Source organism: Desulfosarcina variabilis str. Montpellier (assembly GCF_048565275.1).
In the GTDB taxonomy this organism is placed as follows: domain Bacteria; phylum Desulfobacterota; class Desulfobacteria; order Desulfobacterales; family Desulfosarcinaceae; genus Desulfosarcina; species Desulfosarcina variabilis.
In genome coordinates, this window is record NZ_CP159846.1 from 4498637 (window position 1) to 4555335 (window position 56699).

Here is a 56699-nt window from a genome sequence, read left to right on the forward strand (position 1 = left end):
TGGTCGACACGGTTGAGAAAGTCCGTTGGTTGAGACATAAACAATTAGACGTCAAGCTTAGGGTTGAAGGGGGTGGACGCATTGAGCACCTGGGCATGGTCCTTGCGCACAACAACTTGATTTTCCATACGAATGCCACCCCACTCCGGAAGGTAAATCCCGGGCTCAACGGTGACGATCATTCCGGATTCCAGACGTTGATCCTTGATTGGACTCAGCCGCGGGCTTTCGTGAACCGCCAATCCGGTACCATGGCCCAGGCCATGGCCGAATTTACCGGCAAAACCGTTTTGGTCGATATGGTCTCTGGCAATTTTATCGACCTGTGTGCCGCTGATGCCGGCGGCAATGGCGGCAATGGCCATATCGCGCGCCTCGACAACCGTTTTAAATACCTTGTTAAACGGATCGACCGGGCGTCCCATGACCACCGTGCGTGTCGTGTCTGAGCAGTAGTCGTGAAAACGTGCGCCCCAGTCAATCAGGATCGGTTCACCACGCTTCAGCTTACGGTCCGTCGGAATTGCATGAGGCAGGGCACTGTTGGGCCCTGAGGCGACAATAACAGGAAATGAAAGCCCTTGGGCACCCATTTCCCGCATGGTTTTTTCCATGGCCCAGGCCACCTGCTTTTCCGTCATCCCCGGACAAAGCGTGGACAGGACTTGGTCAAACGCCTTTTCCGCAAGCCGCAGGGCCTCAATGGTGTGACCGATTTCTTCTTCGGACTTGATTTGGCGAAGATTTTCAACCAGGTCGACGGTTGGCACGAGAGTTACCGGGGGACCGGCCTGGTCCAGGGACTTGGTGATGGTCGCAAAATTCTTGTGGGACAGGCGTACACTTTCAAAGCCCAAGCGCCGGATGCCCAGTGGGCCTAAAATGTCTGGTAACTCCTGATCCAATCCCTTTTTATAGCAAACGATATCGTAGCCGGAAGCCTCGTCTCTAGCCTGTAATTCAAAACGGCTATCGGTGGCCAGAATTAAATCCTTATCGCTAATGATCAGCACACCGGCCGATTCATCAAACTGGGTATCCTCACCGGTAAACCCGCTCAGGTAGAATCGGTTTTCCTGAACAGACACCATTAGTGCGTCCAGGTTGTTTGGGGACAAAGCGTTTCTAATAGCCTTAATCCGTTGTGAGATAATTGCGTTCAATTGATTCTCCATTTTGGGGTGATCAGTTTCTTTATTGATCTGATGTTGACAATCGATGCAATGGATTGACAGCCTCAGGCCCTTTTTATTATGCTTAAGCTTACATTTCAAGCCACGCCATCGCGATTCAACTTTTTTAATGCGTATTCAACTGAGGAGAAACCACTTCCTTATTATCATGTGGAGGTCACCGTGAATATCAATACCCATAGACAAATCGATCATGCACTGTGCGGAAAACCGCTGATGGTAGAAGATGGACAAAGTCGTGTTGAGATGGTGACAACAGCATCCATGGCCGCCGATGAGAAAGGATTGGTACACGGTGGGTTTATTTTTGGTGCGGCCGATTATGCCGCCATGATCGCCGTCAATCATCCACATGTGGTTCTGGGTGCCTCGGATGTGAAATTTCTCAAACCCGTGCGAGTGGGCGAAACGGTTACGGCCAAGGCACGGGTTCAAGAGGTCAAAGGTAAAAAATACTGGGTGTCGGTCAGCGTTTTAAGGGCGGACGAGGAGATCTTTCAGGGAATGTTTACCTGTTTTGTGCTGGATAAGCACGTATTGGATTAATATTCGAAAGGATAATCATTTCATGGCAAAAAAAATCGGTGTGTTGTTATCAGGTTGCGGTGTGTTTGACGGGGCGGAGATCCACGAGGCCGTGCTCACCCTCTTGTTCCTGGATCGAGCGGGTGCGTCGGTGGTTTGCATGGCACCGGATATGGACCAATTGCATGTAATCAATCATTTAACCCAAAAAGAAATGGACGAGAAGCGCAATGTGCTGGTGGAGTCCGCGCGTATCGCCAGGGGAGAGATTCAGGATGTTGCTTCGATTGGCACCGATGATATCGATGCGCTGATCATTCCCGGTGGATTCGGGGCGGCAAAAAATCTGAGCGATTTTGCGGTAAACGGACCGGACGCAACCGTGCATCCCGACGTCGCACGTCTGCTTTCGGAAATGGCGGACCGCGCCAAGCCCATTGGTGCCGTTTGCATTGCACCGGCAACCCTTGTTTGTGCATTGGGCAAAAAGTCCCCTCAGGTAACCATCGGAAATGATATGGGCACAGCGGCGGCCATTGAAACCATGGGCGGGGCACATACGGTTTGCAGTGTTGACGACATTTGTGTTGACGAAAAGAACCGCATCATTACCACACCGGCATACATGCTCGGCCCCGGCATCAAGGATGTGGCCATGGGCATCGAGAAACTGGTCGACAAAGTCCTTTCGCTTTGTTAGCCGTTTACGGCCAATAACGATCCGTGCCGGATTGACACTTCCTTATCGCGCCGGTCTATCCATCGGCCGGCCAAAAAATTGAAAACACGCCGTTAGCGTGCAGGGTCGCCATACCAAGCTGGTACCCTGTACGTTAACGACCGCCAGCCACGGAAAAATTGTGGGCGCCTCCCCATGAAACCAATCGTTGGAACCAGTAACTGCATAGTCGATGTCAACCTGTCGACAGGCGCCGTGACCCGTTTCCAGGTCAGTCAAGAAGAACGTCAACTGTATCTGGGGGGCAAAGGCCTGGGCCTTGCCTTGCTCAATCAACGCATGGATCGGGGGATTAATCCGTTGGGGGCAGAGAACATCTTGGCCTTTGTGATGAGTGTCTTCATGGGGACAGACGCCCCGTGCAGCGATACATTCTCGGCGGTAACGAAATCGCCTTTGACCGGGCTCATGCTGCATTCAGCGTGTGAAGGGCCGTTTGGCGTGGCATGTAAGACCGCCGGTTACGATGGTGTGCTGGTCCGTGGCCGGGCCTCTGGGCCGGTGGTCATTGTTATCGATCCAAACCAAGTTCGCATCGAGGATGGATCGGTGCTGTGGGGACTTGATATCCATGACGCCCAGCAACGGATGGCCCTCGATGGCAAGGCCGGTGCAGTGACCATTGGACCGGCGGGAGAGAACCAGGTTAGGATCGCCAATGCCGCCTCCGGGGATTGCTATTTCGGGCGTGGCGGCCTGGGGGCGGTGATGGGGTCAAAGAATCTGAAAGCCATCCTCGCCCGGGGCGATGCCTATAGCATTGTTCCGGCAAATCCCAAACAGTTTGCCAAAACCCGGGCAAGCACCCGGATATCCAATTGCAAGACCGAGTTAAATTCTGACGATTGTCACTGTCTCGGTATGTTGGAACCTGACCAGATCAATTTTTTTAATGCGCATTGCAAACGGTTGGGACTGGATTGTGTCTCTGCTGCAGCGGTGTTGGCATGGTGCCGGCGAGCTGCTGAAAACGGGCTGATTGACACCACCATTAAGGTTGATACCCCCGGTGGCATTGCCTTCGTTTTAGAAAGCATGGCTTATCGTCAGGAATTCGGCGATCAGATGGCCAGCGGCGTGCATGATCTGGCATCCCAATATGGGGGCGGGGAATTTGCCTTTCAAGTCAAAGGGCTGGAGATTGCCGAGCGTAACACTCAAAAAAGCTGGGGCCAGGGACTTGCCTATGCCGTGGCCAACGGGGGAGACTGTCAAGTGGCTGACGCGATGGCTGCCCTTGAAGTCGAACTGGGAGTGCTCAATCCATATTCGCTCCACGGCAAAGCGGGTTGGGTAAAATTCTTTGAAGATTTTTACCAGGCGCTTACCGCGATGGTCAGTTGCCCCCAATCCATATCCGCCCACCTATTGGAATCGCCGATTATCAAATACACGCCCAACTGGCTGCTCAAGGGATTGATGTATTATCCATGGGTTGCTGCGCCAATCGTCATGGATGCCGGCGTATATGCCAAACCCTGGCGCTTAGTCACTGGTTTGAAACTGAATCGGTGGCAGATGCTTAAAACCGGTGCCCGTATTCACGTGCTGGAGCGGGCCATGAACAATGGCGAAGGTATTTCCCGCAAAGACGATACCCTGCCCAAATGGTTTTCAGCGCTGGGGCATACAAATGAAAACAAACCCCCTGCGGCATGGCTGCCACCCATGATAGATGCCTATTATCGGCTACGGGGATATGATCTGCGCGGCATTCCGCGTTCACCAACACTCAAACGGCTGGACATTTCATTAAAACAGCCCCTGACGGGCGATTCCCGGTTGGCCAATTTCAAGATGGCATCGCCCGGCCCTTGCCGAATGAAACGCTTGTACCTGTCCCTTATGTTTTGGTTCATGGGGCGCGCCATTGAGGCGGCGTTCAAAATGGATCTGCAGGTGCGCCAGCTGTTTGAATCCGTTTCAAGTGGGATGACCTTTGCGTTATGCGTCGCTCCGGATGGGCCGGCCATGGTTGTGGCGAAGGATAAAAAAGGAAAGGTGAGATACCTTGACGCCAACATCAGCGATCGGCATATCGATTTGACCTTGACCATTAAAAATATCGAAGCAGCGATGTTGCTGTTCACTTTTCGGGAAGCCATTGCTACCGCTATCGCTCGCGATCGATTGATCGTTTCTGGAGACATCCCAACGGCCAGTATTGTTGTTCGTGTTCTTGAACGGGTGGAAGTCTATTTGCTGCCCAAAGCCCTGGCAATATTATCTGTCCGACGCTATCCAGAGCTGAGGCCACTGCGTAAAATGGTGGTGCGGGGGATGATCTACCTGAGGGCATTGGCAGGCATTTAGATAGTGCCCATCCACGAATGGCTAATTTGCCCGATATCGGCGTTGCACGAAAAATTTTATCCTCGGAATATCAACCATATACCTGTGGTAAAATTTTTCGGGCGCCTTGATCTCGACCAAATTTTCCTATTCGTTGATAGACACTATACAGGCTCAAACATTACAGATGGGCCAATCATTTGTTGCCTGCACCCTTGGCATTCATTCGACTAACCATGTGCTTTGGGGCGATCCGGATTGGGGCTGGCCCCAGCGGGAGCGGTTAATGTATTTTTCAGAAGACTTTTCCTATCAATGCCCGCTTAAAATCAATTGCGGCAGTCACGCGTTGGCCGGACTGCCATCGGAGTTGACGGCGTATGATGTGAATCACCCGTTTATTTTGGTAAGCCGCCATCAGATCAAAGCAAAACCAATTCAAACGGTCGTTGATGCCTTTCGATCTTTCGGGATGACGGTCGCCATGTATGATCAGATCCCCGATCAAATGGAACCGAATTTACTGCCGATGCTTTTGACGCTTTACCAGGATGGGGGCTGTGACAGCCTGATTGCAATCGGTGGTAACGCTGTGGTGGATGCCGCCAAATGTCTGAATGTGCTGGTCGCCGTAAATGCTCGGAGCAAAAAGATAGGAACGACGCCAGGCGAAGGTGGTGCAGACGCACTGACTCCATTATTCCTGGTCGCCACCCCCGGTGGAAATGGGTATGAGGCAACCCACTGGGCCAATGACACAAGCGGGTTGTTATGCGCCGCCCGTTTAATGCCCAGTGTGGCTTTCATTGATCCCGTGATGATGGAAGGGCGCCAGCGCGATGTGGTAAACGGCGGATTAATTGGTTTGGCCCATGCTGTGGAAGCATTTCTCGACGATGCCGCCGGCCCCCTGGCCCGTGCCCATGCCCATACGGCAATCAGCTTGATGATGCATTATTTGCCCATGGCCGTCGGTGGAGACGAATATCCGCAAAGCCTGAGCGGCGTGGTATGCGGGCAGATCGTTGCCGGATGTGCCTTTTCCGCCGCGTCGCCAGGTGTCTGCCACACCCTGGCCAACCATCTTGCGGCCTATACGGAGTTGCCGAAAGGCTATTTGATGGCCCTCTTTTTGCCTTACCGACTCGCTGAAACCAGTCGACAGGATGCTGATCAGGTGGGGCAATTGTTGTATCCAATGGTTGGGGCACAGGACTTTGCACTGACGGCCCGGACGCTTCAAGCCCCGCGCGCGATAGCGATATTATGGGAATTGTATGATGCCTTGAACCAAACGCTGACCGTTCGTATTCCAATCCGCTTAAAAAAGGCCGGGCTGACGGATGACCAACTCAAAAAGGCCCAGGGCCAACTGATGACGGCGTCGGCAGAAAATGCGCTGGTCAATATTTTCAGCCGCGCCATCTAATGCCGGCCTACGACTGTTGAGCCCGTCGCTAAAATCGTGAGACCGTTTCAGGCCGTTGTGAACCTGATAAAAGGAACCCGCCATGCACCTTCCGGGCTATTTCGAGTTTTGCTGCCCTGTTCAAATTATCGCCGGCCACCGGGCCATAGACAACCTTCCTGCATTGCTAAAAAAACGGCATGTCAGAAAACCCATGCTCGTCACGGATCAAGGCGTGGTGGGGGCACGCTTGGTGGATGTTGTGACCGCAGCCATATCACAAAGCGTTGCCATTGGTCAGGTGGTGGATGATATTCCGTCCGATCCGGATTTGGAAACCGTTCGCCGAATTGCCCGATGCTACCGCGAAAACGACTGTGACGGCTTGGTCGCCGTGGGCGGGGGATCGGTGATGGATGCCGCCAAAGGGGCGAACCTGCTTGTGTCCGAGAAAAAAGATGATCTGCTCTGGCTTGCCGGTTCCGGTCATCTTAAAAGGCCCCTGCGGCCCCTTTTTACCATTCCGACTACGGCCGGTACCGGATCGGAAGTGACCCAGGTGGCGGTGATTACCGATCATGATCGCCATGTGAAGCTTCCCTTTGCCTCTCGCTACCTAATGCCCGATGCTGCCGTGCTGGATTCGCGCATGACGTTGACCTTACCACCGCCCGTTACCGCGGCCACTGCCATGGATGCCCTGACCCATGCCATCGAAGCCTTTACCTGTCTGGCCAAGAACCCCATCAGTGATGCCCATGCGTTGTTCGCAATTGAACTAATAAGAGAAAATCTTATTGCCGTGTTAAACGATGCGGACAATGCCAAGGGGCGTCTGGCGCTTGCCGTTGCTGCCAGCCTCGCCGGCGTGGCATTTTCCAATTCCATGGTGGGCCTGGTTCACGCCTTGGGCCATGCCACCGGTGCCGTTTGCGGGGTACCCCACGGCAATTGCATGGCGGTTTTGCTTCCGTACGGCCTGGAGTACAATATGCACAAAAACGGTCATCTAACCGCTCAGCTGCTGCTGCCTTTGGCCGGGCCAAGGATAGTGGCGCAGACACCGACCCATTTACGGGCCAGGCAGGTGATCTCGGTTATTCGAAGGATGAATCAATCTCTGCACCGGATTACCAACGGGCAGCATGCCCGTTGGTTCAGTGAAATAACAGGGGCTGACGGTCTTTGCCAGGTTCCTATTGAGAAAATTGATGATATTGCCGATATTGCCATGAGAGATGGCGCACTGCTCTATAATCCGGAAGAACTCGATCATGATGATTTAGTTATGGTGATGTCAAATGCATGGTCAGGTACCCCGCTTGATATGGGCCGGATAAAAAAAGGAAAGCTTCAGATCAGATGAAAAAAGAAACATCCAACACTTACAACCGGACTTATCCGATTTCATGGGAACAGCTCCAACGCGACGCGCGTGCCTTGTCCTGGCGGTTGGTTGATAAGGGACCCTGGAAGGGCATCATTGCTATCACGCGAGGAGGGTTGGTACCGGCGGCGATTATTGCCCGAGAACTGGATATTCGGCTGGTTGACACGGTTTGTATTGCAAGTTACGCTGAACGGGATAGGGGAAACATCAAGGTTTTAAAATCAAAGGACGGCGATGGTGAAGGGTGGTTGCTGGTGGATGATCTGGTGGATACCGGCAAAACCGCTCAAGTGGTCCGCGAAATGATTCCCAAAGCCCACTTTGCCACGGTGTACGCAAAGCCTGCCGGCCGGCCGCTGGTGGATACGTTCATGACCGAATTCAGTCAGGATACATGGATCCTTTTTCCATGGGATTCTGAAATTCAGTTTGTACAGCCCATTGCAGGACAAGGTGCTCAGGAGTCGTAACCCTGTTTTGCCTATCATCAACCAAGGAGGTCCATGCAATGCGATTTAAGCTAATTGTTTTCATCGCTTTTTTTGCGTTGGTCGGCTGTGCGCACCTGGAAGTCGACCAAAAAAGCGAGGCACTTTCACTAATCAATCGTGGTGATTCCCAGGTGGACGTTTTTCGGATCGTGGGCGAGCCGGATATCAGACATGATATCAGCAAACAACGTATGATCGTGTTTTACCAGACCCAATCGAAACCCTCGGATGATGCGCCGCTTACTACAGATTTATGTACACCGGTGGCAATTGAAAACGGCAAGGTGGTGGCCATTGGCGAGGACCTGACCGAGCAGTGGACCCGGGAAGAAGAAGCAAAGCAAAAGCAGATGGAAATGGCTGCCCGGCAAAGACAGATAAATGAAGACGCACGTGCTGCACGCCAGCTAGCCAAGGCCAAACGTCAAGAAGAGATCCATGCCCTTGAAGAAAAAGTCAAGCCGGTCCCCACGTCAAATGCCGCACTTAACTTGAAACTTTACCGGCAACTGCGTGAACTGGATCCCTTAAATGCCCGCTACCAGCAAAAAGTGACGTTTTACGAAGCGCGTTTGGCCCAGCAGGAAAAAACGCGGGAGCAACGTGAGCGAAAAAGAGAAAAAGCGCGGCAACTGGCAGACTGGGAGAAGGGCCGCGAAGACCGAAATGTCAAACTGCGACAATACAGCGGCAATGGCATCGCTGAAATGGCCATTCATGACATGGGCAGTGGCTCACTTTACGTTTGGGTAAAAAATGTCAGCCGCCAGATTATTACCACTCACCCGGACTATTTTACCTTGATCGACACCGATAGCAATGAAATGCAGTGTAATATCAGCGAAAGTCTGGATAGCGTCTTGGAACCGGGCAGTATTTCCCATGGCCGCATCGAATACGACGAAGCCATTATCCCCAAGGAATTGATTTTTGAGAACCGGGAGTCTGGCCGGATCAGCAAGCCATTTGATTAGCCAACCGGTTTCTCATGTTGCCCGCTTCTTCCTGGCGCGGCAAGCGATTTACATTTTTATGGTCACATTGCTGACGTTTACTTCATCAATCCCGGTAAAAACAGGGCAATTTGAGGAAATGGAATCATGATCATCACGCCGACCACCAGGGCGATCAGCAGCGGGATGACGCCTTTGAAAATAACCTGAAGCGGTACCGTGCGCGCCACGCCGCTGACCACGTAGACGTTGACCCCAACCGGTGGCGTAATCACCCCGATTTGCGTGACCAGAACAATGATGACCCCAAACCACATGGGATCATAGCCCATGCTAACGATGACCGGATAGAAAATGGGCACGGTCAGCATGATAAACGCCAGCGCATCGATAAAACATCCCCCCACCAGATAAACACCGATAATCAGGGCCATTATCAGATAAGAGGGCAGGTTGAAGCTTGTCACCCAGTTGGCCACATCGAAAGGAATGCGGGTAATGGCCAGAAAGTGACCGAAGATGGTGGCCCCGGCGACAATGACCAGCACCATACAGGAAATGCGGGTTGTTTCGGTCAGCGCCTGGATAAATCCGCGCAACGTGATGTTGCGTCGTGCGGCGGCGATGATCAATGTCCCCATGGCACCCATGGCACCGGCTTCCGTGGGGGTGAACAGGCCAAGAAAAAGCCCTCCCATGACCATGGCAAAGAGAATCAGGGTTTCCACCAGACCGGACAAGGACGCCATTTTCTCTTTGAATGTCGTTTTGGGGCCGCGGGGCGCCAATTCGGGTTGCAAGGTGGCCCAGACGACCACGGCCAAAACAAAAAGGACCGTCAGAAAGACACCGGGAACAATGCCGGCCATGAACAACTTGCCGATGGATTGCTCGGTCATGATCCCGTAAATAATGAAAACAACACTTGGCGGGATAAGGATTCCCAGGCTGCCACCGGCCGCCACGACACCGGTGGCCAGGCTGTCATGATAGTGATATTTTTTCATTTCCGGAAGCGTCACTGCCGCCATGGTCGCGGCAGTGGCGTTGGTGGACCCACAGATCGCCGAAAATCCGGTACAGGCACCTAACGTGGCCACGGCCATTCCGCCGGGCCAGTGACCGATAAATGCATAGGCAACCTTGAAAAGCCGACTGCTGATGCCCGAATGAAAAGCGATCTGCCCCATCAGGATAAACAGCGGGATCACCGTCAGGTTGTATGATGAAAAAACATCAAACAGATCCTTGGCCATCAGGTTAAGGGATGCATCAACGGTCACCAGATAGGCAAAACCGCCGACTCCTAAAAGGGCCATGAGAAACCCTACGGGCATTTTGGTAAAGATCAACACAAACAACAGGCAAAGGCCAACAATACCGGCCATGGTGGGACTCATCGACGGATCCTTCTATCTGAATTTATAGGCTTTCACAGACCAAGCAATACAACTGGTATAAAGCACGAGGCTGAGCATGGCACTGCCCACGGCAACGCCGATGACAAATGGATACAAGGGCATTTGCAGGGTCATGGAGACTTCACCGGTGGCTTTCAAATCAATGGCATAGATCACGCACTGATAACCCACCACACTGAACAGCAGGGCACAGATTACACTATTGATGGCCTCTATGGCATGTTGCCATCGTTTTGGAAACCGCTGGACCAGAAAATCAACGGCAATATGTCCCTGGTCAACGGATGTACGGGCCAATGCAAAGGACACAAACACCGCCCCCAGCATGCTGACGATTTCGTATGTGCCAGGGATGGGGTGACGGAACAGGCGCAGGATGACATCCAGACAGGTCAGAAACATCATTGCCGCCACTGCAGCAGCGGCGATGCCGTTGAACCATGATGCCAGCTGGCCTACAAAACGATCGATCCGGCTTATCATTTTACCCCCGCTATTGCTTGCCCTCAATGGCACGCGTCAGCGTGTCAACATAGTTTTTGCCATCCAGTTGATGCGCGGTAGTACCCGAAATGTAGGCATCGATGATCGGGCGAACTTTCTCTTTCCAACGTTGGCTTTCAGCCTCTTCCAGGGTAATGATCTCATTTTTCAAGCTGGTGGTATAGGCACGGCCGGCCTGGTCGGCCTCATCCCAGCGCTGACCATGGACGTCGATCCATTGGCGGCTGGTGTCCTCGACAATTTTTTGAATGTCAGGGCTCAAGGCGTCCCATTTGGCCTTATTCATGACTACGAACATGGCCGTGGTATAACCAACGCGATTGCAATCGGTAGTGTATTTGACAACCTCGGCCTGACGCCATCCCTTGAGCACTTCGATGGGGCCAAAACTGCCTTCCACAACGCCTTTTTGCAGTGATTCATAAGTGTTTCCCTGGGGCATAGCAACCGCGACGGCGCCCAAGGCTTCCACCACTTTGGCACTCAGACCGGTGGAACGGATTTTCATGCTTTTCAAATCTTCAAGGGTATGCACCGCTTTGCGCGTGTGGAGCAGGCCGGGTCCGTGGGCGTGTAAGTACAGCACCTTTACATCATCGAGCTCTTTGGGTTTGAATGTTTCGTAAAAGGTATTGGCAATGCGGGTGGCGGTCATTCCATCGGGGTACCCCAGTGGCAGGTCAAGGGCCTCCATCACCGGGAAGCGACCGCGTGTATAGGCAAAACATGACATGCCGATATCGGATATTCCTTTGACCACACCATCGTAGCATTGATTGGCTTTTGTGAGGGTGCCACCAGGAAAAACCGTGATTTTGACTTTGCCTTTGGTCGCCTCTTCAATTGTTTCAGCCCATTTCATACCTGCCAGGCATTGAACATGGGTAGGGGGAAAGAAAATGCTGTAAGTCAGGTGAACGGATGCAGCGCTGGCAGTGGTCGCCATGGCGATTGCAAAAACAATCACCATCGTCAGACTCAAGGTGAACAAGCGTTGAGATTTCATGAGCACTCCTTTTCTCTCTTTTACTCCATGTGATGGTCATATGCTTAAAAATATGACGATAAAGCACAAACCCGAATCCCCGATATTAAAGGATGCGGATGGGGGTTGCCAAGCCATCCGTCCTTTTCCGTTGTGATAAACCAACGCGCAACTTCCAATAATTAGAAACCGCTGTCAACCGGTTTTTAAAAGTCAAGGTATTTGATTCGCATAAAAAATTCAGTCTGCCGGGAGGGCGGGCCTTGCCAGATATGTGCCGATTGCTTTATAGTCTACAACAAGATGGGTGGATCAATTCACCGGGTCACCGGCATCTTTCGCCGGTCATCCCCTCGATCCCAACAGGATCCATCAGACAAAGAGAAGGAGACCATGCCTCGCACCGATCTGGACGTTCTGGAGACGATTTGCCAACGTATCAGCCTTAATATTCCTGATCACTGCCCATGGCGGTGGGACAAGGAATTCAACTTGGCCCTGACCGTGATCGACAGGCAAGATGAAATCATGGTCGAGTTGCCGATGACCTTAGAGTTTACCAATAAGTGGGATTTTACTTCCATCGATGATGCTGATGGGCCCATTCGTGACTTTTTTCAAGCTGGATTGGGTATCATTCCGGGACAGAAGGTTTTTACCATGGAACCCGTCAATGGTGTGGTGCTCTATGCTGCATGGTGGCCCTGGGGCGATGAAGAACGAATCTCCTTGCGTTTAGGCCTGGTTTCCATTAGCGGAGAAAAGCTTGATCCTGCCGATGTTAAAAGTCTGATTTGCCGTTGGTTGAAGTTGACTTGAAACGCCGTTGATCAGCCATAAGGCCGTCATCCACAACACTTGGACCACAACGAAGATGGTGAAAAATGATTGAAAAAATCATCGCCAACGGTTTATCCAGTGCTGCTGTGGCCGCGTTGGATGTAGCCATCAAACTGGGGGTGGACTATGGCGGATGCTGCAATACTGAGGATGCCGTCGAAGACCGATATCATCTGGAACGGCTTTCCAGTGTGTCCGATCAAACGCTGATCGACAAGGCTGTTGGCATGGCGCAGGGGTCCATCTTTTTCGTCCATGGGCACACATCATCCTTTGAACAGGAAAAAAACAAGAAAACCGCTCAAAAACTGAACAAACCGTTTCTGTTGATAGATCTTGCCCAGGAACACGGATTTCTGACATCACAGCGGTTGGCCGCCTGGCTTGAGGAACATCAGATCCGGATATTGCATGTGGATGGAGAGAAGGAGCCTGCGAATTTAGCGCTAACCGCCGAAAAGGTCGGCGGTATTTTGGAGGCAACCTTTTTTTTAACCATGATGGAAACCGGAGTCACGTCACCGCTGCCGTCCATTGTTCAAAAAGAGCGTTTTTCTCAACCCGTCGGTCCACCACCGCAGAGCATTCAGGCGGCCATTGAACACTTTGAACAAACCTTATCATTGAAGGACAAAGCCACCATCGCCAATATGGCGCTGGAAGAGTTGATCTCGCTGCATTTTACGTTGGGGGACTATATCAACACCCATTTTAATTTGTTTACCACCAACACGCAGCTGCTCGACGATTGCCGCAAGTTGGCCGGCCAAAAAGCGCTGGGACCCAAAGACGCCGCGGCAGTGATTATCAAACAGGTTTGGCAGCGGTTGCGTGATACCTGCCGAATTCGCATTATCAAATAATATCCAATCAAATATCGGACCCCTTGGCATTCATGTAATGATTAATATATTAACTGTTGTGATAAACCATCTACTATTAGGTTGATAAATATGCCGGTGCTCCCCCAATCCAATCAGACCCTCATCGAGCTTGTTCAGCAGCGAATTGGGCGCCAGGCCATCGCACCGTTTGGTTTCAACGCCAATGGTGATCTGCGGCGAATCTCAGCCGTCCTTTTCCTGTTGGGTCAACGCGATGACCAGACTCCGTATCTGATCCTGAATAAACGCTCTGATCAGGTTCGCCAGCCCGGGGATCTGTGTTGTCCGGGCGGCGGGGTGTCACCATCGGTTGACACATTGATCGCCAAATCACTGCATCTACCGAAATCCCCATTGTCCCGGTGGCCTCACGAAAAATGGTGGCGGCAGCATCGCCCTGTAGACTATAAAAAGTTATCCCTTCTCTTGGCCACCGCACTGCGCGAAGGGGTTGAAGAAATGCGGCTCAATCCATTGGGCATCCGTTTTTTGGGGCCCATGCCGCCCCAGGAATTGGTGATGTTCAAACGCGCCATTTATCCCTTGGCCGGGTGGGTGAATCACCAACATCATTTTTTCCCGAACTGGGAAGTTGAAAAAATCATTTGGATTCCCCTGGCGTCTTTTTTTGATCATGCCAACTATGCCCGCTATCGAATTTCTTTTAACCTCGGAAACAATAACAAAGAGACGATCCCAGATCGGGAAATGCCTTGCTTTGTGCATCGTCAGGAGGGGCAGGATGAATTGCTGTGGGGGGCAACCTACCGTATTACCATGCAATTTCTTGCCACCGTATTCGACTATTCCCAGCCGCCCATAGACTCTGTACCGGTTGTTTATCGGCAGTTGGGGCAGCGATACCTCAATGGTTCTGTGGTTTCCCAAGCGTAAAGAAAAAATGCCAAAGACCAAAATCCAAATGTCAATTGAAGGATCGCATCGATTGAAAATAGGCAGCATACCACCCTTTGGCATTTTTCGTTGGACATTTGACATTCATCATCGCATTCAGAAAAAATAGAAAAGAAAATTCAAATGCGGTCACCCTATGGACGTGGTACCCGACGGTTGATTTTAGGCAATCAGTGGTGTATTAGAAGCAGCTGTTTTTATCCTAAATTGTCCGAAGGTGGAGCCCATGACCGCCAAAAAGGTAGAAATTCGAACCATCAAGAACCCGCATACAGATTCACCGGTGCTTGTTTTAAAACAATTTAGCGACGGGTGGACTTACGAGGTCCAGAACTTGGAATCGGGCCCCTTGCCGCTTTCCTGGAGGGCCGAAACCATGCAATCGGCTGAGCAAAAATTAAAGGCCAGCTATGATGAAAACATCTGGGAAATCCGAATCCTTGAGGAAGGCTAAGGATCGCTTTTTTATGCAATGATCCATCGGGTTGTTTGGTTGATGGGGCTTACCCAAACGGTAATGATCGACCATGACGATGACCACATAAAACGGATAGGGGTTCTGACTAATGCCTACAGTATCAACAGATGCCCAGTTCACCCAGGACGTGTTAGATAAAATCTTTCCTCCCCATCGGGCCGATCAATTTTTTGAAGCGCTGTTCGGTGACGCGGAAGAGGGCGCCTATGATATCAGCTTGGTCTACAAAGGAAAAAGCGAGGATCAGATCGGCTTTGAATTTCAACTCAAGCAACGGGCAGGCAAATGCCTGGCTTGCAATTTGACATACGGATTGCCCGAGGTGTTTAAGCGTCACCGCATCCTCAATATTGCCAGTGTGGTCGAGCAGATCAATTCGATGATGAACAATGGAAAAAGATGCGGCGATTGGCAACTCGGACAAACGCGTAAAGAATCAAGGGAGTTGCATGTTATCCCGTTAACGATTGATCTGGTGGATAAAGGACCGGCAATATAATTTTTACGAATCCGCCCGAACGGCAACTTTGTTAATGATCTTTTTTCAAAGTGCCCAGCACCTCATTCAATGTCGCCGCCAGTTGCTCAATGGTGTATGGCTTTTGAATAAATCCGTCACTCAATGGGGGCAGGGCGTCTTCTTTCATGTCCGTCAAACTGTACCCACTGCATCGAATCACTTTGACGGTGGGATCAAGTCTTTTCAGTTCCGACAATACTTGCCGACCACTTAAATCCGGCATGATCATATCCAATAACACCCCATCGATTTCTTCGGACCGTGCTTTGAAAATGGATAGGGCTTGCCGTCCGCTGCTTGCGGAAATGACCTGGTAACCCAACTCCTTAAGGATCGCAGTGGATGCGTCCAGGATATACGATTCATCATCCACGACCAAAATGGTGCCCGACCGTTGGCGCAGCGTTTCAGACGGGGGGGCGGTCATCAATGATGATTGCGATGCTGCCGGTAGATAGATAGAAAAGGTTGTTCCATGGCCCACCTTGCTGACCACATCAATCATTCCGCTGTGATTTTTGATGATGCCGAACGCCGATGCCAGTCCCAAGCCGGTTCCCCGTCCCATGGTTTTGGTGGTGAAAAATGGCTCAAAGATTCGTTTGATGTTTTCTGGAGATATGCCTTTCCCGTGATCCTGAACCGCGATGGCCACATATGCACCTGGTTTAAGGCCGAGATGTACGGCCTTTGAATCCAAAAATTTATTTTTTGTGGACAGTATCAAGGTCATATCTTCAGTCATGGCCTGCCAGGCATTCACATAAAGATTCATCAGCACTTGCTCAATTTGTGACTGATCCGCATCGATTGTCCAAACGCCTTTCTGGAAATGGAAATCGATCAGGATTTCCTTTTTGGTCCTGCCGAACAATTCAGCTGTTTTTTTAACGATTTCGTTCAGATTGACCGGCTTGACCTGATACTTGCCGCCACGGGCATACCCCAACAGTTGACGGGTGAGATTGGCACCGCTTTCCACGCATTTTTCAATGGCCTGCAGGTTGTCGGCAAGGATATTGTTTTTATCGCCCATCTTGAAATTGATCAGCGAGACATTACCAACGATTCCCATCAGCAGGTTGTTAAAATCATGGGCGATTCCCCCAGCCAGGGTGCCGACTGCTTCCATACGCTGGGCTTGGTTCATCCAATCCTGAAGTTTCTCTTTTTCTTTCTGGGCGGCAATTTTGGCCGTAACGTCACGGGCCAGGCCTCGAAAACCCGCAGTGGTGCCGGGACCATTACGGATCAGAGCGGCACTGATATCCAGAACTTTTTCTTGCTGGTCTTTGGTGATGACCTGAATGGTAAGCACTCGCAACGGGTCGCCCAATCGAGACATCCGGGCAAAGGATCTGACAACCGTATGGATCGATTGATGCGCCAAAAAATGGCTGAAATGCATGCCGGCCAGCTCGTTGAAGGCGTATCCGACCATTCGACAGGCCGCATCATTGACAAACGTCAGATTGCCGATGCGATCCACTTCAAAATAGGCTTCATCAATGGTATCCAAAATGGTGCGATATTTTTCTTCGCTCGTCCGAAGTTTTTTCTCCGTCGTGCGACGACGCTCGATCTCCCCCATTAAGACAGCGTTGGCTTTTTTCAATTCAACAGTGCGTTCCTCGACCAGCTCCTCAAGGTGGGTTTTGTACGCGATCAGCTCTTCTTCTGCCTTTTTACGATCGTTGATGTCGCGAAGTGAGCCGATGATGCGGTAGGGTTTTCCGGATCGGGTCCTGAGCAGCGTCAAGTTCAGTGAACAATACTTCAATTGCCCATTTTTATCTTTAAATATCACTTCATGATCATTGATCCGTCCCTTGGCTTTCAGTTCATCAAGGATATGTCCGCGGTGATCAAAATTATCGTAAAGATTCACCAGGGGGCTGCCGATCAATTCGCGCCTTTTGTATTGGGAAATCTTTTCTATGGACGGACTGATTTCAATCATGGTGCCCTTGAGTGACGCCTCATAATACACATCCTGGATATTGTTGAATATTCCAAGGTATTTACGGTGGCTTCGTTCAACTGCCGTCTTCATTTCAGAAAAGGCGTTGGCGGTCTCCTGAATTTCCGAATAAACGGAATGGATTTGGGGCAGGGGTTCTGATTGACCGATTTTCATTTTGAGCGAAGAACGCTGTAAAAGCGAAATGGGACGGATAACGCCCCTGGCCAGCAGAAAACCGACAAAAGCAGCCACCAGAGAGATAATTGCGGTCACCAGAATATTGAACAGACGATTGGTTTTAATGTCGCCAAGATAGTCGTCTTCGGGCAGGTAGACGCCAATAATCCACGGCCACTGGGCGGTGGAAAAAGGCGTAAACATGGCATGATACACATGACCCGCATGCTCGAACCGAGAAAACAAGGGGGCATCGATAAGAAGCATCCCCGAAGCATCTGTTTGAATCCGTGCCGTTTCAAAGGCCTTCCGGCTATGCGGATCATCAAGCTCCTGGATCTTCACCAGGCGGGTTGCACCCGTGTTCGCGTTTTCGGAAACGGCCAGTTTATCCATATCGCCAAAGGCAACCACATCCGCATTGCGATTGAGCATAAAGGCTTTACCATGCTTGCCGATTTTAAGATTGCCGATAAACACGGAAAGCTGATCGATTTCAATATCAACGCCCACCACCCCCATCAGATTGCCGCCAACATCATAAAAGGGGCCGGCAATGGTGATACCCGGTTTTTTTGATGTGTAAAAGATATATGGATCGGTCCAGACGATACGATTTTCAGACGATGCTTTCTGATACCAGGGCCGTTTGCGCGGGTCATAGGTATCTTCAGGGGTTGTCGATCGGGCAATCTCTTGAAATGAAGGGTCGCGATGAATAATGTGCACGGTTTTGCCATTATCTTTGTTGAGGATGACCTTGGTGCGAAATCCCCCGCTTAACTTGCCATCAAAGCGCCGTACATCGTAGAAATTTCCTGATGGTGTGCCAACATAGATGCCGGCAAAATGGGGGTTCACGATAAGCTGATCATGCAGGTAATGCTCGAGTGCGTCGATATGGGTCGTGCTGCTGCTGACCACGTTGGATGCCAGCAGTCTGCGGGTCAGTGCGGCTGCGCCATGGGCATGGAGCAGGTGACGCTGGGACTGCTCCATGGCCAGTTCAGCGATATTTTGCATGATATCGCGTGCGTGCCGGCGGAGTACATCCTGTGATGTCAGATAGGAAGAGGTTGTCGTAATCAGATGCGTGCCCCAGATCAAACCAAGAAAACCGGCAATCAACGCCCAGCGAATGGAGATTTTCATTTGCATAGTGAAAAAGATCCTGTCGGCCCGATTCAATGTTTCATGATGATTTTCCTACGATCAAAAAAAATGATCTGGCCCTCGTTCGTGTGACAAAGCGAAACTACTGTAACATATATTGATTTATCTATGGTGGCTCAGGGTTGCAAGGAAAAAATCCACTACCGACAAGAATGAAAAGGGCTTTGGAAAAGAATCGCGATAAAGTGCTTGTGCTTGATGATTTTACCCGTAAAGGCTATATACCGAATCAACACCATTAATATGGCAGCCGCCCGGCAGGCACAGTGGTTGTCAGATCTTTTTAGGATTATTCGCATAGTTTGACGACACGTATGCCAAACCATAAAGCCGCTTTGGGTGGTCGTGTACTGCTGGTTTCCGCACCCTGGGCCTTGTTCAACCGTCCGTCCCTACCCCTGGGAAGTTTGAAGGCCTATGTAAAGGCGAATATTCCGGGCTTCAAGGTACAAGCCGATCATCTTTTTTTGGCGGTTGCCCAGGCCTTGGGGTATCAGACCTATCAAATGATCAGCCGGCGGGTATGGCGGGCAGAGTCTGTGTTTTCAGCGCTGCTTTACCCGGAACGCGCCTCAAACGCAGAATCGGTGTTTACGCGCACATTATCTAAAAAAGAGGTTTCTGCCTGCAATTTCAATATGCTGGTGGATCAGGTGAAACAAATTACCGACCGCTGGCTCGCCAGCGTGGATTGGTCAACGCTGACGCTTGTCGGCTTTTCGATCTCCTTTTGCCAGGTTACCGCCTCCCTTTATCTGATTTCACAAATAAAGCGTATCTGTCCCGCTGTGCCGGTGGTGGTCGGCGGGTCGTCGTTTTCCGGGGAAAAGACGAATGGGTTGCTAAAAGCATTTTCCGATATCGATTATTTGGTGTTAGGGGAGGGGGAGCGCCCCCTTACCGAGCTGCTCCTCTTTTTATCAACCCCAAAAAAGATGCGATCAACAATCCCCTTTCCGGACAGTATACTGGTTGCCGGCAAAGATAGCCAGGTACCACGGTTTTGTCAGCTGAAGCGACTGGAAGAACTGCCTGAACCCGATTATGATGATTATTTTGGTTTGCTTGCCAGCTTTCCTGCCGAGCATCGGTTTTTCCCTATGCTTGCCGTGGAGGCCTCAAGGGGGTGCTGGTGGCATCGATCTGATCATTCAAAACAATTCAACGGGTGCAGCTTTTGCAACTTGAACCTGCAATGGCACGGATATCGAAGCAAACCCCCCCGGCAGATGATAGAGGAAGTGAGCCGGCTGGTACAACGCTACCAGGTGCTTAGTCTGGCTTTTGCCGATAATGCGTTTCCCCAAAACAAGGCTGCGGGGATATTCGATGAAATCGCCAAATTGGACTACCATCTGTCCATCTTCACTGAAGTGCGGGCCAATACACCGCCGTCGGTGTTGGTTAAGATGAAACAGGCCGGCGTGGACACGGTGCAAGTCGGTATTGAGTCGCTTTCAACCCGACTACTTGGTAAAATGAACAAGGGTGTCCGAGCCATTGACAATCTATGCATGATGAAACATTGTGAAGCGGTCGGTATTGTTTGTGACTCGAACTTGATGCTCCATTTTCCGTCCAGTGACCGCCAGGATGTGGATGAAACCCTTTCCATGCTCGAGTTTTGCCGTTGGTATCGGCCGCTGAAAACCGTCAGTTTCTGGCTGGGGCTGGAAAGTCCGGTCTATCGTTTTCATCGGCGTTTTCATATCCGGTCCACATTTAATCACCCCAGCTTAAAAAAACTGTTTCCCAAACCAATCGCCGATGCCATGCGTTTTATCATTCAAGGATATCGTGGAGATAGAACAGTGCAGCGAAAACGATGGCGTCCGGTAGAGATCAAAGTGCGCCAATGGGAGGCTGACTACGCAACATTGCAGCGTCAGACCGGTGGTCGCCCGGGCTTGATATTCCGTGAGGGAGGAGGGTTTATCATCATCGAGCAGCATTTTCCCAACCAACCGGTCACCAAACACCGGCTCAGCGGTACGTCGGCAAGAATCTATCGCTACTGTCAGATTCCTCGCGCTTTTGAACAGATCGCCGGTCTGTCTGCCGAGCATGGACCGCAAAAGATCCACTCTTTTTTAGCCTCCATGGTGGATAAACAGTTGATGGTTAGCGAAAACAACGATTATCTGAGCCTGGCCTGTCCAACGGTGCAACGGCCATGAGTTCACCGAACCTGATCATGGCGCCTTTGCGCGGGTTTACCGATTTTGTTTTTAGGAATGCGTTTTGGCGCCATTTTCAAGGGATTGATGAAGCCGTGGCACCCTTTGTGACATCCACCAAGGGGCGGCGCATCAAACCGTCGCACCTTTCCGACCTGGATCCCGAGAAAAACCAGGCCATGCCGGTGGTGCCGCAAATCCTGAGCAATAAAAGTGACGAGTTTATCTGCTTGGCCAAGCGGTTGTTTGATATGGGGTACAAGGAGATCAATTGGAATTTGGGGTGTCCCTATCCCATGGTAGCCAAGAAAATGCGTGGTTCAGGTCTGCTGCCCCATCCCGAAACGGTTGATCGACTATTGTCGGAGATTGTTGACGGCATTCCCTGCCGCCTTTCCATCAAAACACGGTTGGGCCGTTTCTCAGCTGCTGAAATGCAGCCGCTGATTCCGATTTTTAACCGCTATCCGCTAGCCCGGGTAATTATCCATCCGCGAGTCGGAGAGCAGATGTATGCCGGCCGGGTGGATCTGGATGCATTTCATACCTGTTTGTCAAAAATTGTCCATCCAGTGACCTTTAATGGTGATATCAATGAATTAGAGACCTTTTTTCATTTGAAAGAACAGTTCCCTGGGGCTGTCGGCTGGATGCTGGGACGGGGGCTGATTGCCAACCCGTTTCTTCCTGAAATGATCAAGGGGCAACAAACCTCGTCCAATGCGCTCAGAAAGAATCGATTCAAGAATTTTCACGATGATTTGGTCGACAGTTACAGCCGTCTTTTTTCCGGCCCGGGGCATGTGCTTGATCGGATGAAAGGCTTCTGGCGCTATTTTTCAGTTGGATTTACCGATGGTCGGCGTATCCTCAAAGCCATTCGTAAGGTCAATTCCCTTAAACGATATCGGATTCTCGTGGCTGCGTCTATTGACGATAGCGAATAAGGGGCAGGAAAGAAAGTGTTACCCTTAACCATGCTGTTTTTTTTCACCAACGCATTGTCGAGCTGTCGAAATTACGTTATATTTAACTAAAATCAGTTGGTTGATTCCGCCTCGAACATGTATGTGCAACATTAACACACCATACGCCATGGAATTCGAAAGTGCTGTTGCCCCAGGAGAAAAATCATGCATGGTAAAACGATTCTGATTGTCGATGACGAATTGAGTATTCTCGTGCCATTGCAGTTTCTCATGGAAAAGGAAGGCTACCAACCCAAAATCGCGCAAAGCGGAAAAGAGGCCATTGAAAAAATCGAGTTGTATCAACCGGCGCTGATCCTTCTTGATATTATGTTGCCGGATCTGGATGGGTATGAAATTTACCATATGATCAGGCAGCGCCGGGAATGGGATTCTGTGCGGATCATCTTTTTAACAGCCAAAAATAGAGAGGCCGACATGGCCAAAGGGCTTGCCATGGGGGCCGATGCCTATATCACCAAACCATTTTCCAATAGCGACCTGCTTGAACAAATCCACCAATTGATCGGACCACCGAACTAGTGCCCATCCACAAATGGTAGATTTTGGTTCCCAGCAAGGCCCGAGCGAGACTGACACCGCAGGCATAGTGGCGCTATGTCGAGGATGGCAGGCGAGTGAGAACGCCGCTGGGGGCCGAAAGATGCCGTTTGTGGATGGGCACTAAACTAGGGTCATCAGGTAGTCCCTGAGCTGTATGGGTTGATTGGTCAATCCCAATTTTTTACGCAGGCGGTTGCGGTGGGCTTCAATCGTTTTCTCCGATGCATTTAGAATCTGGGCAATCTCTTTGGTGGTTTTATCCTTGCGGACCAAATCGGCAATCTGGATTTCCGTAGGGGTCAGATCGAAAAATTTCATGGGGATTTGACGCAGAAAAGGGGAGACGATGTTGGAGATGTTGTCCTGGATGATTTGCACATACACGGTTTGTTTATCATCCAACTGGCTCCTGCTGAGTTTTTCCAAGAAAGGCATGACCAAATCCTTGACATTGGCCACGATTGCATCTTCCATATGGATCTGGTCTTCTTCCCTGTTTTTCAAGAGCACATTCAGGGCCGTGTTGACCTCCTCCAGGGCAATACTTTTTTCTTTGAGCGCTTTTTGGCTTTTTTTCAGCTTTTTTTCCGCCCGCTTGCGTTCAGCGATTTCACGATTGGCCCGTTCGAAAAGCTGTGCATTTTCAATGGCCGTGGCCGATGCATCGGCCAGGGCCTCAAGCAGTTTGGCATGCGACGCATCAAATCGGTTGACCTGTTTGTCCACCACTTGCAGTGCCCCAATAACAGTGCTCTTGACACGCATGGGCATACTGATCAACGAACGCAGCTCAACTTTCATCTTATCGGCGACTTTTCCAAAATGGCGTGTATCTTTTCGCGTATCATGGAGAATGACTTTCTGTCCGTTTGCGCTAACCCAACCGGCAATGCCTTCCCCGGGGGCAAGCCGCCATCCTTTCACTAAATTACTCTGAAAACCGGCGGCCTGATGACAGACGACCTCACCGCTTTGAGGATCTTTGAGCCAAATCGAACTGCCAACCACCCCAAACAAGTTCTGAATAGCTTCCAGAACAGTGCGCAGGACCCGATCCAATTCAAGGCTGGCGTTGATGGGTAAAAACGATTGGCTGATCAGTTGTAATGCATCATTGTTTTTTTTGAGGCTTTGAATTTCCTCTCGAAGTTTTTGGTTCTCCAGCTCTAGACGTTTGCGGACTAAGTATTGGCTCCCCATCGATGGGTCCACAGAAGCGGTATAAGCCTTGGTCATGAAAAAAACCTATGCAGATTTTTAAGTGTCGATTTATGAGTTAGGAAACATCGTATCCATTCACCATCAATAAGGAAGTAGGCCATTATCGATTTTAAAAGTCAACGAAATAATGAAGCTGTTGTTTTTCGGCAGCCGCTTGAGGTATAAACGCGGTTAGGCTGGTTTTTAAATACATATCGCATCGTGATCACAAGCGGTGCCGGCCAAAATTATCAGAATCGTATCCACAATGGTACCCCAACGAAAAATGCCTTAAACGGGCGATCAATGACAATTCCTATGACTGATTTGGTGAAACACATCGCAGTGATTACCGACGCGTTGATTGACCAACTGAAAACGCTGACCTTTTCCGGTTCGGTCACCCACATTTACAATCCGCTGGTATATGCCCGGGATGGGTACGATCAATATATTGCGCGTTTTGGAAACGCCACCAAAAAAATGATATGGGTTGGAATGAATCCAGGGCCGTTTGGCATGGTTCAGACCGGCGTTCCCTTTGGTGACGTGCAAATGGTAAAAACGTGGATGGGAATCGATGCCACTGTCCAGCCACCTGCCAATGTTCACCCGAAGCGACCGGTGATGGGTTTCGATTGCACGCGGGGGGAGGTTAGCGGCCAACGGTTATGGGGATGGGCAAAACAGCGCTTCAAAAATCCGGACGCCTTTTTTCGCCACGTTTTTGTGATCAATTATTGTCCGTTGGTTTTCATGGAAGACAGCGGCCGCAATCGAACTCCGGACAAATTGTTGCTGGCGGAAAGAAAACCGTTGTTTCAACTATGCGATCATGCACTGCGCCAAACCATAATGGCGTACCAACCACAATGGGTGATCGGCATCGGTGGCTTTGTCGAAAAGCGGATCCGTCAAGCACTTGGTGATCAGGGAGTAAAAATGGGCCGAATCAGCCACCCCAGTCCAGCAAGCCCCAAAGCCAACCGGGGGTGGGGGCAGCTGATCGAGTCGGAATTAAGGGCCATGGGGATTGATTTTTTAACTTAATGCAGGTTATTCCAAACCTTGGAAATTGGGACTAAATCCCTCAACCACCGGCAGACGGTTTACAGGGGGGTGGATTGAAACCGCCTCGACCGGTTGGAATTCCGTTGGGCCTGACTGCACCGGCCGACATCATTTTTTGCACATCAGCACAATTGCAGGCCGGGCAAACCGGCGCTTCGGTATCGGACGCAAAAACAATCTGTTCAAATTTGTGGCCACAGGCATTGCATTGGTATTCGAAAATTGGCATTAGTCCTCCTTGTTGGCAGATACAATAATGATATCGTCAACCAAGTCAAGTCCAATATTCCATTTGCAGGGCAAAGAACTCTGTAGCTGGTTGTGAATGCCGCACAATATGTAAAAAGCGGTTGACAATGCCAGGACCAAATGCCATACAAATTCAGTTCTCAATCGATAACCCCAAGAAAAACCACGGAAAGATAAATAACGTGAGGATCGATAAGCATTGGTGGTGGCGTGCACTATACGGGAAAGCCCGCCCGATCCCCATTGCATGAGACAAACGAAAAAAGTCAGCAGTTAAGCAAACGGACCAACGGGCATCTTCCCTGCGGTCCGTTTTTGGTTGATGGGCCGTATGGGATGATCCTGACCATCTTTTACCCAAAGGAGGCAAAAAAATGCTAGTGGTGATGGATAAATCGGCCACAACTGAACAAATTGATTATGTTATCAAAGTGATTGAAGACTTGGGGTGCACGGCCAGACCTATCCCTGGTGGAGATCGGGTATCCATTGGTGTGCTGAACAACAAAGGGCCGGTGGATACGGCATTGTTTACCGGACTGGCCGGCGTCAAGGAGGCGGTGCCGATCACCAAACCGTACAAGCTGGTCAGCCGGGAGACAAAAAATGAAGATACCCTGGTGAAAGTCGGAGATGTCACCATCGGAAATGGTTTCCTGACCCTGATCGCCGGGCCGTGCGCCATTGAAAGCGAAGAACAAGCGCTGACCATTGCCAGGCATGTAAAAAAATCCGGCGCCCAACTGTTCCGTGGCGGTGCGTTCAAACCGCGTACTTCACCCTATTCCTTCCAGGGGTTGGGAGAAGACGGACTGAAAATTTTAGCCAAGGTCAGGGAGACCGTCGGTTTGCCGGTGGTGACCGAGGTGATGGACGTTCAGACCTTTGATATGGTGGAGCATTATGCTGATGTGATGCAGATCGGCACCCGCAATATGCAGAATTTCAGTCTGCTCAAACGGGCAGGGGAGTCCTACCGGCCGATTCTTCTCAAGCGCGGTATGGCCGCCACGATCGAAGAATGGCTTATGGCCGCCGAATACATCATGGCCCAGGGCAATCATCAGGTTATCTTATGTGAGCGAGGGGTTCGCACCTTTGTCCATCACAGCCGCAACACACTGGATCTGTCTGCCATTCCCATGGTGAGAAAAGAAAGCCATCTGCCGATCATTGTTGATCCCAGCCATGCCGCCGGACGACGTGATCAGGTATTGCCGCTTTCCCGCGGGGCGGTAGCCGCCAATGCCCATGGGCTCATGGTTGAGGTCCATCACCAGCCGGACAAGGCGCTCAGCGATGGCGCGCAGAGCTTGTATCCGGATCAATTCGATTTGTTGTGCCAGCAGGTACAGGCCATTTTTAACGTGGCCGGTGGACCTGATCCATTTTAAAACTCAAACATTATTATACCACCCATAATGGGTTCAGGAGTACGCTAGTGAAAGCCTTATTGAAAATCATGGCCATTGCGGTAGCCGGGGCGGCCGTCATGGCATGCACCCAGGAATCTCAAAATAAAATCGGCCGGTCCATTCAAAACTGGACCGGGACCGACGGGGTGCTCGAAATCTATGCCGGTGACAAACTGGTGCGACGCTTTATCAACATCGACAAGCTGTCCACTGCCTACGGGACTGCCGACAAATCCAGTCCACGGCCCTATCGGTTTGGGTATGGATACCTGGATACGAACCTGAACATGGCCAAAGACGCAAACGAGCGCAAGGTCTATTTCGAGTTCTCCGATTATTCCACAAATTACGTGTTTTTCGAAAATCCACGATAGGGTCGATACTCCCCGGGGTTACCCGGGGAATTTATCATTTATTTTTTGGATCCGCGCATGACGTAACGCGCTTTGACGCCCAAGGTGACTTTTCTTAGCCGGATCGACTGGGGGGTGATTTCCACGCGCTCATCCTCGCGGATAAAATTGATCGCCTGCTCCAGGGTCATGGGCCGGATCGGGGCGAGGATGACGTTTTCATCCTTGCCCGAGGCACGCATGTTGGTCAATTTTTTTTCCTTGGTAGGATTGACGTTGATGTCGTTCTCCCGGTTGTGCTCGCCAATGATCATCCCTTCATAGACCGGCTCGCCGGGCTGGATGAACAAACGCCCCCGGGGCTCCAGGTTATACAGGGCATAGGGAACCGCGTGACCGGATCGGTCTGAGACGATGGATCCGGTAAACCGGCTGGGAAAGTCGCCGCGATAGGGCTCATAGCCGACAAAGTAGGAGTTCATGATTCCCGTACCACGGGTATCGGTGAGAAATTCATCACGATAGCCAATCAGTGCCCGGGAGGGAATCGAAAATTCAATGCGCACCCGACCGGTCCCATTGTTGGTCAGGTTCATCATCTTGCCTTTACGCACCGACAGCTTTTCGGTCACCACCCCCATGAACGCCTCGTCACAGTCCACAAAAAGCCGTTCGATTGGTTCCGTGGTGACGCCCTTGTCCTGGCGCAAAATCACTTCAGGACGCCCCACGCAAAACTCGAAGTCTTCACGGCGCATGGTCTCGATCAAAATGGCCAGCTGAAACTCGCCACGCCCCTTGACCAGCATGGAATCACGATCTTCGGTGGCCTCCACCTGGATGGCAACATTGAGCAAGGTTTCCTTTTCCAGACGCTGCCTGATTTTTGCGGATTGGACAAAGCGACCTTCCTTGCCCACCAGGGGCCCGTCATTGGTGGTAAACAGCATGGATACGGTCGGTGGATCGACGGTAATGCGGGGCAGGGCCGACGGTGCGGTTTCATTGCAGATGGTATCGCCGATGGTCACATCCTCGATTCCGGAAAGGATCGCTATTTCTCCGGCGCTGACTGATGAGACCGGCGTAATATCCATGCCTTCGTACACTTGCAACCGATTGACTTTCAGGGGCACCAGCTTGCCGTCGGCATCGATGCAGACCAGGCGATGCCTGGACTCGGCACGGCCACCGGCCACACGGCCAACGGCCAGACGACCCAGATAATCGGAATAGCCCAGATCGGATACCAGCATCTGAAACGGCGCTTCAGGATCGCAAGGGGGGGGCGGAACTTCACGCACGATGGCATCGAACAAAAGATGAAGGTCCGACGCCAGCTCATCTGCGGCAGTCCCGGCCACGCCGTCCCGGCCGATGGCGTACAATAGGGGAAATTCCAACTGGTCTTCATCGGCGTCAAGGTCGATCAGAAGGTCATAGACCTGATCCAGCACCACGTCGGGCCTGGCGTCTTTGCGATCGATTTTGTTGATCACGACAATGATCTTCAGTTTTGCCTGAAGGGCTTTTTGCAGGACAAAACGGGTCTGGGGCAGGGGACCTTCTGAGGCGTCTACCAGCAAGATAGCGCCATCCACCATGGACAGTGCTCTTTCGACCTCACCGCCGAAATCGGCATGGCCCGGTGTATCCACAATATTGATTTTGCATCCTTCATAGACCACAGAACAGTTTTTGGCAGCGATGGTGATACCGCGTTCGCGCTCCAGGTCCATGCGATCCATAATTCTTTCGTCCACCTGCTGGCCCTGACGGAACAGACCGCTTTGACGGAACATGGCATCGACCAGGGTGGTTTTACCATGGTCCACGTGAGCGATGATGGCGATATTGCGCAGGTTTACATTTGTGTGGGGGGTCATTTTGAACCATTTCTGTATGTGTTGTACTTAAATAATGTGATTTTTGATTACGGACCAATATAGCCATCAGGCCCGTCAATACAAGGTCGACGGATGTTTTATTTGTGAATCGCATTCGACGACTGGCCATAACTACAAAATAGTTTAATTCTAGCGCATTATAGTTAAAAAATAGCTTGAAAGACGCTGCCAAGGGTGCGATACATGATTTTGATAGCTTGTTACCCAAATGGCGATCCGTCAACGCAAGGCAACTGAATTTTGTATCCGGCAACGGCATGCATGCGCGGACGATCAAGACGGAACGATCACCCGTCAATGAAAAGGAGGAGACATGGCAAAGATTGAAACCGTAGGAATTATTGGCTTTAACGTAATGGGCGCAGCAATCGGGCTGAACGCTGCGACATGTGGATACAAGGTCATCTACAAAGAACTCAACGATGAATTGGTCAAGGCCATGTACGATCGGTGGGTGAAAGGGGCCCTGGAAAAGCGCGTGGCCAAGGGTAAAATGACCCAGGACGATATGGATAAAGTATGCGGTCTGATCACCGGTACGGCCGACTATAAGGATTTGGCGGATTGTGACCTGATCATCGAGGCGGCCGTTGAAAAAATGGATCTTAAAATTCAGATTTTCAAGGACCTGGATAAAGTTGTGCGTCCGGATACGATTCTGGCCAGCAACACATCCACCTTCCTTATCGAAAAGCTGATGGAAGGGATTTCCAATCCTGCGCGAACCGCCGGTTTGCACTATTTCTTCCCCGCCAACATCAACCGTCTGGTCGAGGTCATCCGCCAGAAAGAGACCAGCGACGAAACTTTTGAAGCGTTGATGGCTTTTTCGGAGAAGAATCGTAAAGTACCCATCAAGGTCAACGATTTTCCAGGTTTTGCCATCAACCCGGTCTTTATCTCCAGTTATATGGTGCTCAATAATTTTTATGGTGACACCTACAACGCAGCGACACTGGATGAGATTTCGAAACAGGCTCTGGGGGTGCGTTACGGGATCATGTGGGTACTCAACGGATCCGGTTTGGGGACCGCTTACCATGCGGCTGCTTCCATGAACGAATATCTGGCCGACAGTGATGTGGGATATCCGCCCGTGCCGGAGCCCTTGAAGGTTCAGTTTGAAAGCGGCAAAGGCTGGGATCTTGAGGATGGCCCGGTGCTTGATGACGCAGCGGCGTTGACCGTAGTCAAAGAAGACCTGCTGGGGACGATTTTTACTATCTGCACCCACCTGATCGAAAAAGATGTCGTTTCCCAGAAGGATCTTGAACTGGGCGTCAAGACGGCTCTGGCATGGCCCAACGGCCCATTTGCCATGATGAACGAGATGGGCATGGAAGAAGCCGCCCGGCTGGTGAAGCAGGTTGTTGAAAAAGGCCTTTTCAAAATGCCCAAAACTTTTGCCGGGGGCGTTCCTGCCGCGTGGGAGGTTTAAGGAGACGCATTTGAGTGTATCGCTAACCAATCATGATTGTTTGTGATCTGCCGAAAATGAGCTAAACCAAAAGGGCCCGGATGCACGCATCCGGACCCTTTTTTTGTATCAAATCGATTCACGTATAAAAATGACGGCGTTATGGCTCTTGAAACCGATCGCCGGGTAAGAGGTCAAGCCAGTAATCCTCGCTCATGGTCAGGTAAATCCAGCTTTTCTGGGCGGATTGGTCGGCAAACGTGATCAGGGGCAGATCTTCACTGTCCGGTGCCCACCGGTTCTGCCACTGGTAAAGCGCTGAAATCGTATACTTGTCAGGTATGAAGATCCCGTCAACCATCTCCAGCATTTCCAATCCAGATCGATCCGGCAGCCTGTCCGCTGTCCACCAATACACCTGACGCTGCATCGCGCATTCAAAAACAAGCTGTTTTTGTTTGCAGAGCAGGGTTACCAGCATGGCACGGTTGCCTGGTGTGGGATAAAGAAAGCGCAGGTCATTGTCCAGATAATGGGGGCGATGCAGCTGGCATGCGTCCAGCAGGCGTTGCATATCAGGCAATTCGGATGGTTCCACCAGAACCACCTCAAAGGGGGTCAAGGGATTGGCCTTGCTGAATCCACGAATCATTTCAACCATGATGGACTGATCGCGCAGCCGGGGCCCAAACACCAGTTGATACGGATGGGCCAACTGACCGGCCCACATGCCCAGCTGAATCGCCGATTCAGATCGATTGATGATGAGTTTGGTGATCACCTGTACCCCGTTAAGATCGGCGGTGCAGACATAATTATCTTTGCCCTGAACGTACTGTGTCAGGCAACCGGACAAATCCAGATCGGGAAATGGATAGAGGCAAAGGTCAAACCGGTCCTGAGCCTCATCCAAGGCTTCTACAATCTGCTGATCCGTAAAGGTTGGCGTCTTGATGATCGTGTAGGGCGGTGTCGGATCGAAGGACAATTGCAGGGCCTGGTGGTTTTTTCGAAATGGTGTGCCGGGTAAAACAGATAGGGGAAAAACCTGAACATCATCAATCAGGCCGTTGTCGACAACAAACGCCAGGGATTGTGAAAATCCTTCTGGATCATCGCCGGGCAGACCGACAATCAGGTCAATACCGGTGTTGATACCGCGCGCTTTCAAACGTTTAACGCCTTGCAAAAAGGCTTTCAGATCCGTAGGGCGATCCATTTTTTTCAATGCTGTCGGGTTGGTGCTTTGCAGACCAATTTCAAACCAGGTGAATCCGGCGGCAGCGTATGCATCGGCTATTTTTTCAGTGACCGCCTCAGCCCTGATTTCGCTGATGATGCGAACGCGATGATCACGATTGATCCGAGCGATGGATTTAAGCAAATGATCCAGATCCCTGCGCGCATTCAAACACGGGTCAAGCAGATAGGCTTCTGCGATGCGATGAACACGTGTCCATTCGACCATGTCGACAACAAAATCAGCCGGTACTGTACTGATCCGCCTGCGCGACTTGCCATAATAACAATAGCCACATCGATGCGGACAACCCCGTTGGGTTTCAATCAGTACCATGTTTTCGATTTCAGGTTCTAGCAGGCCAAGCGGATAGGGGCTTTGGCCCTGTTCAAAGGCGGCGTCTGCACTGGCCTGGCCGGATTGTTGACGCCAATGGGTGCGGTCTTTCAACAAATCAGAAAAAAGTACCTCCCCTTCACCGAAAAGGTAAAAATCGACCGCCGGTGAAAGGATTCGATGGTTATCCGGTGTAACTTCCGGACCGCCGAAAACAATGCGCGGCCCGTATGCTTTTTTTAATTGCCTGGCCATGTACAACGAACGGTCGAGGTTCCAGGTATAAACCCCGAAGCCTACGATATCTGGCTGCTTTGCCAAAATAAGATCCAAAAGGGCCGCATCTCCCAGATACGTGGCCATGCGTTGCGGCAATAGGGAAACGGGACCGACGCCGGCGTTGTCTGCCGCCATTTTCAGGCAGGCGGCGCCCAATGGAATGTTGCCGGTTTGTCTGGCGAAATTGAGCTGAGGAATGGGCAGTTGGATCAAAAGTGTGCGTGTGGTCTTCAAGGAGGTTCCGGTACGATTGGATTGTTGTGGACTTTTTATTTTTTGCGGCAGATTCCTTTGGGGCGGTGACTGGGAAGGGATGTGCTTGGTTCTTCCAGTGCGCCCGGACTGACTGCCGGTCGTGGGCCAATGTGCTTTTGCGATTCAATACGCTCACGCTGTTCGGCCATGAAAACGGATGGATCAATGCTGCAGTGAAGCATCAGGCAGGTTTGATCCGATTCCTCACGGATAACACGGCCATTTATCTGAACCGTTCGGCCGCTGGCAAAAATGACCTCTCCATGAACGGTCTGACCGGTAGCATAAACACCAGTACAAAGCAACGAAAGACCGGTTTCTGAAATGTCCTTTACCGGACAGGTCAAGGCATCGGATGACAACGGCGCTAATTGGGTTTCCACAAAAAGAGGTGCGGCGGATGGATCAAAGTCAAGCCGGTAACTTTCCCGCCGCTGATCCGGGTGGGGAAAAATTTTAGGTGATGATGGCTTACGCCGTCGGGCCATCATCAATAAACGTAAAACGCTGATGGCTGCAACCAATCCGCTGATCGCAATCGCAGTGAGCCTATAGTATTGTGCGTGTGGCGACGGATTGGCAAGTGCGCCTTTTGAAAAAACAAGGCTGACGGCCAAGATTGCCAAACTAACGATCAGTGTGATCAGGTTCGTTCTCATTGAAAATAAATGGCACCTTACCCGGTGTTTTTTTGGTATTCGTTCATTTTTCCCGTCGCCATTGCTCCGATTGATGACTATGTTATACCGTATCGGGTAAATGTGGGGAAAATTAAATCAAAGAGGGAAAAAAACAAGCATGTCAACAAAGGACTATTATCAGATATTGGGGGTGGATCGAAAGGCAGACGCGAAAACCATTAAAAATGTCTATCGAGATCTGGCATTTAAATATCATCCCGATCGCAACGAGAAAAATTCGGATAGTGCGGACATGATGAAAATGGTCAATGAGGCTTACGCCGTTCTTTCCGATGAAAAAAAGCGCCATGAATACGATGCCATGCAGAGCCAGTTTGGCGAGAATGCCTATGGGCAGTTTCGTAGTGCATACACCGAGCAGGATATTTTCAAAGGGTCGGATGTGCATCAGATTTTCGAGGAGATGGCCCGTTCATTTGGCTTACGGGGGGTGGATTCTATTTTCAGTGATTTTTACGGGTCCGGATATCAGCGATTCGAGTTCAAACGGCACGGACTGCATGGCAAAGGATTTATTTATCGAGGCAGGGCCGGCAAACGGTATGGAAGATCCATGGCTGGTGGGGCTTCCCGGGGGGTGGGACGGTTTGCAAAATATTTGCTTCAAAAGGCCACCGGGGTGCGCCTGCCACAAATGGGGGAGGATATCCATGATTCTATTTCTCTTTCTCCCGAACTGGCTCAATCTGGCGGACCGTTTGCCTACAACCATCAAAGACGTTCCAAAAAACTGGTGGTGAACATTCCTGTCGGTACCCGCGAAGGTCAACAAATTCGACTGGCCCAAATGGGGGCCATGGGAAAAAATGGGGGGCCTGCCGGAGATCTGTATCTGAAAGTCAAACTGAAAAAACCAATTTTGGAAAAAGCAAAGGATTTTATTGTCTCTGCGTTTCGGCGATGATAAACTAATAATAACTGTTTACCCTTTGGGAACAGCAAATTTTACTGTTTTAGTGAAAGGAGGGCGCTGTACGGATTTTTTCAGTCAGTCAGTCAATCAAGCATAGATTCACCTCCCCGTCGGTCCAAATAGAATCAGGGGATTGCTTAAAAGTGGAGATCGGACCGAACTACCGCGAAAGGAGGGCAGTATATGCAAATATTGGTCACCTTTAAAAATGTCGACTCTTCGGACTACCTGAAAACCTACCTTGAAGAAAAACTCAATCGTCTTGAAAAAATTATGCCCAACCCGGGAACTGCCGAAGCGGTTTTCCAGGAAGAAAAATTGCGTAAAATTGTCGATGTCAGTCTGACTGGCAAAGGATTTGACGTTTACGCCAAGGAAGAAAGCGGTGCATGGAACGAAGCGATCGATCTCGTCGTCGACAAGGCAAAAAAGCAGTTGATTAAAAACAAGGAAAAGATTCAGTCACATCGTCCGGAAGCTTGAGTCCTGCCATCAAGGCCGGTGCAGCGTTCTCACTGACGCTGCCCGGCCCCTTTTATCTGGTAATGATTACAATTTTTTCACTGTTTATCGCGTTTTGAATCAACAAAACAATATACTTAATGGTTTCTAATTTCTAATCAGATGGCGAAGCTCCGGCCGATTAAGGTTGTCTGCATCAACTAGAAGATTGCCGCTATCATCAACACTTCCCGATAAACGGCCGTTTTTTATCCACTGCCTGACGCCCTGTTCGGTCAGGTAGGTCATCTGCGTAAATGTATCGACATCATAGGTTTTATTGTCGAATGACTTGGGTGGCGGGGTTGACTGCGGTGCGGGCGTTGGGCTTTTCAGTGCAGCTGCGCTGGTCTGACCCGTACCTGATTCGGTTGGTTGTGTCTGGCTTGCATCAATGGCCCATTTTCCGCCTATCTTTTGGCCCTGCAGCTCGCCTTTTCTCAGCATCTTGGTAATGGTGGAAACAGAAAGTCCTGATATTTTCGAATATTCATTGGTTGTTAGTGTGTTACCTGCACTCGTCATACATCTAACTCCTTTTTAGGCCATGCTTTGGGTAATTTGGCTGACGGCTTCGGCCGTCGCTTCAATGTAGTTGGCCAGATCCGATTCATCCAACGATAAAAAAGTGAGCGCTTTAGGATCCAGCTCATATTGGCCGCCCACGGGGGGGCTTTCATTTTCGCACTGTTGGGCAACGTAATTGGCAGTGTGGACAATAAATGCCAGTTGGTTTCCGTCAGATGCGCCGGGCTCATGATGATAGCGCATGGCGCTCACATGATTTTCCGGAAGTTTCCACTTGGTGCATAGATCGGATGCCAGTTCGGTATGATCGAAGCCCAGCACCTGTTTCTCAACTTCCAGGAAAGTAAGATTGTTTTTCAGTGCCTGGTCCACCTGTTCCTTTCTTTCCAACAGATATTTATCCAGTGCCAGCTTGCCCGCATCATGAATCAGTCCCACGGAGAAAGCGTCATTTTCCAGTGCTGGTGCACGATCCTTGGCAATGGCTCGGGAACACAAGGCCACAGCAAGTGAATGTTTCCAAAGCGCTCCGGATCCCATCCGGTATCCCTTTAGATGACTGCCCAATAGACTGGTGGCCGATACCATGGTAATCAGCTGTTCCAGTGTCTTATGACCCAGTACCACCGTGGCCTGGTGAATAGATGATACCATTCCGGAGAGTCCATAATACGCCGAGTTGGCGACCTGAAGCACCTTGGCGGCAATCGCCTGATCGGTTTCAATCACCTCGGCGATTTCTTTGAATCCGGATTTGGGATTGGCCATTACTTCGCGGGCTTTATAGATAATTTTGGGCATTGGGGGCAGGTCTTTGATACTGCTTAAAATTTTGCGTTTGAGATCCGTGCCCTCTAGTTCTCCGGAAGATTTCTCTGAAATCGGGGTGATTACCACTTTGCCGGTGGCGGTTGCATCTGCCGGTTCGGGTGTTACTGGCGGTGCCGGTTCAGATTTTTCTCTTAAATCCAGTGTGATTTTCGATTTGCAACCCGGACAGGGAAATGACACTTTTTTTCCGGTAGGAAGGCGATCATCGGGAAGTTCAAAGGATTTACCACAGTTTTCACATTCAACTTTCATGGAAATACCTTTCTCGGGGTCATCAAGGGTTCTGAAATATCTCTTGATTAAGCTTGTATTATAACGGCTTCGGTTGATTTTGACCAGAATCAATTGTGTTGTTTGGCCTTAAGGTCATGGCAAAGAAACGCGCACCACGTGTTTTCATCGGCCATCGGTAAAAAAAACTTGATTCAAACTTTGTCGGTTCCCGGAATTCGAAAAGACGGCTTTTTTCAAGGCGAGATCGAGCAATATTTCAACCCCACGTTTTTTATGATATGTAGCCAGGCTACACTGTTACAAGTTGATCACCAACTGCTATCCACATCAAATATGGGAAATTTCGCCGCATGCATGTCAGTTTAATGGTTGCCATTACCATTGATGGGAAAATCGCCAGAGATTCGGACCACTACCCCGACTGGACCGGTAAAGCCGATAAAAAGCTCTACGTTGAAATTACCAAAAAAGCCGGTGTCATGATTATGGGGTCAAAGACTTTTGATATTATCGGACGCGTCCTTCCCGGACGAAAAACCGTGGTGATGACGCGCAACCCCGACAGAATTTCTGACCAGGATAACCTCGAATTTACATCGATGCCGCCGGATAAGATTCTGGCCCATTTGGCAGCCCAGGGATTTGATGAGGCGGTGGTTGTCGGGGGAGCGAAAATCAACGGGCTTTTTGCCAAACAAGCGCTCATCGACGAACTGATTGTTACCATCTCCCCCTATGCATTTGGCAGCGGGCTGTCTATTTTTTCCGATATCGTGGATCTGAAACTAGCGTTGAAAAAGGTATGGCAGTTGGATGAAAATACTATCTGCGTTCGATACCGAGTTATCCATTGACGGATATGTTTGGACGGTTGATGGCTTTTAGCACCTGAAATAACCCTTGCGTGCCAAGGTCTTCCCACCCCATGGCCATGGCGGCCGTATAAAACTGGTGCACCAATGCCAATCCCGGCAGTGACAATTGCATGCGCCGAGCCTCATCCAGTGCGATCCCCATGTCTTTGACAAAATGCTTAATAAAAAAGCCAGGGTTGAAATCGTTGTCGGCGATTCTGCGTCCAAGATTGTTAATGGACCAGGAACTGGCCGCTCCCTTGCCGATAATATCGATCACCTGATGGGCGTCCATGCCCGCCTTTTCAGCATATAAAAGCGATTCCACCACGCCGATCATGGTTCCGGCGATCAGGATCTGGTTGGTCATCTTAGTATGTTGTCCGGCACCGGCACCGCCCATTAAGGCGATGGTTTGGCCCATGATTTCAAACAGCGGTCGGACCGATTCAAACACCAAAGGGTCGCCGCCCACCATGATGGCCAGGGTTGCCTCGCGAGCGCCCACATCACCGCCTGAAACCGGGGCATCCAGGGCACTGACGCCTTTTTGCGCGCATTGGATAGAAATCGTCCGGGCCAGATCCGGACTGGACGTGGTCATGTCCACCACCACGGCATTGGATGAGGTCCCCGCAAGGACACCGTTATCGGATAGGATGACCTCGCGAACATCATCCGGAAACCCCACCATGGTGAAGATGATGTCGCTTTGCTTGGCGACGGCCTTGGGCGCACTGGCCCATACGGCCCCTTTTTCCACCAATGACTGCGCCTTGTCCCGGCTCCGATTGTAAACTGTCAGATGATGTCCGGCGGCCAGTAAATGTCCAGCCATGGACGCGCCCATGACACCGGTCCCAATCCAGCCTATACGTTGTTTGGCCATTTGGTTCGCTTTCTATTGCTTTTCTTGAAACGCTACTGCGGGCAGCGGCATTTCCCTCAGCTTTTTTCGATGATCAGGTTTGTTAATTCATTGGTGTCGTCGGGCTTGATGGGAAAATGGGATTGTAATAACGCTCCAATGCTGTCGATGGCACTGCAGATCGCATCCGCTGATTGACCTCGATGAATGCCCTGTGTGATTCGATCCACCAGGTTTTCCCATTCGCCTTTGGGAACCTTTTCATGAATTCCCTTGTCAGCCAAAAGCCAGACTTTGTGTTCGAAAACCGAGATAAATAACAAGACCCCACTGGCATCCCGGGTTCGGTAAAGCCCTTGCCTGAAGAAAGCGGTGATGGCGGCTTCCTCGACTTCCGCATCGATTTCCCGCCGTGAAATAAAGGGACGTTTGAGGCATGGGATACGATTGAGCAGCCATCCGCCCAAGGCGAACAAGATGGTAAACAATCCAATAAACAGCCACATGTTCTGCGTCCCGATCCACATCCAGCCACCGATGAAGTGAGTGGAAAGCAGCGATAACGGCAGCGCAGCGGCCGTCGCGCCGAATACACCGGCAAGGGGATAATGATAGCTTGACGGTACGATCATGCATACCACTTCACCGGAAGTTTTTTGCTCCACGGCTGCAACCGCCTTTTCAATGCGTTCACGATCGGTTTGGGATAAAAACCGTTCAACCAGGTTTTTCATCGATGCCCTTTATTTTCGTTCGTGTCCATCCGGAAAATGAGTGTCATTTCATCAACAAATATCGGATGAATCAGCGGCATTACCAGCCACCGGATGCACCACCGCCGCCAAATCCACCGCCACCGCCTGAAAACCCACCGAACCCACCGGATGAAAAGCCCCCATCGCCGCCGGATCCCCGGCCCCAATATCCCCCGCTTCGATGGACAAGGGAAAAGGGACCGCCGAAAAGGCTAAGCAGCAGGCCAACGACAACGCCGACAGGAATCAGTGCCAACAACAGCAACGGTCCAAGGCCGAAAAAGAGCGCACCGGCAATGGGAAATAGGATCGCTCCAGCAGCAGCACCAATGAAACGTCTTTTTCGACTGAGCGCATTGATAATCAAAAAAAGCCCCAACACCCCCAACAAGGCCGTTCCTTTTTTGGGTTGCCGGGGCTTTTGTGGAAGGTCGGCGGTCGAAAATTCTCCCTTGACGACACCGATCATGGCGGCCACACCCTCGGTGATTCCCTGATCAAATTGACCCAATTTGAATCGCGGGGTAATCACGTTGCGAATAATACGGCCGGCAACGAGATCGGTCAGGCTGCCTTCCAGTCCGTAGCCGACTTCTATACGGATTTTGCGATCATTTTTGGCGATCAGCAAGATGGCACCGTTATCAGCTCCCGATTGGCCGATTTTCCAGTTTTCGGCCACCCGGATGGAGAAGTCTTCCAGGCTATCGCCTTCAAGAGAGGAGATGGTAAGGACCACAATCTGGGTGGATTCCTTTTGCTCGAAATCGGTCAATACCGATTCCAACTGACGCTGACCGGCTGGGCTGAGCATGGCGGCATAATCATTGACATGGCCTTTGAGCACCGGAACATCCAGCGCCTGGAGATTGCCAACGCTGCATAGCACAATCAGTAGCAACCCAACAAAGACCGCGCCATTTTTTTTTAGTTGAAGGAGACAAGCCATAATGGAACCTAATCAAAATTGATTTTTGGGGCCTGGGTGGCGCCGGTTTCGGCTTTAAAATATTCTTTGCGGTCCAGATGCAGCAGAAAGCTATTGGTAAGGCTGTAGGGCAGGCTGCGAATTTTTGCGTTAAACACTTCAACGGCTTTATTGTAGCGTTGGCGAGCGACATTGATACGGTTTTCCGTGCCTTCCAGCTGGTTTTGCAAATCCAGAAAATTCTGATTGGCTTTCAAATCCGGGTAACGTTCCACCACCACCATCAGCCGCGAAAGGGCGGATGACAGACCGCCCTGGGCATCAAGCATCTGCTGCATGGCCTGGGCACTGCCCAAATCATCAGTCGAAAGTTTGACGCTTGTCGCTTTGGCCCGGGCTTCAACCACGGCTTGAAGCGTCTCTTTCTCATGGGCGGCGAACCCTTTGACCGTGGCAACCAGGTTGGGAATCAGATCCGCCCGGCGCTGGAGGTTGCTTTCCACATCAGACCAGGATCGAAAAACCTGTTCCTCCATCTGCTGCATGGCATTGTAGCCGCAGCCACCTGCGACGATGGTGAGCATGATCGCGGCGATGAAGTATTTTACATGTTTGAGCATGCGCCCCTCCGTTGTTAATTGCACAAGACAGGTGGTGAGATAGGGATAATGATAATATTGATACAGGGGTAACGGTTTGGCAACCTTTTCCTTTGTCGGGCGACGACTACACGCAGAGGTATTTGTTACGCACTTCTTCATTTTGCTGAAGATCTTCGCGGCTGCCATGATAGCGGATCGATCCATTGTCGATCACATACCCCCGATCACTCAACCGGAGGGCAACCTCCAGGTTTTGCTCGGCCAGCAGAACCGTCAACCCGCTGTGCTTGAGCTTTTCAATTTGTTCTTCGAGCATGTTGACCACCAGAGGGGCGAGGCCTTCCGTAGGCTCGTCAAGCAACAACAGCTCCGGGTTGGTCATCAGGGCGCGACCGATCGTAAGCATTTGTTGCTCACCGCCACTCAAGAAACCGGCCCGCCGGCCGTCAATTTTTTCCAAGGCCGGGAAAAACCGGTAGACCCGATCTTTGTCCCAGCCCCCCTCCTGGTAATTGCGGGCTGAGATCTCCAGGTTTTCACCAACGCTCAGATCGGCAAACACCCGGCGATCATCGGGTACGTACCCCATGCCGCAGCGTACCATGCGAAACGGCTTTTTGCCGGTACAATCCACGCCTTTGAATTGGACAGTTCCTTTTTTTGGGGGTGTCAGCCCCATGATACTGCGCATGGTGGTACTTTTCCCCGCACCGTTTCTACCCAACAGACACACACATTCGCCTTGATCAACGGCAAGGGAAACGTCAAACAGGATGTGACTGAGACCATAATAGGTGTGGATTTTGTCTACGCTGAGCATGTGTCGGCACCTCCCAGATACGCTTCGCGAACCTTTGGATCGGATCGAACCGCTTCGGGCAAGTCCTGAATGATAGTGCGGCCCTGCTGCATGACCATGATCTGGGTGGCGATGGAAAACACCATGCCCACGTCGTGTTCACAGAAAAGAATCGTCAGACCCCGTTGGCTGGAGAGCTGCTTCATGAGGGCCAGCGTCACCGCTGTTTCTTCGGGCGACATACCGGCTGTGGGTTCATCCAGAATCAGCAGCTCCGGACGGTTGCCCAGGGCAATGGCGATTTCCAGCACCTTTTGATCCCCGTGGGAAAGAAAGCCGCTGGTCATATCGGCCTTGTCAAGCAGGCCGACGCTATCCAAAATTTCCCGTGTTTCATTGACCGCCATGGTCTGGGCCGGCCGAAAAAGGTTAAGGGTTTTTCTGCGCCGTGAAAGCACCGCCACCTGAACGTTTTCAAAAACCGTCAAGCGGTTGAAGATGTTGACGACCTGATAGGACCGGCTGATTCCCTTGCGGCAGACCATATGAGGGGCGAGACCGGCGATATTTTCACCCTTAAAAACAATGGCCCCCGAATCGGGTTTGAGCTGACCGGTGATCAGATGAAAAAGGGTGGTTTTCCCGGCACCGTTGGGGCCGATAACGGCCACCACCTCTCCATCGCCAACCGAAAGATGAGCATCGGCAACCGCCATAAACCCGTCGAATGATTTTTGAAGTGATTCGATGCGAAGCATAATGCTCCTTATGGGATGGGTTTCGGGCTCCGGTGCTTTTTTACGAACAAGCCCAAAACGCCTTCGGGTAGAAAAAAGATCAGCAGCATGAGCACAATTCCCAGTACCAGAGTCCAGTATTCGGTATAAATGCCCACAATCGATCGCAAGGCAACGATGATCCCCGCCCCCAGCATCGGTCCCAGAAAAATAAACCAGCCACCCAAGAGGCACATGATCAGGATTTCAAGGGAAAGCGTCCAGAAAAGCAGATCCGGAAAAACAGATCCTTCCACGGTGACAAACAGAGTCCCGGCCACACCGGCAAAAAAAGCCGCCAAGGTAAGGCCGACCAGCTGATGCCGTTTGACATTGACGCCAATGGCACTGCATCGTTCAGGGTTGTCGCGGATGCCCTGAAAGGTCCTGCCAAAGGGTGAGTTAACAATCAGGTACATCAGGATAAGCGCAAAAATGGCCACCGAGAGATTGAAATAATATGCATTGGCAGAGCCTTCGCAGATCGATGGCACGGGTATCCCGTGGATACCGTCATCGCCGCCGGTAAAATCATACCAGCGATAGATGATGGCCCAGACCAAGGAACCGAGCGAAATTTGCAGCATGCCGAAATAAAGCTTTGACAGGCGAATGGTCAGCAGGCCCAGCACCAGTCCCAATATGGCGGAGCAGACCGGCGCCAGGAAATATCCCAGCCAGACCGGCAGGCCGGATTTTACCGCCAACAGGGCGAAAGCATAGGCGCCGAATCCATAAAACACCGCGTGATGGAACTGATACATGCCGCCGAATCCCAGCACCAGGTTGAGGCTGGTGGCGAGCAGGCCCGTGGCAAAAATAAGCGCCATCAGATAAATCTGAAACCGCGGCAGAAATTGGGGCAGAATGTACAGCACGGCGACCAGTGGTATAATCAGCACCATTTTTTTATTGCCAAAAAGCGCAGCAGACAAAACCGATCTCCTTACCAGGTTGATTTGAGAATTCCCCGGGGCCTGAAGAAAAGCACGACTACCACTGCCACATAGGGGAAAACAATGGCAAACTGGGGCCAGATGAGGATGCCGATGGAGTCGGTCAGACCGAAGATCAAGGCCCCCAACAGTGCCCCCCAGATGTTGCCCAGTCCGCCGATAATGACGATCAGAAACGCTTCGATGATGATCGAATGATCCATGCCCTGGGTGATGTTCTGGGTGGGCGCGACCAGGGCGCCGCCAAGGCCGGCCAGATAGCAGCCGATGACGAATACGGCGGCGAACACCCAGCTCACATTGATTCCCACGGCGCCGACCATTTCCCGATCCACAGCAGCGGCCCGGGCGATTTTGCCGATTTTGGTATGGTTGGTCAAAAGCCACAGGCCCAGCGCCACCAGGGGCCCGACGATCAGCAAAAACAAATTGTAGCGGGGAAAAGGGAAGCCCTGGATGGAAAAAGAGCCTTGGAGAAACGCGGGTACCGTCAGGCTGCGATAATCCGATCCCCAGATCAGCTTGACCATGTCGCCGAAGACCAGGGTGAAAGCAAAGGTAAATAGCAGCAGCATGAGGTGTTCGCGCTCGTAAAGATGGCAAAACAGGCAGCGTTCAACGAGAAAACTGATCAAGGCCACCCCCAAAGGGGCGATCAACAGGGCGATGAAAAAACCTGCCAGAGTGTGGCCGAACAGGTTGGAGACCGTGTAGGTGAGAAAGGCTCCGATCATGTAAAGCGACCCGTGGGCCACATTCGGAATCCTCAACACGCCGAGCACCAGACTCAGTCCGGACGAGACGATAAATAGAATGGTTGTTCGGCTGAGTCCCACCAGGATCTGCTGAACCAGGGCGGAAAAGGTGACATTGGCGGCAAATTCCATAGGCGCGATCTTTCCTGACGATTTCTGGATGAGCAATAACTATTTGCGTGATGCGGCGATCTCTTCACAGCTTGGCATGACCTCAGAACCCGGTATGGTGACGATATCCGTGGCCGTCAGAAAATCATATCCAGCCACCTTCTTGGTCACGCCCATAAACATGGGCAGGGTCGCCTGGTGGTCACAGGCGCGCATGGTCACCGGACCGATGGGGCTGTCGACGGTCAGATCTTCGACCGCATTGATAAACGCCTTGGTGTTGACCTTGCCGGCTTTCTGGTAGGCCTGGGCGATGAATTTGGCCGTTAGCAGGCCATAGACGGCACCTACCGCCGGTTCACGGTTGTAGGCTTTTTTGAAATCAGCGACAAACTGTTGGTTGGCATCGCTTTCAGGGAAATAGAAAAAATAATTGGAAGTGCCGATGACCCCTTCAGGGCCGTCAAGCCCCAACGGTTTCAATGTCGACAGTTCAGTGGCCGTATGCATGAAAAAGGGCACGCGTTCATTAAACCCGGTGGCTTTGGCCGCTTTCAGAAACGGAACGCAGTCGCGACCGCCGGTGGCAATGATGACAGCGTCGGGTTGGGCTGACAAAATGGCGGTAATATAAGGGGTAAAATCAGGCTCACCGACTTTCCACCAGGATTGGCCAAGTAGCTCGACATCGGGACGCAGCTGTTTGAGGTTTGTCCATACGCCGTCGGCCAGGGCATGTCCGTATTCGTAGTCGTCCCCGGCGATCCAGTATTTCTTAAACGGGCGCTTGGCCAGACCGGCGGCACCGGCTTTGCCGGCCAGGGCGGTGTTTTCAGTGATCGAGAATACATAACGGTGGCCTTTTTCACCGGTGATCTTGGCGCTTTTGGAAAAGGTTGCAAAGAACGGGATTTTTTCTTTCTTGACCAGATCGGAAATGGCCAGGGCCAGCGCGCTGTTGATGGTGCCCATCAAGATGTCCACGTTTTCACGGTAGATCAGCTCCTTGGCTGCCGACAGGCCGATATCGACCTTAAACTTGCTGTCGCGGGTGGTGAAAACGATTTTTCGCCCCAGTATGCCGCCGGCGGCATTGATTTTATCCACCTCCAGTTTAAACGCATCACGAACATCGTTGGTATAGGTGGCAGGCGGGCCGCTATAACAATCCACAATACCGATCTTTATCGCTTTGGCTGCCTGAGCGGAATTAACCATGGGGGAAAAAACCAAAACCAGAGCGAGGGAAAACCAGATTGCCTTTTTCATCCTGAACCTCCACTTTTTGTATTTGGTTAAACAAAGGGATAAAAAATCTCTATACAGCAATAATCGGTGATGACTTTATCTATGAATGCAATGTTTATGGATGCATAGGCCATTCATTTTTAAATCACCCTGGGTTGATGATGTATAGCCACATTGCTTTTGGCCCGTGTGCGCCGTGGACCAGGGTGGCTTCAATATCTGCGGTTTTGCTGGGACCGGAAATAAATGTCATGCAAGTGCTTAGATCCGCTTCCCCGTCTGCCTGTTGCCAGCGCAAAGTGGCATACAGTTCTCCAAAATCCGCCAGAACCTGGTCGGCGGTGATCACGGCAATGTGAATCGACGGAACCAGGGAAACGCTACGGGGTTGACCCGGACCGGTTTTGAGCACCAGCGTGGCGGTGTCGGCCACGCAGTAATCTGCGCTGGTAACCCCAACAAAGCTCTCCATAATACCTTGGCGCAGGCGCTGTCTCTGGTTTGCAGTAACCTGACCGGAGGAAGTCGGGAAAAAATCACGGCTGGAAATCACGGGGATGTGGTGCGCTGACAGTTTCGAGTCAAGACCAAGGCGCTGGATCAGTGGATGGTTCCAGATGCAGACCTTGCGGGGACCGGTCCATTCCACCGGTGCCCGGGCGATTGTGGCGGCAATGGCCATGGCTGCTTCATCGACAGAGGCTGATATATTTACATTGAGGTTGATCGGTTGGGCAGCGTCCATCAATGTTTCCAACAGTACCTGGCGCTGGCCGTGACTCCGGTTTTGGATTCGATCCAACAGTCGTTGACTCTTTTCAGATGGGTGCGAGCGGAAAAGATCCGGCGGGTCTTTTCTGGGAACCCCTCCGGGATGGCCGAGGGCCTTACGAACAGCTTCCATAAACGCCGCCTGGTTGTTGTCGCTCATGCTTGATGCCCTTTATTGCTCCAGCGTTCATGAAAGCTTTGCCCGGCCAGCGGCCTGAGGTTGCGGTTGGCCGTCCATCCATGGACAGGCGGCGGCAGCCGTCGAAGCATTTCATCCATGCGTGGCATGTATTTTTGGAAAAACCGGCCGGCCCGAAGCACCAGATCGTATAACCGGCGATGACCAACAATGGTTGACCATATCCCATAACCGAGTTTTTCGATGGGATTGGCTGGTGATACCGACCATTGCGGGTCTCCTTCAGCCAATTGGGCGCGCAGTCGCAAGAGCATCCGCGGCAGATCAATATTGATCGGGCAAGCCTGCCGACAGGCCCCGCAAAGTGTCTCGCCTTGGCACAAATGCCGGGCACGGTTGATGCCCACCAACAGCGGGGTGACCACGGCCCCGACCGGTCCGCAGTAGGGGGAACCGTAGGCGTGTCCACCGATTTTGCGGTACACGGGACAAACATTCAGGCAGGCAGCGCAGCGAATGCAACAAAGCATTTCCCTGTATTCGGGATCAGCAAGGATTTTGGATCGGCCATTGTCAAGGATAATCAGATGAAAGGCATCCGGGCCATCAGGCTGTTCAGGCCGCCGTGGACCACCCACATAACTGACGTAGGTGGCCATATTTTGCGCCGCCGCCCCGCGGGTTAAAAGCCGGAACAGCACATCGTGATCTTCGAGCCGGGCAATGACACGTTCCATGCCCATCAGGGCCACATGCACCCGGGGCAGGGTGGAAGACATGCGAATGTTACCCTCGTTGGAAACGGTGGTGATATGTCCGGTCTCGGCGCAGGCCAGGTTACACCCGCTGATTCCCATGTCGGCAGTGAGGAATTTTTCACGCAGGGCCTTGCGGGCTGCGCGGGTGAGGGTAGGGGGATCGTCGGTGTAAGGTGTGCCGATGGTATCGGCAAAAAGTCGGCCGATATCCGCTCGGGATTTGTGGATGGCCGGAGCAATGATATGCGAGGGATGCTCGCCGGCCAGTTGAACGATGTATTCCCCCAGATCGGTTTCAACAACCTCGATGCCATCCGCCGATAAAGCATCGTTCAAACCGATTTCCTCAGACACCATGGATTTGCCTTTAACCACCCGCCGGACATTGTTTTGCCTGGCCACGTTGCGCAGATAGCTGATCGCACTGTCCGCGTTCGGGGCAAAAAAGACATGGCCGCCGTTTTCAGTGATTTTCTGCGTGAGACGATCGAGCAGGATATCCAGATGCTCGATGGACTCCATGCGAATATCATGCGCCTTAAGGCGCAGGTCCGGGCCCTCGGGAAGGCGGCGGTATGCATCTGCTGCGCCTTTACCAAGGCGTTCCTGTAAGTTGGCCAGGGCATCCTGAAGAACCGGATTGCCGATGCCCTCGGTAGCTGCGGATCGATATTTTTCAGTGGTAATGGTTGCCATGCGGGGTCAGCTGGTCTTCGTGCTCATGTGGTTTGTCGGTGCAACGCCCTTTTTTACTGGGATTCATTTTGTCGGGTTTTATTGAAAGCCTTACAAAAAATGACGGCTGTTTATAATCGGCAACAATATCGAAGCGTCCCCACATTGACAAGTTGTTTTTGGAAACCGTCGGGAAGAAATTCGCGTTTCGGAAAACTTTTTTAATATAATCTAATTGTGTTGTATTTCCTATGAATCAAAATGAGATTTGAACTTGAATTGCTATTGAGAGGGTAAACTTGTTTTTTAATGCTTGCATCATACGTCTATTGGACGTATAGTTGAAAGCGTGAAAACAGCTACATGATGAGGATTAACAATATGAAAGACGAATACGATTTTTCCAAGGGGGAAAGGGGCAAGTTTTACAGCGAGTCCATCAAGATGAACCTGTCAGTCTACCTGGACGACGATGTGCGTGAATTTGTAGAAAACCTGGCCAAACGAAAAAGAATCGATGTTCAGACCGCCGTCAACCAACTGCTCAAGATCGACAAGCAGTTGGCCGAAGCCGTGCGGTAGCCAAACATGGCGCGAAACAGTATCGAACGGATGGAAAGGGAACACGGCCCGCTTACCTTTGGTCAGGCCCTTGAAAGCTATCGGCTCGGACAGGATCTCAGCCAGGCGGAACTGGCCAGAAAGATTGGCATCTCCGCGCAAAGCCTGTGCGATATCGAAAAAGGCCGGCGCATCCCGGCCCCGAAACGGGCGGCGCGAATCGCCGGCATCATCGGTGAGCCCGAATCGTTCTGGATCAAACTTGCCTTGCAGGATGTGCTCAGAAAAGAAAACCTCCACTACCATGTATCCCTCAAGTCTTCTTTTTCCTCATGAAGTGGTAGGCTCCAATGTGATCGAGGGCAAAAGCATGATCCGCGCTTGGCGTGAATACAGGAAAATCACTCAATTCGTAAGGGGATCAATAGGGTAGAAAAATAAAAAGGGTTACAGAATTATATCTCTGTAACCCTTTCTTTTTTATTGGTCGGGACAGCAGGATTTGAACCTGCGACCCCAGCGTCCCGAACGCTGTGCTCTACCAGACTGAGCCATGTCCCGATGCGAGGCCCCTTTTATGCTAAGGCTCGCCAAATGTCAATAGGATGAAGCCAGTTTAACGAACCTTTTTTAACTTTTGAAGGGACTCTCCAAAACAATGGTTTCATCACGGCCAGGACCGACGGATACAATTTGTATATTTACACCGGTGAGGGTTTCGATGCGAGCCAGGTATTGTCGAGCCAGATCAGGCAAATCATCAAAATGTCGAATGCCACGAATATCCTGACGCCAACCGGGAAGGGTCTCATAAATCGGCTTGCAGGCCGCCAGATGGTTGAGGTTGGCTGGTACTTCGACAATTTGCTCACCGTCCAGTTCGTAAGCGGTGCAGATTTTCAGTTCATCCAGTTCACCAAGCACATCGAGCTTGGTGATGGCCAGACCGGTCAGGCTATTGAGCCGGACCGCGTTATTCAAAATAACCGTGTCCAGCCATCCGCATCGCCGGCGTCGACCGGTTGTGGCACCGAATTCAGCACCGGTCTGCTGGATATGGTCACCGATTTCATCGAACAGCTCTGAAGGGAATGGTCCTGCACCCACGCGGGTTGTATAGGCCTTGACGATGCCGATCACGCCGTGGATATCTTTGGGGCCGACCCCACTCCCACAACAGGCATTGCCAGAGGCGGTGTTTGATGAGGTGACGAATGGATAGGTACCATGATCAATGTCCAAATGGGTGCCTTGAGCGCCTTCAAACAGAATCTGTTTGCCGGCCCTGGCGGTTTCCTGCAAAGCGATGGAAACATTGGTGACATAAGGGGCAAGCCGGTTGGCGTATTCGGTATATTGGGTTTTGATTGCTTCCAGATCCACGGTGTCGGTGTCGAGAAATTTTTCCAGGTAAAAGTTTTTTTCGGGAACGATGGCATCCAGACGTTCGGCAAAAGACGCCGGATCGATCAAATCAACAAAACGAACCCCACGCCGCGTGGCCTTGTCTTCATAGCACGGGCCAATGCCGCGGCCGGTGGTGCCGATTTTTTTATCACCCTTCATTTTTTCGCGTCCATGATCGACCAGCTTATGGTAGGGCATGATTACATGGGCACGATCACTGATCAGCAGCTTTTCCGGGCCGACGGCGATTCCTTTGGTGGAAAGGTAGTCGATTTCTTCGATCAATACCTGAGGGTCAACAACCACACCGTTGCCGATAACGCAGGTTTTTTGCTGAAGAATTCCGGACGGGATCAAGTGGCTGATGAATTGTTCTCCATCTACCACCATGGTGTGCCCGGCATTGTTGCCCCCCTGAAAACGAACGACAACATCGGCTTCGGCAGCTAAAAGATCCACAATCTTTCCCTTGCCTTCATCGCCCCATTGGGTCCCTACAATTGCTATATTTGTCACTTGATGCTCCTTCATCATGAATCAAAAGCAAATCGATCTGCTGACAAAACGACCGGAAAGCGACTCAAACCATTTTTCGACGACTGCGAAAAAACGTCTGGATAATTGACCGACATCGATCTTCACTTATTCCGGAAATGATTTCGACCTGGTGGTTGAGCCGGGGGTCTTGCCCCAAATTATAAAGGCTGCCTGCTGCACCCCACTTTGGATCCGCTGCCCCGAAAACAACCCGATCAACACGGGCGTGGACAATGGCCCCCATGCACATGGCACAAGGCTCAACAGTAACATAGAGCGAGGTCCTTAACAAACGATAATTTCCAATATTGTGGGCAGCCGCTCGGATTACATTCATTTCCGCATGAGCCGTGGGGTCACAAGCGCTGATGGGACGATTATGGTCCCGGGCGATTACCTGGTTGTCCGCCGAAACGATCACCGCGCCTACCGGAACCTCACCGATCTGTTCGGCTTTTAAGGCCTCATCGATCGCCAGTTCCATCAATTTATAGTGAATTGATTCCATTGCCGGCCAATTATCGGCTTTTTTGTGTTTGTTCAAGAAAATATTTCAAGAACCCATTGACATGCTTTGCCGTTTAGCTTATTAAGCACCCCAACATTTCAAGCGCCCGTAGCTCAGCTGGATAGAGTGCCGGACTACGAATCCGTAGGTCGCAGGTTCGAATCCTGCCGGGCGCGCCAGACAAGCAAAGGGATTGCAACCGATAAGTTGCAATCCCTTTTCAGTTTTAACGGCATGGGGGCAGTTTTATTGAGGGTGTATTTATAACCGTTTGGAAACCAAATTAAACTGGGCGATTGTCGAGCTTGCCGCATATAAAAGGTAAAAAAGGCAAGGCTTAATTTAAGCCCTGCCTTTTAAAGAAATTCACAATTTTTATATTATGGATAAACAACGAGCTAATTGAATAAGCAATTTGGCGGAAGTGCATGGGAATCGAACTCATACACTTCGATTATAAACATCCGATTTCATTCATCTTTTCGAAACAGAAAAATGACATTGTCCCCGTCTCGTCCCCGTGTCTCTGTCTCCTTGGCGATTCTTTCCTCATTTTCAGCGCGCAGCTTTGCAGTTTCCTGAGCCATCTTAATCCGCCTTAAAGTGATCTCAGCATATGACTCGACCGATTTGGGATTTTTATGGCCGGTGAGTAACTGCAGCTCCTGTTTTGTTCCGCCATCTTCCATGAACTGGGTGCATGCGGTGTGTTTCGTTCCCTGGTATGGCCGAATCTTTTCGACACCTGCTTTTTCACAAGCTGCATACCAGACATTTCGTAGTGCTTCTAATGTGTACCGACCATGCTTTCGAGACCGTGAATTACTGAAAAAATACGGGGAATCTGGATTTGATTTGTAAACCCGATCAGCAATATCGATGTAATCTGGATGGCAGGGGAAATAGTGAATCGTTGGATTTTTCCAGTTCGTTTTTACCGAATCAACTTCCTGTCTGGCCGAGATTGCCCGCTGGACGGTAAAAGTTTTGTTGATGGGATCATAGTCAACCTTCCTCATTGCACATGCTTCACCTTCGCGCCGGAAATGATATTTCAGCCAGAGGAAAATAACACGATGTTCCTCTGGAATAGCGGCATACACTTTATCGGAATCTTTTTTGGACAACCACTTTATCTTTGGTGCTTTCAGGTTATAATCTTCCAGCTTAGGAAATTCCGGCAGTTTCTTTATTTTGCCGCACCGTTTGGCATACTTCATCATCGTGCTGAGGCTCGATACGATATTCAAAGCATACTTGCCGATGTTGGGTTGATGTTTTGATTCTTTTTTTTCGGGGTTTTCCGTTTTCTTTCTAACCTTGGCGATGGTTCTGCGGCACCAGCTCCCGGCGACGTCAAGATTGTGCTTTTCCTTTAGGTATTTGGATATTTCACGGCCGCCGGCTTCTGGCATTTTCCGGTGAGCTTCCAAGATCATCCCGGTTTTTGATTTCGGATCGACTATGCCTTTATTCTGATTCTGTTCCCGAAGCCTCTTCTTGATGAATTTCAAAAAGGACATAGTGGTCTCAAGGTCGACCTGATGCAAAAAGATGGATTTATCCTGGAAAAACGGTTCAATCCAATTTTCAAGATAGATTTTATATCCATGCACGGTTGAAGGCTTGCGACCGGCTTCTTCGATGCCTTCCTTGATCCATTTTCTATAAAAATCTACGATGTCCGTTTGAAAACCATTCTTGAAGTCTTGAATATCAAAAGCGCATTCACCGCGATCGGCTTGTTCTCTGCGATTTTGAATACGCATCAATAGGCGCTGGGCTCGTTCATAGCCTTTGCACTTTTCCTTATCGGGAATGAGCCGGCCTTTTTTATCCAAAAGAGGTACGCCTTTTTCCCTCTTAAAAGCAGTGCAGGTCATGTATTCCCCGTTGTCTTTGGTGATGTACACCCGATCCTTTTCTGGATCTTCGCGGTCTTCTAATGGGATGTACCAGACGACGATCCAGCGACACCGATCCTTTTGATATCGGATATGACCTTTCATGGCGGTTTTTTCTTTGAGTTGAATGGCGAGGTTTTTTTCCAATTGTTTAATGTATATCTCTTGCGGGGTCAATTTCTTTCTCCTTATGAAAGTAATTAATTACAATGATTTGAGGGCGCAGAAATGCCGGATCAGGGGATATCCCCTAAACAATGAAAACCGCCCCGGCTAACTGCGGGGCGGGTATGAGGGCTAATTAGTTGTCGGTGATGATACGACCGGTGTTCCGTTCGACCTGAACCATCCGATCGTCATAGGATTGGATCATTGCGTAATCTTTTGTGGCGGTGATTTCGAGATCCTCAGGCAAGCCGACCTGGCGCAGCCAATCCTGAATAAGGGGATGCTGCCGGGGGTCATTGGCGCGAGCAGTAAAATCTTCACCTTGACACCCTCGGCCAAGTAACGGCGCAATCGATCGATCATAGAGGGGATGGGATCTCCAATAGTCCATATACCGTTTCGAGTGCGCTCATCAGCGAGTGTGCCATCAAGATCAAATCCCACCCAAGAGGTTTGACGGCTCATATTACCTCCTTTTCGACATTCCATGACCCAGTGCGCTGCCGGCGTTTATAGATGGGGCAGTGCTTTATCGGATCCTTGCTGCCTCCACCTATATTTTTCCAGCAACCAGGATCATTCCAAAATGGGCAAGTTGCGATTTGGCAACTGTCTTTGCCTGCCCAGTCCATGTCTTCATAGTTTCTGACGTAGGTGGATGAACCGGCAATCTGGTCCTTGCAATACAAGCATCCTATGGTGGTGATGCCGCATTCACCCGTAGTATTTCCGTCGCGGCGATCAACAACGCCTTTTGGTGGGTCGCTTGAAATGGGGATCATATCTCCTCCTTTTCCGGTTCGCCGGCGCAGTCCTTGGCTGGGGTTGCACAATCGCCTTTCGACTTCTTGGGCGGGTATAGAGCCAACATGATTCCCTTGTGTTTCTCGCGGAACTCGTCGGCGGTCATGTGGCCTTTTTCGACGAGCAGTTGGTATATGGTGTTGAGGGAAACCTGCATTTCACCGACCAGCCCGGCCAACTGAATGCAATGGGTTTCAAGGGTTGTGATCGTATTGCGTTTTTTGTCCGCCTGCCGTTTCTCTTGGCGACGGCCCTGACGTGACTTTTTCACGACAGCTCCTTTAAATGTAAGTAATTACTTCAATTTGCAGATAAAATTTTACAAAGCAGTCCCAATTTTATTAACATCCTGATCGGCGCCAAAAAATTTAGCCGCTTCTTTGACAGTGGCGACTGTACTATGATTGATGGCAACCCCGTCAAAATGCCGACTGGCGAATTTGACGAAACTATCTTTACCATGGGCAGCAACTCCATTGACAACAACGACTCTGAGCATAGTTAATTCCTTTTCAAATAGGGGATAAGGTAAGCGCCGACGACTAAGTTTGACCAATTTTCCCAGTTATCGATCTCGCAGACTTCGTTCACGGGTTGGAAGCTGCCTTCCAACTTATCCTTCTCCCGGATCTCGACCGTGGTGTGTTCTGGCAATTGGATATGATAAACCAGGCCAAAGTGGACCGTGCCCACTTCGTCCTCATCCCAATTGATCATCCCGATGAATTTGGGGGAGTGATCGTGTTCGATATCCGCGGAAATTTCTACTTCTTCGGTGATCTCCCGGAACATGCTTGCCTGGATAACAGACCGTGTTGAAAACAAACTTTTTTCCGGATTGATGTGTCCGCCGATTCCAACACTGAATTTGGCATGGAGACGCTTTTCATCACTGCCGTTTTTCCTGCGGTAAACAAATGTCTCCTGGCCGCGGGTGATGAGGCAATAGGGGATGATTTGCTTGAACTCGATATCGGTTTCACAATCACCTCGATATCGATAGGCTGCCGATTGTTCAATCCGTTCCATCAGGTAATGCACGAGCGGGCCTGGGGTTACGAATCCTTTAAAATAGAACCCGGTTTCAAAAAGTGTGTGAGTTGGCACTCCCATTACCAATTCGTTGTCTCTTTCCATCCTGTGGTCTCCTTAGAAGGCGTCTTTTTCTGATTCAACTGGCGTCTTGCCTGCGTCGATATTGAACCGATCATAATCAGTGTAATCGATTCCTGGCGGGGAAAATCTGTCTTCAATCATAGCGAGGTATTGTTGATACCTGGCTAATTCGGGACAGGTGCTGGAACATTCGGTTTTGTTTTTTCCTCTACATTCAGGTTTTGCACAGGGGCTTAGGCTTTCCATTCTTGGACTCTCTACCAAAGTAATTAATTAAGTTGATTTGGAGGATTAAAAATGGCTAACCGCATTTCGATCCGCAATTGGGGCAAAATTCACAGCCATCGTGCATATACGTTGGCGAGTTGCAAGTTTCACATCGACGAACGGGATGAACCGGTTCCGGTACAGGCTCAGGAGATGTTTCGGGGCAGGAACCGGTGGAACAATAGAACTGGCGGAGCACCTTACCAATGGCATCAGGTACGCTGATGATGGGCACTGCCTTCTCATCAGTTTCAATGAGTTTATCCCAGGCGATAGTACCGTCGTTGATGTTCTCGATTGTGCGGGCCAGGCGTTCGGGTTCGACGCCTTCCTGAAGGGCAATTGACACGAGTCGGGCCATGGCCTCCAGATTGGCGGCGTTGACTGAGCCGTTTTTTCCACCGTTGGTGAATATCTCCATGGGGCGGCCCTGGTCATCGCAGTTTACGGTGAGATAAACCTTGCCGTGTCCAGTTTTGACTTCGTGGGTGAATCCCGATCGGATCTTGGGGCGGTCAGCAGGCTTGGACCTTTCCGGTTCTGTCGGTTTGAATTTGGATCCAAAACTGACGGGCTGATCGTCTTTGCAACCATCCCGGTACACCGTGATGCCTTTCAATCCTTTTTCCCAGGCATACATGTAGATCTGGGCGATATCAGATGGGGTGGCAGAGTTCGGCAGGTTGATGGTTGAGCTGATCGCGTTGGAGATGCCTTTTTGCAAGGCGGCTTGCATGTCGATGCGGTCCTTCCAGTGGATATCGTGAGCGGTCACGAAGACGTCGGCTTCCTCTGGAAGATCCAGGCCGGCGATCGATCCATGGTTTCCGGCGATCTTTTTAATCATCTCCGGATACCAGGGATATTTGGAAAATTTCTGTCTAAAAATGGGATTGACGAATGTCCAAACTTCTCTGGAATCCGAAAGGGTCTTGTCGTAACAAATGGCAAATAACGGCTCCATTCCCTGGCTGCAATCACAAGAAAGGGATGTTGTACCAGTGGGGGCGATGGTGGTCCAATGGCTGTTGCGGACACCGGATTTTTCAATTTGCTCTAATACTTCATCTTCATGGATGAATTTGGAAACTACATCAAGCACAGCCGCCCGATTTTCTGCAAACAGGGGGAATGCACCTTTCTGCTGGGCCAAAAGTGCTGACTCGGAAATCGATGCAACGGTGAGGGCTTTCGCCAATGATTCGGCAAAAATCCGGGCTTCGTTCGAATCGTATTTCAATCCCATAAGGATAAGGGCGTCGGCAAAACCCATGATGCCCAGGCCGATCGGGCGGGTGTCGAGCGCCATTTGTTCATACTCCGGTGTCGGGTAGCCGCTGAGATCGATGCAGTTATCCAAGAAACGGGTCGCTGCCTTCACCGCTGTTTGGAAGTCAGTCCAGTTGAATGCACCATCCAGAACGAAAGCGGCGACATTAATGGAACCCAGGGCGCATGCCTGACGGGGCAACAAATTTTGCTCCCCGCAGGGATTCGATGTAATGATCCGGCCGAGGCTGGGGACGGTGTTGTCGGCATTGGCCCGGTCGATGAACCATACACCAGGATCGCCGTTTTTCCAGGCGGCTTCGTAGATCTGTTCAAACAACCACCTGGCCGGCAGGGTGTCTTTCACCTGGCCATCAACTACACCGATCAAGTCCCATTTGCCATTGGCTTTGATAGCCTCCATGAAAGCATCGGATGTGGCTACCGAGAGGTTCATAGCGCTGAAAAGGGGAGTTTTTTGACCATTGGGCAGGATGACGAACTCGTCGCTATCGGCTTTGATGGTGATGAATTTCAGCAAATCGGGATGAGTGTCCATCATCATGGCCATATGCGCGGCTCTTCTAGAACTGCCTCCCGATTTCACGGCATGTGCGGTCATCGCGCTCTTACGGAGAAATGCGAAAGGACCCGAGGACCTGCCGCCTGTGGACAGATTAGCGTTGGTCTCGCGCAGCATGCCATAATTGCCGCCGATTCCGGATCCGGATTTGTAAATGATGGCGGCATCACGATCGAAATCCAAGATGCTATACATATCGTCTTGGAGGTCACCGACAAAGCAGGCGCTGGTCTGCGGTTTGGGATGCAACCCGGCGTTGAGCATAGTCGGAGTGTTGGCGCGGAATTGATTTTTCTCCATCATTTGGAAAAAAACTTTTTCATTTTCTTGTGAGGAAATTTTATCGGGTTCTGCTGAAGCTGCAAATCGGGCTACCCTGCGATGGGCTTCAGATGGATTCGTTTCGTTTAAGACAGATGCTAAATACAATTTCTTGTAGACTGCGATGGCGTTTTCGGAAAGGGGTTTAGTCATAGGGTCGGTCCTCCTCGGAACAGCCAAACATACTGCCGGCCAGTGGCGATATCGTTGACCAGTTCCACTGGTATGTTATGGGTTTGGGCGATTGCTTCATGCGCCATAATGTTGTA

At 50.9% G+C, this 56699-nt stretch carries 58 protein-coding genes and 2 tRNA genes (2 of these 60 running past the window's edge); 25 read left to right on the top strand and 35 right to left on the bottom strand.

Annotation, left to right across the window (positions count from 1 at the left end; all coding sequences use genetic code 11):
* Positions 1-38: the 5' portion of a site-specific tyrosine recombinase XerD gene (gene xerD / locus Dvar_RS20235; protein ID WP_419663775.1), read on the bottom strand. The gene continues 868 nt to the left of window position 1, outside the view; only the first 38 of its 906 coding nucleotides appear in the window; the start codon lies at positions 36-38; the stop codon falls past the left edge of the window.
* 6 nt (positions 39-44) lie between these two features.
* Positions 45-1175, bottom strand: a complete 1131-nt coding sequence (locus tag Dvar_RS20240) for a M24 family metallopeptidase (protein ID WP_419663776.1) — start codon at positions 1173-1175, stop codon at positions 45-47.
* 180 nt (positions 1176-1355) lie between these two features.
* Here Dvar_RS20240 and Dvar_RS20245 point away from each other — a divergent pair, with 180 nt between their 5' ends.
* The 7 genes from Dvar_RS20245 to Dvar_RS20275 all read left to right on the top strand — a co-directional run bounded on the left by Dvar_RS20245 (position 1356) and on the right by Dvar_RS20275 (position 9012).
* On the top strand, positions 1356-1739 hold the full coding sequence (locus Dvar_RS20245) for a thioesterase, FlK family (RefSeq protein WP_419663777.1): 384 nt from the start codon (positions 1356-1358) through the stop codon (positions 1737-1739).
* Positions 1740-1761: 22 nt separating this feature from the next.
* Positions 1762-2418 carry an isoprenoid biosynthesis glyoxalase ElbB gene (elbB, locus tag Dvar_RS20250; protein ID WP_419663778.1) on the top strand — a complete coding sequence of 219 codons (657 nt, stop codon included), beginning with the start codon at positions 1762-1764 and terminating at the stop codon, positions 2416-2418.
* Positions 2419-2592: 174 nt separating this feature from the next.
* A complete protein-coding gene (locus Dvar_RS20255) occupies positions 2593-4770 on the top strand; it encodes an aldehyde ferredoxin oxidoreductase N-terminal domain-containing protein (protein ID WP_419663779.1) in 2178 nt (725 codons plus the stop codon).
* Between the two features lie 166 nt (positions 4771-4936).
* Positions 4937-6178 (top strand): iron-containing alcohol dehydrogenase, encoded by a 1242-nt coding sequence (locus tag Dvar_RS20260; protein ID WP_419663780.1) that lies wholly within the window; start codon positions 4937-4939, stop codon positions 6176-6178.
* Between the two features lie 82 nt (positions 6179-6260).
* Entirely contained in the window at positions 6261-7523 is a 1263-nt protein-coding gene (locus Dvar_RS20265; protein ID WP_419663781.1) for an iron-containing alcohol dehydrogenase, read from the top strand.
* Entirely contained in the window at positions 7520-8017 is a 498-nt protein-coding gene (gene gpt, locus Dvar_RS20270; protein WP_419663782.1) for a xanthine phosphoribosyltransferase, read from the top strand. The genes Dvar_RS20265 and gpt overlap by 4 nt, the downstream gene beginning before the upstream one ends.
* 38 nt (positions 8018-8055) lie before the next feature.
* Positions 8056-9012 (top strand): DUF3192 domain-containing protein, encoded by a 957-nt coding sequence (locus Dvar_RS20275; RefSeq protein WP_419663783.1) that lies wholly within the window; start codon positions 8056-8058, stop codon positions 9010-9012.
* A 77-nt stretch (positions 9013-9089) separates the two neighbouring features.
* On the opposite strand, the gene Dvar_RS20280 is transcribed toward Dvar_RS20275, so the two are convergent.
* The 3 genes from Dvar_RS20280 to Dvar_RS20290 are packed head-to-tail and all read right to left on the bottom strand — an operon-like array spanning position 9090 to position 11922.
* Positions 9090-10391 carry a TRAP transporter large permease gene (locus Dvar_RS20280; protein WP_419663784.1) on the bottom strand — a complete coding sequence of 434 codons (1302 nt, stop codon included), beginning with the start codon at positions 10389-10391 and terminating at the stop codon, positions 9090-9092.
* A gap of 12 nt (positions 10392-10403) precedes the next feature.
* Positions 10404-10895, bottom strand: coding sequence for a TRAP transporter small permease (locus Dvar_RS20285; RefSeq protein ID WP_419663785.1), 492 nt, complete (start codon positions 10893-10895; stop codon positions 10404-10406).
* Between the two features lie 10 nt (positions 10896-10905).
* Positions 10906-11922, bottom strand: coding sequence for a TRAP transporter substrate-binding protein (locus Dvar_RS20290; protein WP_419663786.1), 1017 nt, complete (start codon positions 11920-11922; stop codon positions 10906-10908).
* A gap of 372 nt (positions 11923-12294) precedes the next feature.
* Between Dvar_RS20290 and Dvar_RS20295 the strand changes: the two genes are divergently transcribed.
* The 5 genes from Dvar_RS20295 (at position 12295) to Dvar_RS20315 (ending at position 15517) form a co-directional block, all read left to right on the top strand.
* Entirely contained in the window at positions 12295-12720 is a 426-nt protein-coding gene (locus Dvar_RS20295; RefSeq protein ID WP_419663787.1) for a hypothetical protein, read from the top strand.
* A 65-nt stretch (positions 12721-12785) separates the two neighbouring features.
* A complete protein-coding gene (locus Dvar_RS20300) occupies positions 12786-13604 on the top strand; it encodes a YpsA SLOG family protein (RefSeq protein ID WP_419663788.1) in 819 nt (272 codons plus the stop codon).
* Between the two features lie 90 nt (positions 13605-13694).
* Positions 13695-14519 (top strand): NUDIX hydrolase, encoded by an 825-nt coding sequence (locus Dvar_RS20305; protein ID WP_419663789.1) that lies wholly within the window; start codon positions 13695-13697, stop codon positions 14517-14519.
* A gap of 247 nt (positions 14520-14766) precedes the next feature.
* Complete coding sequence (locus tag Dvar_RS20310) at positions 14767-14994, top strand: hypothetical protein (protein WP_419663790.1); 228 nt, start codon at positions 14767-14769, stop codon at positions 14992-14994.
* A 112-nt stretch (positions 14995-15106) separates the two neighbouring features.
* Complete coding sequence (locus tag Dvar_RS20315; protein WP_419663791.1) at positions 15107-15517, top strand: pancreas/duodenum homeobox protein 1; 411 nt, start codon at positions 15107-15109, stop codon at positions 15515-15517.
* 31 nt (positions 15518-15548) lie between these two features.
* Here the strand turns inward: Dvar_RS20315 and Dvar_RS20320 are convergent, their stop codons facing one another.
* A complete protein-coding gene (locus Dvar_RS20320; protein WP_419663792.1) occupies positions 15549-18836 on the bottom strand; it encodes a PAS domain S-box protein in 3288 nt (1095 codons plus the stop codon).
* A 329-nt stretch (positions 18837-19165) separates the two neighbouring features.
* Between Dvar_RS20320 and Dvar_RS20325 the strand changes: the two genes are divergently transcribed.
* The 3 genes from Dvar_RS20325 (at position 19166) to Dvar_RS20335 (ending at position 22539) form a co-directional block, all read left to right on the top strand.
* Positions 19166-21028: a RiPP maturation radical SAM C-methyltransferase gene (locus Dvar_RS20325; RefSeq protein ID WP_419663793.1), complete on the top strand. Its 1863-nt coding sequence runs from the start codon at positions 19166-19168 to the stop codon at positions 21026-21028.
* Positions 21025-21975 carry a tRNA dihydrouridine synthase gene (locus tag Dvar_RS20330; RefSeq protein ID WP_419663794.1) on the top strand — a complete coding sequence of 317 codons (951 nt, stop codon included), beginning with the start codon at positions 21025-21027 and terminating at the stop codon, positions 21973-21975. The genes Dvar_RS20325 and Dvar_RS20330 overlap by 4 nt, the downstream gene beginning before the upstream one ends.
* Positions 21976-22161: 186 nt before the next feature.
* Positions 22162-22539: a response regulator transcription factor gene (locus Dvar_RS20335; RefSeq protein WP_419663795.1), complete on the top strand. Its 378-nt coding sequence runs from the start codon at positions 22162-22164 to the stop codon at positions 22537-22539.
* A 141-nt stretch (positions 22540-22680) separates the two neighbouring features.
* Here Dvar_RS20335 and Dvar_RS20340 read toward each other — a convergent pair whose 3' ends face one another.
* Complete coding sequence (locus tag Dvar_RS20340; protein ID WP_419663796.1) at positions 22681-23796, bottom strand: GAF domain-containing protein; 1116 nt, start codon at positions 23794-23796, stop codon at positions 22681-22683.
* 294 nt (positions 23797-24090) lie between these two features.
* On the opposite strand from Dvar_RS20340, the gene Dvar_RS20345 reads away from it, so the two are divergent.
* Complete coding sequence (locus Dvar_RS20345; protein WP_419663797.1) at positions 24091-24810, top strand: uracil-DNA glycosylase family protein; 720 nt, start codon at positions 24091-24093, stop codon at positions 24808-24810.
* 40 nt (positions 24811-24850) lie between these two features.
* Here the strand turns inward: Dvar_RS20345 and Dvar_RS20350 are convergent, their stop codons facing one another.
* Entirely contained in the window at positions 24851-25060 is a 210-nt protein-coding gene (locus Dvar_RS20350; protein WP_419663798.1) for an FmdB family zinc ribbon protein, read from the bottom strand.
* A 394-nt stretch (positions 25061-25454) separates the two neighbouring features.
* On the opposite strand from Dvar_RS20350, the gene aroF reads away from it, so the two are divergent.
* Together aroF and Dvar_RS20360 are read left to right on the top strand one after the other, a co-directional pair.
* Positions 25455-26474 (top strand): 3-deoxy-7-phosphoheptulonate synthase, encoded by a 1020-nt coding sequence (gene aroF, locus Dvar_RS20355; RefSeq protein ID WP_419663799.1) that lies wholly within the window; start codon positions 25455-25457, stop codon positions 26472-26474.
* A gap of 47 nt (positions 26475-26521) precedes the next feature.
* Positions 26522-26869 carry a hypothetical protein gene (locus Dvar_RS20360; RefSeq protein ID WP_419663800.1) on the top strand — a complete coding sequence of 116 codons (348 nt, stop codon included), beginning with the start codon at positions 26522-26524 and terminating at the stop codon, positions 26867-26869.
* A 38-nt stretch (positions 26870-26907) separates the two neighbouring features.
* Here Dvar_RS20360 and typA read toward each other — a convergent pair whose 3' ends face one another.
* On the bottom strand, positions 26908-28734 hold the full coding sequence (gene typA / locus Dvar_RS20365) for a translational GTPase TypA (protein WP_419663801.1): 1827 nt from the start codon (positions 28732-28734) through the stop codon (positions 26908-26910).
* Positions 28735-29068: 334 nt separating this feature from the next.
* Here typA and Dvar_RS20370 point away from each other — a divergent pair, with 334 nt between their 5' ends.
* Entirely contained in the window at positions 29069-30193 is a 1125-nt protein-coding gene (locus Dvar_RS20370; RefSeq protein ID WP_419663802.1) for a 3-hydroxyacyl-CoA dehydrogenase family protein, read from the top strand.
* Positions 30194-30332: 139 nt separating this feature from the next.
* On the opposite strand, the gene Dvar_RS20375 is transcribed toward Dvar_RS20370, so the two are convergent.
* The gene (locus tag Dvar_RS20375) at positions 30333-32261 is read right to left on the bottom strand and encodes a B12-binding domain-containing radical SAM protein (RefSeq protein WP_419663803.1); all 1929 of its coding nucleotides are present in this window, start codon (positions 32259-32261) and stop codon (positions 30333-30335) included.
* Positions 32262-32296: 35 nt separating this feature from the next.
* Positions 32297-32941: a PilZ domain-containing protein gene (locus Dvar_RS20380; protein ID WP_419663804.1), complete on the bottom strand. Its 645-nt coding sequence runs from the start codon at positions 32939-32941 to the stop codon at positions 32297-32299.
* Between the two features lie 139 nt (positions 32942-33080).
* On the opposite strand from Dvar_RS20380, the gene Dvar_RS20385 reads away from it, so the two are divergent.
* Positions 33081-33887: a DnaJ domain-containing protein gene (locus Dvar_RS20385; protein WP_419663805.1), complete on the top strand. Its 807-nt coding sequence runs from the start codon at positions 33081-33083 to the stop codon at positions 33885-33887.
* A gap of 192 nt (positions 33888-34079) precedes the next feature.
* Positions 34080-34379, top strand: coding sequence for a ribosome hibernation-promoting factor, HPF/YfiA family (gene hpf / locus Dvar_RS20390; protein ID WP_419663806.1), 300 nt, complete (start codon positions 34080-34082; stop codon positions 34377-34379).
* Between the two features lie 126 nt (positions 34380-34505).
* Here hpf and Dvar_RS20395 read toward each other — a convergent pair whose 3' ends face one another.
* Positions 34506-34922, bottom strand: a complete 417-nt coding sequence (locus Dvar_RS20395; RefSeq protein WP_419663807.1) for a helix-turn-helix domain-containing protein — start codon at positions 34920-34922, stop codon at positions 34506-34508.
* A 15-nt stretch (positions 34923-34937) separates the two neighbouring features.
* On the bottom strand, positions 34938-36008 hold the full coding sequence (locus Dvar_RS20400) for an HDOD domain-containing protein (RefSeq protein WP_419663808.1): 1071 nt from the start codon (positions 36006-36008) through the stop codon (positions 34938-34940).
* A 332-nt stretch (positions 36009-36340) separates the two neighbouring features.
* Between Dvar_RS20400 and Dvar_RS20405 the strand changes: the two genes are divergently transcribed.
* Positions 36341-36844 (top strand): dihydrofolate reductase family protein, encoded by a 504-nt coding sequence (locus tag Dvar_RS20405; RefSeq protein ID WP_419663809.1) that lies wholly within the window; start codon positions 36341-36343, stop codon positions 36842-36844.
* On the opposite strand, the gene Dvar_RS20410 is transcribed toward Dvar_RS20405, so the two are convergent.
* The 11 genes from Dvar_RS20410 to Dvar_RS20460 form a co-directional block, all read right to left on the bottom strand.
* On the bottom strand, positions 36834-37733 hold the full coding sequence (locus Dvar_RS20410; RefSeq protein ID WP_419663810.1) for an NAD(P)-dependent oxidoreductase: 900 nt from the start codon (positions 37731-37733) through the stop codon (positions 36834-36836). The two genes, Dvar_RS20405 and Dvar_RS20410, sit on opposite strands and share 11 nt — an antisense overlap.
* A 56-nt stretch (positions 37734-37789) precedes the next feature.
* Positions 37790-38446: a TPM domain-containing protein gene (locus tag Dvar_RS20415; RefSeq protein ID WP_419663811.1), complete on the bottom strand. Its 657-nt coding sequence runs from the start codon at positions 38444-38446 to the stop codon at positions 37790-37792.
* A gap of 79 nt (positions 38447-38525) precedes the next feature.
* Positions 38526-39416: a TPM domain-containing protein gene (locus Dvar_RS20420; protein WP_419663812.1), complete on the bottom strand. Its 891-nt coding sequence runs from the start codon at positions 39414-39416 to the stop codon at positions 38526-38528.
* 8 nt (positions 39417-39424) lie between these two features.
* Positions 39425-40015 (bottom strand): LemA family protein, encoded by a 591-nt coding sequence (locus Dvar_RS20425; protein ID WP_419663813.1) that lies wholly within the window; start codon positions 40013-40015, stop codon positions 39425-39427.
* 106 nt (positions 40016-40121) lie between these two features.
* Positions 40122-40817: an ABC transporter ATP-binding protein gene (locus tag Dvar_RS20430; RefSeq protein ID WP_419663814.1), complete on the bottom strand. Its 696-nt coding sequence runs from the start codon at positions 40815-40817 to the stop codon at positions 40122-40124.
* Complete coding sequence (locus tag Dvar_RS20435) at positions 40805-41554, bottom strand: ABC transporter ATP-binding protein (protein ID WP_419663815.1); 750 nt, start codon at positions 41552-41554, stop codon at positions 40805-40807. The genes Dvar_RS20430 and Dvar_RS20435 overlap by 13 nt, the downstream gene beginning before the upstream one ends.
* Positions 41555-41562: 8 nt before the next feature.
* Entirely contained in the window at positions 41563-42507 is a 945-nt protein-coding gene (locus tag Dvar_RS20440) for a branched-chain amino acid ABC transporter permease (protein WP_419663816.1), read from the bottom strand.
* Between the two features lie 11 nt (positions 42508-42518).
* Positions 42519-43415 (bottom strand): branched-chain amino acid ABC transporter permease, encoded by an 897-nt coding sequence (locus tag Dvar_RS20445; protein WP_419663817.1) that lies wholly within the window; start codon positions 43413-43415, stop codon positions 42519-42521.
* A 39-nt stretch (positions 43416-43454) separates the two neighbouring features.
* A complete protein-coding gene (locus Dvar_RS20450; protein ID WP_419663818.1) occupies positions 43455-44663 on the bottom strand; it encodes an ABC transporter substrate-binding protein in 1209 nt (402 codons plus the stop codon).
* A gap of 124 nt (positions 44664-44787) precedes the next feature.
* The gene (locus tag Dvar_RS20455; protein WP_419663819.1) at positions 44788-45573 is read right to left on the bottom strand and encodes a LutC/YkgG family protein; all 786 of its coding nucleotides are present in this window, start codon (positions 45571-45573) and stop codon (positions 44788-44790) included.
* Complete coding sequence (locus tag Dvar_RS20460; protein WP_419663820.1) at positions 45570-47006, bottom strand: LutB/LldF family L-lactate oxidation iron-sulfur protein; 1437 nt, start codon at positions 47004-47006, stop codon at positions 45570-45572. Before Dvar_RS20460 ends, Dvar_RS20455 begins: the two co-directional genes overlap by 4 nt.
* A gap of 360 nt (positions 47007-47366) precedes the next feature.
* On the opposite strand from Dvar_RS20460, the gene Dvar_RS20465 reads away from it, so the two are divergent.
* Together Dvar_RS20465 and Dvar_RS20470 are read left to right on the top strand one after the other, a co-directional pair.
* The gene (locus Dvar_RS20465; RefSeq protein ID WP_419663821.1) at positions 47367-47567 is read left to right on the top strand and encodes a hypothetical protein; all 201 of its coding nucleotides are present in this window, start codon (positions 47367-47369) and stop codon (positions 47565-47567) included.
* Between the two features lie 6 nt (positions 47568-47573).
* Positions 47574-47882, top strand: a complete 309-nt coding sequence (locus Dvar_RS20470) for a helix-turn-helix transcriptional regulator (RefSeq protein ID WP_419663822.1) — start codon at positions 47574-47576, stop codon at positions 47880-47882.
* 148 nt (positions 47883-48030) lie between these two features.
* On the opposite strand, the gene Dvar_RS20475 is transcribed toward Dvar_RS20470, so the two are convergent.
* The 3 genes from Dvar_RS20475 to tadA form a co-directional block, all read right to left on the bottom strand.
* Positions 48031-48107: transfer RNA gene (locus Dvar_RS20475), tRNA-Pro, on the bottom strand.
* A 69-nt stretch (positions 48108-48176) separates the two neighbouring features.
* Positions 48177-49469, bottom strand: a complete 1293-nt coding sequence (locus Dvar_RS20480) for an adenylosuccinate synthase (RefSeq protein WP_419663823.1) — start codon at positions 49467-49469, stop codon at positions 48177-48179.
* 64 nt (positions 49470-49533) lie between these two features.
* A complete protein-coding gene (gene tadA / locus Dvar_RS20485; protein WP_419664139.1) occupies positions 49534-49998 on the bottom strand; it encodes a tRNA adenosine(34) deaminase TadA in 465 nt (154 codons plus the stop codon).
* Between the two features lie 102 nt (positions 49999-50100).
* Between tadA and Dvar_RS20490 the strand changes: the two genes are divergently transcribed.
* A tRNA-Arg gene (locus Dvar_RS20490) sits at positions 50101-50177 on the top strand.
* Between the two features lie 291 nt (positions 50178-50468).
* Here the strand turns inward: Dvar_RS20490 and Dvar_RS20495 are convergent.
* From Dvar_RS20495 to Dvar_RS20530, 8 genes are all read right to left on the bottom strand, one after another.
* Positions 50469-52007 carry a tyrosine-type recombinase/integrase gene (locus Dvar_RS20495; RefSeq protein ID WP_419663824.1) on the bottom strand — a complete coding sequence of 513 codons (1539 nt, stop codon included), beginning with the start codon at positions 52005-52007 and terminating at the stop codon, positions 50469-50471.
* A 196-nt stretch (positions 52008-52203) separates the two neighbouring features.
* The gene (locus Dvar_RS20500; RefSeq protein ID WP_419663825.1) at positions 52204-52461 is read right to left on the bottom strand and encodes a hypothetical protein; all 258 of its coding nucleotides are present in this window, start codon (positions 52459-52461) and stop codon (positions 52204-52206) included.
* 70 nt (positions 52462-52531) lie between these two features.
* Positions 52532-52852: a hypothetical protein gene (locus Dvar_RS20505; RefSeq protein ID WP_419663826.1), complete on the bottom strand. Its 321-nt coding sequence runs from the start codon at positions 52850-52852 to the stop codon at positions 52532-52534.
* Positions 52849-53145, bottom strand: a complete 297-nt coding sequence (locus tag Dvar_RS20510; RefSeq protein WP_419663827.1) for a hypothetical protein — start codon at positions 53143-53145, stop codon at positions 52849-52851. Before Dvar_RS20510 ends, Dvar_RS20505 begins: the two co-directional genes overlap by 4 nt.
* Before the next feature lie 48 nt (positions 53146-53193).
* Positions 53194-53373 (bottom strand): hypothetical protein, encoded by a 180-nt coding sequence (locus Dvar_RS20515; protein WP_419663828.1) that lies wholly within the window; start codon positions 53371-53373, stop codon positions 53194-53196.
* Between the two features lie 2 nt (positions 53374-53375).
* Positions 53376-54011, bottom strand: coding sequence for a hypothetical protein (locus Dvar_RS20520; protein ID WP_419663829.1), 636 nt, complete (start codon positions 54009-54011; stop codon positions 53376-53378).
* A 280-nt stretch (positions 54012-54291) separates the two neighbouring features.
* A complete protein-coding gene (locus Dvar_RS20525) occupies positions 54292-56583 on the bottom strand; it encodes an adenosylcobalamin-dependent ribonucleoside-diphosphate reductase (protein WP_419663830.1) in 2292 nt (763 codons plus the stop codon).
* A protein-coding gene (locus Dvar_RS20530; protein WP_419663831.1) for a hypothetical protein crosses the window boundary here: on the bottom strand, positions 56580-56699 show its 3' portion. The gene runs 66 nt beyond the window's last position; only the last 120 of its 186 coding nucleotides appear in the window; its start codon lies off the right edge, out of view; its stop codon occupies positions 56580-56582. Before Dvar_RS20530 ends, Dvar_RS20525 begins: the two co-directional genes overlap by 4 nt.

What these genes read in the sequence shown, in the direction of transcription:
- Dvar_RS20240 (WP_419663776.1), bottom strand. Translation starts at nt 1,175, where the DNA reads ATGGAGAATCAATTGAACGCAATTATCTCACAACGGATTAAGGCTATT.
- elbB (WP_419663778.1), top strand. Translation starts at nt 1,762, where the DNA reads ATGGCAAAAAAAATCGGTGTGTTGTTATCAGGTTGCGGTGTGTTTGAC.
- Dvar_RS20255 (WP_419663779.1), top strand. Translation starts at nt 2,593, where the DNA reads ATGAAACCAATCGTTGGAACCAGTAACTGCATAGTCGATGTCAACCTG.
- Dvar_RS20260 (WP_419663780.1), top strand. Translation starts at nt 4,937, where the DNA reads ATGGGCCAATCATTTGTTGCCTGCACCCTTGGCATTCATTCGACTAAC.
- Dvar_RS20265 (WP_419663781.1), top strand. Translation starts at nt 6,261, where the DNA reads ATGCACCTTCCGGGCTATTTCGAGTTTTGCTGCCCTGTTCAAATTATC.
- gpt (WP_419663782.1), top strand. Translation starts at nt 7,520, where the DNA reads ATGAAAAAAGAAACATCCAACACTTACAACCGGACTTATCCGATTTCA.
- Dvar_RS20275 (WP_419663783.1), top strand. Translation starts at nt 8,056, where the DNA reads ATGCGATTTAAGCTAATTGTTTTCATCGCTTTTTTTGCGTTGGTCGGC.
- Dvar_RS20280 (WP_419663784.1), bottom strand. Translation starts at nt 10,391, where the DNA reads ATGAGTCCCACCATGGCCGGTATTGTTGGCCTTTGCCTGTTGTTTGTG.
- Dvar_RS20285 (WP_419663785.1), bottom strand. Translation starts at nt 10,895, where the DNA reads ATGATAAGCCGGATCGATCGTTTTGTAGGCCAGCTGGCATCATGGTTC.
- Dvar_RS20290 (WP_419663786.1), bottom strand. Translation starts at nt 11,922, where the DNA reads ATGAAATCTCAACGCTTGTTCACCTTGAGTCTGACGATGGTGATTGTT.
- Dvar_RS20295 (WP_419663787.1), top strand. Translation starts at nt 12,295, where the DNA reads ATGCCTCGCACCGATCTGGACGTTCTGGAGACGATTTGCCAACGTATC.
- Dvar_RS20300 (WP_419663788.1), top strand. Translation starts at nt 12,786, where the DNA reads ATGATTGAAAAAATCATCGCCAACGGTTTATCCAGTGCTGCTGTGGCC.
- Dvar_RS20305 (WP_419663789.1), top strand. Translation starts at nt 13,695, where the DNA reads ATGCCGGTGCTCCCCCAATCCAATCAGACCCTCATCGAGCTTGTTCAG.
- Dvar_RS20310 (WP_419663790.1), top strand. Translation starts at nt 14,767, where the DNA reads ATGACCGCCAAAAAGGTAGAAATTCGAACCATCAAGAACCCGCATACA.
- Dvar_RS20315 (WP_419663791.1), top strand. Translation starts at nt 15,107, where the DNA reads ATGCCTACAGTATCAACAGATGCCCAGTTCACCCAGGACGTGTTAGAT.
- Dvar_RS20320 (WP_419663792.1), bottom strand. Translation starts at nt 18,836, where the DNA reads ATGCAAATGAAAATCTCCATTCGCTGGGCGTTGATTGCCGGTTTTCTT.
- Dvar_RS20325 (WP_419663793.1), top strand. Translation starts at nt 19,166, where the DNA reads ATGCCAAACCATAAAGCCGCTTTGGGTGGTCGTGTACTGCTGGTTTCC.
- Dvar_RS20330 (WP_419663794.1), top strand. Translation starts at nt 21,025, where the DNA reads ATGAGTTCACCGAACCTGATCATGGCGCCTTTGCGCGGGTTTACCGAT.
- Dvar_RS20335 (WP_419663795.1), top strand. Translation starts at nt 22,162, where the DNA reads ATGCATGGTAAAACGATTCTGATTGTCGATGACGAATTGAGTATTCTC.
- Dvar_RS20340 (WP_419663796.1), bottom strand. Translation starts at nt 23,796, where the DNA reads ATGACCAAGGCTTATACCGCTTCTGTGGACCCATCGATGGGGAGCCAA.
- Dvar_RS20350 (WP_419663798.1), bottom strand. Translation starts at nt 25,060, where the DNA reads ATGCCAATTTTCGAATACCAATGCAATGCCTGTGGCCACAAATTTGAA.
- aroF (WP_419663799.1), top strand. Translation starts at nt 25,455, where the DNA reads ATGCTAGTGGTGATGGATAAATCGGCCACAACTGAACAAATTGATTAT.
- typA (WP_419663801.1), bottom strand. Translation starts at nt 28,734, where the DNA reads ATGACCCCCCACACAAATGTAAACCTGCGCAATATCGCCATCATCGCT.
- Dvar_RS20370 (WP_419663802.1), top strand. Translation starts at nt 29,069, where the DNA reads ATGGCAAAGATTGAAACCGTAGGAATTATTGGCTTTAACGTAATGGGC.
- Dvar_RS20380 (WP_419663804.1), bottom strand. Translation starts at nt 32,941, where the DNA reads ATGAGAACGAACCTGATCACACTGATCGTTAGTTTGGCAATCTTGGCC.
- Dvar_RS20385 (WP_419663805.1), top strand. Translation starts at nt 33,081, where the DNA reads ATGTCAACAAAGGACTATTATCAGATATTGGGGGTGGATCGAAAGGCA.
- hpf (WP_419663806.1), top strand. Translation starts at nt 34,080, where the DNA reads ATGCAAATATTGGTCACCTTTAAAAATGTCGACTCTTCGGACTACCTG.
- Dvar_RS20395 (WP_419663807.1), bottom strand. Translation starts at nt 34,922, where the DNA reads ATGACGAGTGCAGGTAACACACTAACAACCAATGAATATTCGAAAATA.
- Dvar_RS20400 (WP_419663808.1), bottom strand. Translation starts at nt 36,008, where the DNA reads ATGAAAGTTGAATGTGAAAACTGTGGTAAATCCTTTGAACTTCCCGAT.
- Dvar_RS20405 (WP_419663809.1), top strand. Translation starts at nt 36,341, where the DNA reads ATGCATGTCAGTTTAATGGTTGCCATTACCATTGATGGGAAAATCGCC.
- Dvar_RS20410 (WP_419663810.1), bottom strand. Translation starts at nt 37,733, where the DNA reads ATGGCCAAACAACGTATAGGCTGGATTGGGACCGGTGTCATGGGCGCG.
- Dvar_RS20415 (WP_419663811.1), bottom strand. Translation starts at nt 38,446, where the DNA reads ATGAAAAACCTGGTTGAACGGTTTTTATCCCAAACCGATCGTGAACGC.
- Dvar_RS20420 (WP_419663812.1), bottom strand. Translation starts at nt 39,416, where the DNA reads ATGGCTTGTCTCCTTCAACTAAAAAAAAATGGCGCGGTCTTTGTTGGG.
- Dvar_RS20425 (WP_419663813.1), bottom strand. Translation starts at nt 40,015, where the DNA reads ATGCTCAAACATGTAAAATACTTCATCGCCGCGATCATGCTCACCATC.
- Dvar_RS20430 (WP_419663814.1), bottom strand. Translation starts at nt 40,817, where the DNA reads ATGCTCAGCGTAGACAAAATCCACACCTATTATGGTCTCAGTCACATC.
- Dvar_RS20435 (WP_419663815.1), bottom strand. Translation starts at nt 41,554, where the DNA reads ATGCTTCGCATCGAATCACTTCAAAAATCATTCGACGGGTTTATGGCG.
- Dvar_RS20445 (WP_419663817.1), bottom strand. Translation starts at nt 43,415, where the DNA reads ATGGAATTTGCCGCCAATGTCACCTTTTCCGCCCTGGTTCAGCAGATC.
- Dvar_RS20450 (WP_419663818.1), bottom strand. Translation starts at nt 44,663, where the DNA reads ATGAAAAAGGCAATCTGGTTTTCCCTCGCTCTGGTTTTGGTTTTTTCC.
- Dvar_RS20455 (WP_419663819.1), bottom strand. Translation starts at nt 45,573, where the DNA reads ATGAGCGACAACAACCAGGCGGCGTTTATGGAAGCTGTTCGTAAGGCC.
- Dvar_RS20460 (WP_419663820.1), bottom strand. Translation starts at nt 47,006, where the DNA reads ATGGCAACCATTACCACTGAAAAATATCGATCCGCAGCTACCGAGGGC.
- Dvar_RS20465 (WP_419663821.1), top strand. Translation starts at nt 47,367, where the DNA reads ATGAAAGACGAATACGATTTTTCCAAGGGGGAAAGGGGCAAGTTTTAC.
- Dvar_RS20470 (WP_419663822.1), top strand. Translation starts at nt 47,574, where the DNA reads ATGGCGCGAAACAGTATCGAACGGATGGAAAGGGAACACGGCCCGCTT.
- tadA (WP_419664139.1), bottom strand. Translation starts at nt 49,998, where the DNA reads ATGGAATCAATTCACTATAAATTGATGGAACTGGCGATCGATGAGGCC.
- Dvar_RS20495 (WP_419663824.1), bottom strand. Translation starts at nt 52,007, where the DNA reads ATGAAAGGTCATATCCGATATCAAAAGGATCGGTGTCGCTGGATCGTC.
- Dvar_RS20500 (WP_419663825.1), bottom strand. Translation starts at nt 52,461, where the DNA reads ATGGACTATTGGAGATCCCATCCCCTCTATGATCGATCGATTGCGCCG.
- Dvar_RS20505 (WP_419663826.1), bottom strand. Translation starts at nt 52,852, where the DNA reads ATGATCCCCATTTCAAGCGACCCACCAAAAGGCGTTGTTGATCGCCGC.
- Dvar_RS20515 (WP_419663828.1), bottom strand. Translation starts at nt 53,373, where the DNA reads ATGCTCAGAGTCGTTGTTGTCAATGGAGTTGCTGCCCATGGTAAAGAT.
- Dvar_RS20520 (WP_419663829.1), bottom strand. Translation starts at nt 54,011, where the DNA reads ATGGAAAGAGACAACGAATTGGTAATGGGAGTGCCAACTCACACACTT.
- Dvar_RS20525 (WP_419663830.1), bottom strand. Translation starts at nt 56,583, where the DNA reads ATGACTAAACCCCTTTCCGAAAACGCCATCGCAGTCTACAAGAAATTG.